The 57,671-nt window shown below is 61.8% G+C and carries 50 protein-coding genes (1 of these 50 running past the window's edge); 30 read left to right on the plus strand and 20 right to left on the minus strand.

Features of this window, described 5'->3' with window-relative positions; translation table 11 throughout:
• Window positions 1-249: 249 nt before the first annotated feature.
• Window positions 250-1,554 carry a tyrosine--tRNA ligase gene (tyrS, locus tag BUC36_RS12130; protein ID WP_073275542.1) on the minus strand — a complete coding sequence of 435 codons (1,305 nt, stop codon included), beginning with the start codon at window positions 1,552-1,554 and terminating at the stop codon, window positions 250-252.
• Between the two features lie 292 nt (window positions 1,555-1,846).
• On the opposite strand from tyrS, the gene BUC36_RS12135 reads away from it, so the two are divergent.
• Entirely contained in the window at window positions 1,847-3,220 is a 1,374-nt protein-coding gene (locus BUC36_RS12135; RefSeq protein ID WP_073275544.1) for a peptidoglycan DD-metalloendopeptidase family protein, read from the plus strand.
• Between the two features lies 1 nt (window position 3,221).
• Window positions 3,222-4,331: an anhydro-N-acetylmuramic acid kinase gene (locus BUC36_RS12140; RefSeq protein WP_073275546.1), complete on the plus strand. Its 1,110-nt coding sequence runs from the start codon at window positions 3,222-3,224 to the stop codon at window positions 4,329-4,331.
• A 135-nt stretch (window positions 4,332-4,466) separates the two neighbouring features.
• Here the strand turns inward: BUC36_RS12140 and erpA are convergent, their stop codons facing one another.
• The 4 genes from erpA to argC all read right to left on the minus strand — a co-directional run bounded on the left by erpA (window position 4,467) and on the right by argC (window position 7,314).
• A complete protein-coding gene (gene erpA / locus BUC36_RS12145; protein WP_073275548.1) occupies window positions 4,467-4,820 on the minus strand; it encodes an iron-sulfur cluster insertion protein ErpA in 354 nt (117 codons plus the stop codon).
• Window positions 4,821-4,993: 173 nt separating this feature from the next.
• Entirely contained in the window at window positions 4,994-5,407 is a 414-nt protein-coding gene (locus BUC36_RS12150) for a bactofilin family protein (protein ID WP_084535977.1), read from the minus strand.
• Window positions 5,408-5,471: 64 nt separating this feature from the next.
• A complete protein-coding gene (locus BUC36_RS12155; protein WP_073275552.1) occupies window positions 5,472-6,215 on the minus strand; it encodes a DUF6776 family protein in 744 nt (247 codons plus the stop codon).
• Between the two features lie 52 nt (window positions 6,216-6,267).
• Window positions 6,268-7,314, minus strand: coding sequence for an N-acetyl-gamma-glutamyl-phosphate reductase (gene argC / locus BUC36_RS12160; RefSeq protein WP_073275554.1), 1,047 nt, complete (start codon window positions 7,312-7,314; stop codon window positions 6,268-6,270).
• 95 nt (window positions 7,315-7,409) lie between these two features.
• Here argC and BUC36_RS12165 point away from each other — a divergent pair, with 95 nt between their 5' ends.
• The 7 genes from BUC36_RS12165 (at window position 7,410) to hemB (ending at window position 15,275) form a co-directional block, all read left to right on the plus strand.
• Window positions 7,410-9,227 carry a chloride channel protein gene (locus BUC36_RS12165; protein WP_234994982.1) on the plus strand — a complete coding sequence of 606 codons (1,818 nt, stop codon included), beginning with the start codon at window positions 7,410-7,412 and terminating at the stop codon, window positions 9,225-9,227.
• Between the two features lie 33 nt (window positions 9,228-9,260).
• Window positions 9,261-9,683 carry a protoporphyrinogen oxidase HemJ gene (hemJ, locus tag BUC36_RS12170; protein WP_073275556.1) on the plus strand — a complete coding sequence of 141 codons (423 nt, stop codon included), beginning with the start codon at window positions 9,261-9,263 and terminating at the stop codon, window positions 9,681-9,683.
• An 82-nt stretch (window positions 9,684-9,765) separates the two neighbouring features.
• Window positions 9,766-10,551, plus strand: a complete 786-nt coding sequence (gene thiD / locus BUC36_RS12175) for a bifunctional hydroxymethylpyrimidine kinase/phosphomethylpyrimidine kinase (protein WP_073275558.1) — start codon at window positions 9,766-9,768, stop codon at window positions 10,549-10,551.
• Between the two features lie 308 nt (window positions 10,552-10,859).
• Window positions 10,860-12,143, plus strand: a complete 1,284-nt coding sequence (gene hemL, locus BUC36_RS12180) for a glutamate-1-semialdehyde 2,1-aminomutase (protein ID WP_073275560.1) — start codon at window positions 10,860-10,862, stop codon at window positions 12,141-12,143.
• A gap of 150 nt (window positions 12,144-12,293) precedes the next feature.
• A complete protein-coding gene (locus BUC36_RS12185) occupies window positions 12,294-13,469 on the plus strand; it encodes a benzoate/H(+) symporter BenE family transporter (protein ID WP_084535979.1) in 1,176 nt (391 codons plus the stop codon).
• Window positions 13,466-14,092, plus strand: coding sequence for a GntR family transcriptional regulator (locus BUC36_RS12190; RefSeq protein ID WP_084535981.1), 627 nt, complete (start codon window positions 13,466-13,468; stop codon window positions 14,090-14,092). The genes BUC36_RS12185 and BUC36_RS12190 overlap by 4 nt, the downstream gene beginning before the upstream one ends.
• A gap of 169 nt (window positions 14,093-14,261) precedes the next feature.
• Window positions 14,262-15,275 (plus strand): porphobilinogen synthase, encoded by a 1,014-nt coding sequence (hemB, locus tag BUC36_RS12195; RefSeq protein ID WP_073275564.1) that lies wholly within the window; start codon window positions 14,262-14,264, stop codon window positions 15,273-15,275.
• 21 nt (window positions 15,276-15,296) lie between these two features.
• On the opposite strand, the gene mrcB is transcribed toward hemB, so the two are convergent.
• Window positions 15,297-17,948 (minus strand): penicillin-binding protein 1B, encoded by a 2,652-nt coding sequence (mrcB, locus tag BUC36_RS12200; RefSeq protein ID WP_073275565.1) that lies wholly within the window; start codon window positions 17,946-17,948, stop codon window positions 15,297-15,299.
• Window positions 17,949-18,165: 217 nt separating this feature from the next.
• Here mrcB and BUC36_RS12205 point away from each other — a divergent pair, with 217 nt between their 5' ends.
• Window positions 18,166-19,164: an adenosine kinase gene (locus BUC36_RS12205; protein ID WP_073275567.1), complete on the plus strand. Its 999-nt coding sequence runs from the start codon at window positions 18,166-18,168 to the stop codon at window positions 19,162-19,164.
• A 49-nt stretch (window positions 19,165-19,213) separates the two neighbouring features.
• On the opposite strand, the gene BUC36_RS12210 is transcribed toward BUC36_RS12205, so the two are convergent.
• The 4 genes from BUC36_RS12210 to BUC36_RS12225 all read right to left on the minus strand — a co-directional run bounded on the left by BUC36_RS12210 (window position 19,214) and on the right by BUC36_RS12225 (window position 23,056).
• Window positions 19,214-20,995, minus strand: coding sequence for a putative bifunctional diguanylate cyclase/phosphodiesterase (locus BUC36_RS12210; RefSeq protein WP_073275569.1), 1,782 nt, complete (start codon window positions 20,993-20,995; stop codon window positions 19,214-19,216).
• 183 nt (window positions 20,996-21,178) lie between these two features.
• Window positions 21,179-21,748 (minus strand): YajG family lipoprotein, encoded by a 570-nt coding sequence (locus BUC36_RS12215; protein WP_073275571.1) that lies wholly within the window; start codon window positions 21,746-21,748, stop codon window positions 21,179-21,181.
• 67 nt (window positions 21,749-21,815) lie between these two features.
• The gene (locus BUC36_RS12220; RefSeq protein ID WP_143186976.1) at window positions 21,816-22,325 is read right to left on the minus strand and encodes a copper chaperone PCu(A)C; all 510 of its coding nucleotides are present in this window, start codon (window positions 22,323-22,325) and stop codon (window positions 21,816-21,818) included.
• Complete coding sequence (locus tag BUC36_RS12225) at window positions 22,325-23,056, minus strand: N-acetylglucosaminyltransferase (RefSeq protein ID WP_234994983.1); 732 nt, start codon at window positions 23,054-23,056, stop codon at window positions 22,325-22,327. The genes BUC36_RS12220 and BUC36_RS12225 overlap by 1 nt, the downstream gene beginning before the upstream one ends.
• Before the next feature lie 121 nt (window positions 23,057-23,177).
• Here BUC36_RS12225 and BUC36_RS12230 point away from each other — a divergent pair, with 121 nt between their 5' ends.
• The 11 genes from BUC36_RS12230 to coq7 all read left to right on the plus strand — a co-directional run bounded on the left by BUC36_RS12230 (window position 23,178) and on the right by coq7 (window position 35,246).
• A complete protein-coding gene (locus tag BUC36_RS12230; protein ID WP_073275575.1) occupies window positions 23,178-24,983 on the plus strand; it encodes a protein-disulfide reductase DsbD family protein in 1,806 nt (601 codons plus the stop codon).
• 239 nt (window positions 24,984-25,222) lie between these two features.
• Window positions 25,223-25,678, plus strand: coding sequence for a type II 3-dehydroquinate dehydratase (aroQ, locus tag BUC36_RS12235; RefSeq protein WP_073275577.1), 456 nt, complete (start codon window positions 25,223-25,225; stop codon window positions 25,676-25,678).
• A gap of 35 nt (window positions 25,679-25,713) precedes the next feature.
• Complete coding sequence (gene accB / locus BUC36_RS12240; protein WP_073275579.1) at window positions 25,714-26,178, plus strand: acetyl-CoA carboxylase biotin carboxyl carrier protein; 465 nt, start codon at window positions 25,714-25,716, stop codon at window positions 26,176-26,178.
• 15 nt (window positions 26,179-26,193) lie between these two features.
• Window positions 26,194-27,534: an acetyl-CoA carboxylase biotin carboxylase subunit gene (accC, locus tag BUC36_RS12245; RefSeq protein WP_073275581.1), complete on the plus strand. Its 1,341-nt coding sequence runs from the start codon at window positions 26,194-26,196 to the stop codon at window positions 27,532-27,534.
• A 107-nt stretch (window positions 27,535-27,641) separates the two neighbouring features.
• Window positions 27,642-28,523, plus strand: coding sequence for a 50S ribosomal protein L11 methyltransferase (prmA, locus tag BUC36_RS12250; protein WP_073275583.1), 882 nt, complete (start codon window positions 27,642-27,644; stop codon window positions 28,521-28,523).
• A gap of 74 nt (window positions 28,524-28,597) precedes the next feature.
• Window positions 28,598-29,731: a DUF3426 domain-containing protein gene (locus BUC36_RS12255; RefSeq protein ID WP_073275585.1), complete on the plus strand. Its 1,134-nt coding sequence runs from the start codon at window positions 28,598-28,600 to the stop codon at window positions 29,729-29,731.
• A 237-nt stretch (window positions 29,732-29,968) separates the two neighbouring features.
• Complete coding sequence (gene dusB / locus BUC36_RS12260) at window positions 29,969-30,973, plus strand: tRNA dihydrouridine synthase DusB (RefSeq protein ID WP_073275587.1); 1,005 nt, start codon at window positions 29,969-29,971, stop codon at window positions 30,971-30,973.
• On the plus strand, window positions 30,970-31,278 hold the full coding sequence (gene fis / locus BUC36_RS12265; protein WP_143186977.1) for a DNA-binding transcriptional regulator Fis: 309 nt from the start codon (window positions 30,970-30,972) through the stop codon (window positions 31,276-31,278). The genes dusB and fis overlap by 4 nt, the downstream gene beginning before the upstream one ends.
• Before the next feature lie 233 nt (window positions 31,279-31,511).
• Complete coding sequence (gene purH, locus BUC36_RS12270) at window positions 31,512-33,104, plus strand: bifunctional phosphoribosylaminoimidazolecarboxamide formyltransferase/IMP cyclohydrolase (RefSeq protein WP_073275589.1); 1,593 nt, start codon at window positions 31,512-31,514, stop codon at window positions 33,102-33,104.
• A 131-nt stretch (window positions 33,105-33,235) separates the two neighbouring features.
• Window positions 33,236-34,531, plus strand: a complete 1,296-nt coding sequence (gene purD, locus BUC36_RS12275) for a phosphoribosylamine--glycine ligase (RefSeq protein ID WP_073275591.1) — start codon at window positions 33,236-33,238, stop codon at window positions 34,529-34,531.
• 70 nt (window positions 34,532-34,601) lie between these two features.
• Window positions 34,602-35,246 (plus strand): 2-polyprenyl-3-methyl-6-methoxy-1,4-benzoquinone monooxygenase, encoded by a 645-nt coding sequence (coq7, locus tag BUC36_RS12280; RefSeq protein WP_073275593.1) that lies wholly within the window; start codon window positions 34,602-34,604, stop codon window positions 35,244-35,246.
• 151 nt (window positions 35,247-35,397) lie between these two features.
• Here coq7 and BUC36_RS12285 read toward each other — a convergent pair whose 3' ends face one another.
• A complete protein-coding gene (locus tag BUC36_RS12285) occupies window positions 35,398-35,805 on the minus strand; it encodes an OsmC family protein (RefSeq protein ID WP_073275595.1) in 408 nt (135 codons plus the stop codon).
• A 316-nt stretch (window positions 35,806-36,121) separates the two neighbouring features.
• On the opposite strand from BUC36_RS12285, the gene crp reads away from it, so the two are divergent.
• Window positions 36,122-36,757: a cAMP-activated global transcriptional regulator CRP gene (gene crp, locus BUC36_RS12290; protein ID WP_268778223.1), complete on the plus strand. Its 636-nt coding sequence runs from the start codon at window positions 36,122-36,124 to the stop codon at window positions 36,755-36,757.
• Between the two features lie 509 nt (window positions 36,758-37,266).
• Here the strand turns inward: crp and trpC are convergent.
• The 8 genes from trpC to BUC36_RS12330 form a co-directional block, all read right to left on the minus strand.
• Window positions 37,267-38,082 carry an indole-3-glycerol phosphate synthase TrpC gene (trpC, locus tag BUC36_RS12295; RefSeq protein WP_200797269.1) on the minus strand — a complete coding sequence of 272 codons (816 nt, stop codon included), beginning with the start codon at window positions 38,080-38,082 and terminating at the stop codon, window positions 37,267-37,269.
• Between the two features lie 17 nt (window positions 38,083-38,099).
• On the minus strand, window positions 38,100-39,170 hold the full coding sequence (trpD, locus tag BUC36_RS12300; RefSeq protein ID WP_073275599.1) for an anthranilate phosphoribosyltransferase: 1,071 nt from the start codon (window positions 39,168-39,170) through the stop codon (window positions 38,100-38,102).
• Between the two features lie 73 nt (window positions 39,171-39,243).
• Complete coding sequence (locus tag BUC36_RS12305; protein WP_200797270.1) at window positions 39,244-39,822, minus strand: anthranilate synthase component II; 579 nt, start codon at window positions 39,820-39,822, stop codon at window positions 39,244-39,246.
• Window positions 39,819-40,682: an ion transporter gene (locus BUC36_RS12310; protein WP_073275601.1), complete on the minus strand. Its 864-nt coding sequence runs from the start codon at window positions 40,680-40,682 to the stop codon at window positions 39,819-39,821. Before BUC36_RS12310 ends, BUC36_RS12305 begins: the two co-directional genes overlap by 4 nt.
• A 5-nt stretch (window positions 40,683-40,687) precedes the next feature.
• Window positions 40,688-42,178 carry an anthranilate synthase component I gene (gene trpE, locus BUC36_RS12315; protein WP_073275603.1) on the minus strand — a complete coding sequence of 497 codons (1,491 nt, stop codon included), beginning with the start codon at window positions 42,176-42,178 and terminating at the stop codon, window positions 40,688-40,690.
• 273 nt (window positions 42,179-42,451) lie between these two features.
• Entirely contained in the window at window positions 42,452-43,114 is a 663-nt protein-coding gene (gene rpe / locus BUC36_RS12320) for a ribulose-phosphate 3-epimerase (protein ID WP_073276133.1), read from the minus strand.
• An 11-nt stretch (window positions 43,115-43,125) separates the two neighbouring features.
• Window positions 43,126-43,842 carry a nucleotidyltransferase family protein gene (locus BUC36_RS12325; RefSeq protein WP_073275605.1) on the minus strand — a complete coding sequence of 239 codons (717 nt, stop codon included), beginning with the start codon at window positions 43,840-43,842 and terminating at the stop codon, window positions 43,126-43,128.
• A gap of 30 nt (window positions 43,843-43,872) precedes the next feature.
• On the minus strand, window positions 43,873-44,958 hold the full coding sequence (locus BUC36_RS12330; RefSeq protein ID WP_073275607.1) for an aminoglycoside phosphotransferase family protein: 1,086 nt from the start codon (window positions 44,956-44,958) through the stop codon (window positions 43,873-43,875).
• Between the two features lie 226 nt (window positions 44,959-45,184).
• On the opposite strand from BUC36_RS12330, the gene BUC36_RS12335 reads away from it, so the two are divergent.
• The 6 genes from BUC36_RS12335 to BUC36_RS12360 all read left to right on the plus strand — a co-directional run bounded on the left by BUC36_RS12335 (window position 45,185) and on the right by BUC36_RS12360 (window position 53,174).
• A complete protein-coding gene (locus BUC36_RS12335; RefSeq protein WP_073275609.1) occupies window positions 45,185-47,767 on the plus strand; it encodes an LPS-assembly protein LptD in 2,583 nt (860 codons plus the stop codon).
• An 8-nt stretch (window positions 47,768-47,775) separates the two neighbouring features.
• On the plus strand, window positions 47,776-49,110 hold the full coding sequence (locus tag BUC36_RS12340; RefSeq protein ID WP_084535983.1) for a peptidylprolyl isomerase: 1,335 nt from the start codon (window positions 47,776-47,778) through the stop codon (window positions 49,108-49,110).
• Between the two features lie 69 nt (window positions 49,111-49,179).
• Window positions 49,180-50,187, plus strand: a complete 1,008-nt coding sequence (gene pdxA / locus BUC36_RS12345; RefSeq protein ID WP_073275611.1) for a 4-hydroxythreonine-4-phosphate dehydrogenase PdxA — start codon at window positions 49,180-49,182, stop codon at window positions 50,185-50,187.
• A 94-nt stretch (window positions 50,188-50,281) separates the two neighbouring features.
• The gene (gene rsmA, locus BUC36_RS12350) at window positions 50,282-51,097 is read left to right on the plus strand and encodes a 16S rRNA (adenine(1518)-N(6)/adenine(1519)-N(6))-dimethyltransferase RsmA (protein ID WP_073275613.1); all 816 of its coding nucleotides are present in this window, start codon (window positions 50,282-50,284) and stop codon (window positions 51,095-51,097) included.
• A gap of 27 nt (window positions 51,098-51,124) precedes the next feature.
• Entirely contained in the window at window positions 51,125-51,937 is an 813-nt protein-coding gene (locus BUC36_RS12355; protein WP_073275615.1) for a symmetrical bis(5'-nucleosyl)-tetraphosphatase, read from the plus strand.
• A 124-nt stretch (window positions 51,938-52,061) separates the two neighbouring features.
• Window positions 52,062-53,174: a CapA family protein gene (locus tag BUC36_RS12360; RefSeq protein WP_073275616.1), complete on the plus strand. Its 1,113-nt coding sequence runs from the start codon at window positions 52,062-52,064 to the stop codon at window positions 53,172-53,174.
• A 51-nt stretch (window positions 53,175-53,225) separates the two neighbouring features.
• Here the strand turns inward: BUC36_RS12360 and galE are convergent, their stop codons facing one another.
• Window positions 53,226-54,254, minus strand: a complete 1,029-nt coding sequence (gene galE, locus BUC36_RS12365; protein ID WP_073275618.1) for a UDP-glucose 4-epimerase GalE — start codon at window positions 54,252-54,254, stop codon at window positions 53,226-53,228.
• A gap of 369 nt (window positions 54,255-54,623) precedes the next feature.
• Here galE and BUC36_RS12370 point away from each other — a divergent pair, with 369 nt between their 5' ends.
• Window positions 54,624-56,546 (plus strand): PrkA family serine protein kinase, encoded by a 1,923-nt coding sequence (locus tag BUC36_RS12370; protein ID WP_073275620.1) that lies wholly within the window; start codon window positions 54,624-54,626, stop codon window positions 56,544-56,546.
• 119 nt (window positions 56,547-56,665) lie between these two features.
• A protein-coding gene (locus BUC36_RS12375; RefSeq protein WP_073275622.1) for a YeaH/YhbH family protein crosses the window boundary here: on the plus strand, window positions 56,666-57,671 show its 5' portion. 275 nt of this gene lie beyond the right edge of the window; 1,006 of the gene's 1,281 nt are visible here — the first part of the coding sequence; the start codon lies at window positions 56,666-56,668; its stop codon lies beyond the right edge, outside the window.

Raw genomic sequence — 57,671 nt, forward strand, 5'->3', positions numbered from 1 at the left:
CTGCCTGGAGCCCCTCGCGGAGCCTTTCAGCTCCTCTCGAAGTGGCGCGCATTATAGCGACCTCTTCGACCTTGGCAAGCTCTTTTTTGAAGAAATTTTCTTAAGAAAATCAATTACTTGGAGCTGCCTCCTCACCACTTCTCAAGCAGCGAGGGCGCGAACTATACGGGCAGGCCGGAGCCGCCGCAAGCACTTTTGTGACAAAACTGTAAAAAAGATTTTTTCGGTAAAATTTCGCCCAAAAATCACTCAACCTTCGGTCGTAAACAGGTGGTACTTCTTCTTGCCCAGCCGAACTATAAAGAAACGCCCACTGAGCGCTTTGTCCGCACTAAACACAGCTGCCGGGCTGGCGTTACTATCCATTCCGACAGGATGACCGTTGACCAACACCGCATTGCGCCCCAGCGCATCTTTTACCGGTTTGCCGGAAGGTGCCATTTCCGCATCGACCAACAGGTTGATCAGGCTCTGCTCACCAAAGTCAGCCGGCAGTGCGGAGCTGGGCAGGCCATCGAGACGCAGCTGCTCGAGGTCACCGGCCGACAAATCGCCAATTTCTCCAGAGAACAGCGCATGGGAAATACGCTCAGCTGCAGCGAGCCCTTCGTCACGGTGCACGAGACGGGTCACCTCACGCGCCAGAATACCCTGCCCCTCCGGCTTGCCGGCACGCTCGCGATCAGCTTCCTCGATGCCATCAATCTCATCGACACTGAGGAACGTGAAGTAACGCAGGAACTTGTAGACATCCGCGTCGGCGGTATTCAACCAGAACTGGTAGAAGGCGTATGGCGAGGTACGGTTGGCATCCAGCCAGATGGTGCCACTCTCGGTCTTGCCGAACTTGGTGCCATCCGCCTTGGTCACCAGCGGCAGGGTTAAACCGAAGACCTTGCCGCGGTGCTGACGGCGAGTGAGGTCGACGCCGCCGGTAATGTTGCCCCACTGGTCTGAGCCGCCAATCTGCAAGGTGCAGCTGTAGCGCTTGTAGAGTTCCGAAAAGTCCATCGACTGCAGCAGCATGTAGGAAAACTCGGTAAATGAGATGCCCTCACCTTCCCGCTGAATACGCTGCTTCACCGACTCCTTGTTAATCATGTTGTTGACGGAGAAATGTTTTCCCACATCGCGCAGGAAATCGAGCACACTCAGGTCGCGTGTCCAGTCGAGATTGTTGGCGACGACGGCGCTGTTATCGCCACAATCAAAGTCGACAAACTGGGAAACCTGGCGCTTTAGTTTCTCAACCCAGCCGGACACCACCTCCGGCGTATTGAGGCTTCGCTCCTGCGCCTTGAAGGAAGGGTCGCCAATAAGGCCGGTTGCGCCGCCAACTAGCGCTATGGGCTTATGTCCTGCCGCCTGAAACCTCTTCAAAGTAAGCAGCGGTACTAAACTGCCTATATGCAGGGAATCAGCAGTGGGATCGAAACCGCAATAGAGGGTACGACTCTCCGTCAAATGCTGCGTCAACTCACCGTCACCGGTCGCCTGGTTAATCAGCCCGCGGCGGTCCAAGTCTTTAAGCAGTGTCGCATCGACCCCAGCCATGGTTTTCCCTCGTAATATGACTCGAAATTAAGGCCGCCGGACGGCGGCGAAATGGGCTGCAACATTACCGGACTTTGTAGCAAATACAAGTTGCGGCGGCTTCAGGCCCCGACGAAGGCGCCAACGACTGCCAGGGAATAAGCGCAGAGGAACTCAGTCATGGACAGACAGGTCAATTACCTCGTGAACCACGGCGGATTTTTTGTTATAAAGCCGCCTCAGTGCTCGTTTTTTAGGCACCCGCTGCCGACAACAGCGATAACAACGACAACCAGCGCCGATCGTTAAGACCATGCAAGACCAACGCAAACCGACGCCGCGCCTGTTTGGCGCCCTGCGCCAGCACTTCCCGCGCACTCACGCTGTAACCGCCGGAGCGGCCAGCTTTGCCCTCGCGCTGACCATGTTCGTCTCCACTCCGGAAGTGGAGGCCAAGCGGTTATCACTGCCGGTGAACCTCTCCACGATGGATGAGATGAATGCCGCCGCTGCCGGGGTACAGCAACAGAGACCAGAAGAGACGGCCGAACCCAAACTGCGCTCCCAGAGTCTGAAGGTGCAGAATGGTGACACCTTGTCGGACCTGTTCCAGCGCGCGGGGGTCAGCGCCACCGAAATGTATCAGCTGCTCTCCAGTGGCAAAGAAGCCAAGCAACTGGCCCGCCTGACGCCCGGAGAGGAATTCACATTCCACACCGATGGAGATGGCGCACTGCAGAGTCTCGAGCTGCACCGCGACCGCCTCAACCTGGTGGCGTTTACCCGCGACGAAGCCGACGCTTTCACCTATGCGCTGCACCAGCGGGAGGCAGACAGCTACACCGCCTACCGCGAAGCGGAAATCGACAGCTCACTGTTTGTGGCCGGCAGCAATGCCGGCCTCAGCCAGAGTCTGATTATGGAAATGGCGGAAGTGTTCAGCTCCGATATCGACTTCGCCCTGGATATCCGCAAGGGTGACCGCTTCAATGTGATGTACGAGGAGAAATTCCTCGACGGCGAGAAAATCGGCAACGGCCCGATCCAGGCCGTGAGCTTCACCAACCAGGGCAAGACCTTCAGCGCGGTGCGCTATGTGGACAGCAATGGTGACGCCAACTATTACACGCCCGACGGCAAGAGCATGCGCAAAGCCTTTATCCGTACACCGGTGGATATCGGCCGCATCAGCTCGCACTTCAATCCGCGCCGCCTGCACCCAATTTTCAAGACGCGCCGCCCCCATAACGGCACCGACTACGCCGCGCCGCGCGGCACACCGGTTTACGCTGCCGGCGACGGCCGCGTGATCAAGGCGGGCTACAGCAAGTCCAACGGCAACTATGTCTTCGTTCAGCACGGCGAGCGCTATGTGACCCGCTACCTGCACCTGAACAAGCGCAAGGTCAAGAGCGGCCAGCGCGTCAAGCAGCGCCAGGTGATCGGTACCGTCGGCTCTACTGGCTACGCCACCGGCCCGCACCTGCACTACGAATTCCTGGTAAACGGTCATCACCGCAATCCGGCGACGATCGTGCGCAAGCTGCCGAAGGCCAAATCAATTCCCGAATCCGAAATGGCTCGCTTCAGGTCCCAGACCCAGCCGCTACTGGCAAAACTGGAGAACTACGAACAGCCCGCCCTGGCGCAACGCAGCGAAGATAACGACAACAACAGCGTTAACTAGAATGCCCGATCTGTACATCGGCCTGATGTCCGGCACCAGCGTCGACTCAATCGACGCGGTGCTGGTCGACTTCGGTGACGAAGACAAGCCAAAACCCCGTATCCTGACCGCCCTCGGTCACCCAATTCACCCAACGCTGCGCGACGCCATCCTCGCGCTCTGCGCGCCCGGCCCCTCGGAGCTCGATCGCGCCGGCCAATTGGACCGCCAGTTGGGACAGGCGTTTGCGGAGGCCACCAACACACTGCTGGCGCGAGCCGGCGTCAAACCCGGCGAAATTACTGCAATCGGCAGCCACGGCCAGACCGTTCGCCACCGGCCACCGGGTGCAGTGGCGACCCCGTTCACCGTACAGCTGGGCGACCCCAATACCATTGCCGCACTGACCGGAATCACCACGGTGGCGGACTTCCGCCGCAGAGATATGGCGCTCGGCGGCCAGGGCGCGCCGCTGATGCCCGCCTTCCACCGCGCCGCCTTCGCCACCGACTGCGATCGCGCAGTGGTCAATATCGGCGGCATGGCCAACATTACCGAGCTGGCCGCGGACGGCAGCGTCCACGGTTACGATACCGGGCCGGGCAACGCCCTGCTGGACTACTGGATAAACCTGCACAAGGGGCAGCCGTTCGACCGCGATGGCGCCTGGGCCGCCAGCGGCCGCGCCAACCCGGAATTGCTCAATCGTCTGCTGGCGGACCCCTATTTCGCGGCCAGGCCGCCGAAAAGTACCGGGCGTGAAACCTTCAATGCCAGCTGGCTGGAACAGGCCTGCTCGGGACTGGAACTGGCACCGCCGGATGTACAGGCCACACTGGCAGAAGTCACCGCTGCCAGCATCGCCGAAGCAGTCCACGTGTTTGCCGACGGCGGCGAGCTGCTGATTTGTGGCGGCGGCGCCAAGAACAAAGATCTGCTGGCACGACTGCGCCGGCGCCTGCCCACCTGGTCGATTGCCGACACCGGCACTTACGGCATAGATGCGGACTGGCTGGAGGCCGTTGGATTCGCCTGGCTGGCGCGGCAGACGCTGCTCGGCCTGCCAGGAAACTGCCCCGGCGTCACCGGTGCCCGGGAAGAGTCGGTGCTCGGAGCCATCCACCCCGCCTGACAATCAACGGGATCGGGACAGCCTTCCGCTCCCACCGGAGATACCCGCATGCTCTGCTGAGGAGTGATGCCGGACAGGCTGCGGAAAGTTGACCGCAGCCACCAACGCGGACCGGACCTACCGGCGAGAAGGAATCTAGATAGAGAAGGAAGAACCGCAACCGCAGGTGGAGGAGGCATTGGGGTTCTGCACGACGAAACGGGAGCCGGACAGCCCCTCTTCATAATCGACACTGGCGCCGACCAGGTAGGGATAGCTCATCGCATCCACCAGCACCTGAATGCCATCTTTTTCGACCACCGCGTCATCTTCGGCCACCAACTCGTCGAAGGTGAAACCGTACTGGAACCCCGAGCAGCCGCCGCCGGTCACGAAAACGCGCAGCTTGAGTTCGGGGTTGCCCTCATCCTCCAGCAGGCTCTTGACCTTGGCCACCGCGCTGTCGGTTACCACCACCGGTTCAGGAGAAAAGGAAACAGCTTCAGACATAAGTCTCTCTCAACGTATCGGAGCATTCGCGGCTCGCACAATAATTATACAGAGCGCAGCCCCGAGGCGGTCATCTTGCTTAAACCCAGAAAAACAGTCAAGTATTGTGAAACGGCGAGCCCCGGTACCACAGGGTAGCCGGGGCTCGCAGGCGGTGCCGGAAGGCCCCGATATTAATCCGCTTCGATGACCGTCTCGTCCTCAGAGTACTCGATCATCCGCGGCTCGCTGGTGCTGTCCATATCGACGTTGGAGACCAGAGAGCCGTTTACCTGGGCACCCTTGACCATCTCGATCAGTTTGTAGTGGACATTGCCTTCCACCATCGCCTTGGAGGCCAGCTCCAGATGGCGCGTAGCGTAGACGTCGCCCTTTACGTTGCCATTGATTACCACGTGGGGTACGCGGATCTCACCCTCTACCATGCCGCCGTCGACGATCTGCAGTCGGGCATCGCTGTCGCTGTGTGCGCTCACGTTACCGCGCACCTTGCCCTCGATCACCAGGTTGCCGCGGAAATGCAGGTCACCGGACACTTCCGTCTGGCGCGCAATCAAAGTCGTGTGGTTGCTACTTGTGCTGGCCATAGTAGGAGCCTTCTCTTTTTTACTAAACATTATTCAATAAAACCTCGTCAGTTCAGCCCTTGCGCTAGCTTTTCTGTACCAGCCAGCCATAACGCTGTTCTATATTGAAACCCTTGCGCCCGCTCGATTTAAGCGACAACTCGACGCCCTCCGGCTCAAAACCTTCGGGCAACTGTAGCTCACCTTCGATATTTTGAAAGTACTTGAAGCGCAATGGAATCGACTCACTATCCACCTGTGGCGACAGGTCGCTCAGGGGGTAGCGTTTTGGCTGTCCGTCCTGGCGGCCCACAATGGTGAAGGTCGCATTGCCCTTTACAACATTGTGTCGCGTAGCCGATTGCTGGACCAGCAGCTTGTACTGGTAGCGGCGCGGATCGGCGGTCTGCGAAATACTGAAACGGCCGATGGATACCCCATCGCTGCCGTCGGCGGGCGCCATCAGGCCCCGGTAAAAGGAAATCTCCTGCTTGAGCTCGGCGATACGGCTCTCTTTCTGTACCAACTCCGCACGCACCTTCTCACTGGCCTGCTCGCCAATCGTCAGGGACTGTTCGGCGGTGGCGGCGCGCAGGCGCAGCGCCTCGTTTTCACTTTTCAGCTCATCGAGCTGCCGCAGGGCCCGCTCGTGAGCCAGGTTTTTCTGGTCGAGACTGCTGCGCAGATGGTGCTGGCCGGCAAAATAGGCTGCGGCGGAAGTCGCCAACACCAGCAATGCGGCGCCCACGACGGAAAGAGCACCGGAAAACGGGCGATGGGGCACCACCTTCATGCGGTACTGCTTGCTGCCTTTTACTTTGCGCGCCATGTAATCCGTTGTTCTTATCTGGTGTTAGTTCGTCAAGATGAATCTGCCGATTTTAAGGCAGCAGCGCCGGGCTCTCCAGTCCCAGGGTCTCATCCAGGCCAAACATGATATTCATATTCTGTAACGCCTGTGCCGAGGATCCTTTCGCCAGGTTGTCGATGACCGACAACACCACCAGCGTATCCCGCCCCTGCGGCTGCAAGACCGAAAGCCGGCAGACGTTGGTGCCCCGCACACTGCGGGTCTGCGGGTGGCTACCAGCTGGCATGACGTCCACAAAGGGTTCATCCCTATAGCGACTCTCAAACAGTTCCTGCAGTTCCTGCGCCGACTGATCAGATCGCAGATTTGCGAACAGCGTCGCGTGGATACCGCGCACCATCGGCACGAGATGGGGCACGAAGGTGACCCGCGCGGCGCTGTCCCCGGCCGGCTGCACCCCGCGCAGTGTCTGCTCAATCTCCGGCTGGTGGCGATGGCCGCCGGCAGCGTAGGCGCGGAAGTTGTCGCTGTTCTCCGCCAGTAGCAGATCCGTTTTGGCCTGTCGCCCGGCACCACTGGCGCCGCTGGCGGCGCTGGCGATCAGCTGTCCGGGATCCACGATGCCCGCCTCCAGCAGGGGGATCCAGCCGAGCTGGATCGCCGTCGGATAACAGCCGGGACAGGCCACCAGCTGCGCACCGGCAATTTCCGCGCGGTTTAACTCCGGCAGGCCATAGACTGCCTGTGCCGCCAGCTCCGGTGCAGCGTGCTGCTGCCCGTACCACTGCTCCCAGGTGGGAATATCCCGGAGACGAAAATCCGCTGACAGGTCGATCACCCGCACACCGCGCTGAACCAGTTCCGGCACCTGCGCCTGCGCGACACCGTGAGGCGTGGCGAAAAACACCAGGTCGCACGCCGCCAGCTGCTCCAGATCCGGCTCGCAGAAGGCGAGATCGCAGTGACCGCGCAGGCTCGGGAAGAGTTCGGCGACGGGGGTGCCGGCGAGTGCACGCGAGGTAATCGCAGTTAATTCGACCTGCGGATGCGTGACCAACAGACGCAACAACTCCACACCCGTATAGCCGGTGCCGCCGACAATTGCTACCTTAATCACCTTGCTCGAATCTCCTGTACACCCGCGAATTGCGGGGGCAGTGTTTGGATCAGCGGAGCACTCTACCACAAGCTTCTGCACTATAAGGATGTGCGGTGTCACAGCGAACCGGGAAAGCCACCAAAAAGACGGAGACCGGCTGGCCATTGCGGGAGCGGGGCCTGGAGCGGCTGCGCCTGATGCTGTCCGCCCAGGACGCGCTGGCACCGCTGCTGGCCATGGGGCTGCTGATCGGCCTCTGCGCTGGCGCGGTGACGGTACTGTTTCGCCTGGTCAGTGAATGGCCGACCCACCTGTTTTTGTCGATCCCCGAGCGCTACGAATCGCTGCCGCCGCACTGGCGCTTCGGCCTGCCGGTGCTCGGCTCGCTGCTGCTCGGCAGCATGTACCTGTTACTGAAGCCCAGCCGCCGCAACGTGGGCGTGGTGCACGTACTCGACCGCCTGCATAACCACCAGGGATTCATGCCGATACAGAATGCGTTCCTGCAGTTTTTTGCCGGTGCGACCGCGCTGGTCAGCGGTCACTCGGTCGGGCGCGAGGGGCCGGCGGTGCACCTGGGGGCCGCCAGCGGCAGCTGGGTGGCGCGCAAACTGCGGCTGCCCAACAACTCGGTGCGCAGCCTGCTCGGCTGCGGCGTCGCCGCGGCCATTGCGGCCTCGTTCAACACGCCGCTGGCCGGCGTTGTCTTCGCGATGGAAGTCGTGATGCTGGAATATTCGGTGGTGGGATTCCTGCCGGTCATGCTCGCCGCCGTAGCCGGCAGCACGACTGCGCAACTCGCTTTCGGCCGCCAGCCCGCCTTCAACGTACCGGCAATCCAGCTGAACTCACTGGCGGAATTGCCGGTACTGCTGCTCTGCGCTCTGGTCATCGGCACCCTGGCCGCGCTGTTTATCCGCGTACATCGCCGACTGGCGAAATATCAGCGCCGCTCACCACTGGGGCGGTTCCTGATCGTCGGGCTCACCACCGGCACCATCGCCATCTGGGTGCCGGAAATCCTCGGCGCCGGTTACGACACCCTGGAAAAGGCCATGCTCGGCGAGATAGCGTTGTCAGCGCTGATTATCATTGTGGTGGCAAAACTTGTCGCCACTGCTCTGGGCACCAGCCTGGGGATTCCCGGCGGTGTCATCGGCCCGAGCCTGTTCCTCGGCGCCTGCCTCGGCGGTATTGCCGGTGGCCTCACCAACTACTGGCTGGGCGAATACACCGCCAGCCCCGGCTTCTACGCAATGGTCGGTATGGCCGCAATGATGGCGGCGCTGTTGAATGCCCCCCTGGCTGCGCTGCTGGCCATTCTCGAACTCACCTACAACCCCAATGTGCTGTTCCCGGGCATGATGATGATCGTCGTCGCCAGCCTGGTAAGCCGCTATTTCTTCGCCACGGAGGGCATTTTCCAGGAGACGTTACGCGCGCTGGACAAGAGTGGCACCCCCAGCTGGCGTCAGCAGATGCTGAGCCGTGTCGGCGTCGCCAGCGTGATGGAGCGCCGCTTCGTGGTGGCACCGCAAAAAATCAGCGAAGAGGAGGCGGTGCGGTTGATAGACCGACATCCGCAGTGGATCCTGATCGACCTGCCGAAAGAACCGGCGCCCCAGCTGCTCCGCGCGGCGGATCTGGCCAACTTTCTGCAGCGCGTAAAGGAAGCGCGCGCCGAGGCGAAAGATTCTGGCGAGCAACCCAAAAAAGAAAAAGAACAACCGGTGGACCTGCTCCAGTTGCCCGGCGATCGCGAACAGCTGGCCGAACTGAACTGGCGCGCGACCCTGCTCGAGGCCCAGCAGGAATTCGAATCCAGTGGTGCTGGTGCGCTCTACGTCAGCCGTGGCCACGGCGCCGCTCTGGACAACCGGGCTAGCGGCATTATCCTGCCGCAACATATCGATAACTTTTACCGAAAATAAACACTGTCAATTTCATCGCCGAGGGGGCACTCGATGTTGTGGGTTAAAGCTTTTCACCTGGTCGCCGTGGTGTGCTGGTTCGCCGCACTCTTCTACTTGCCGCGCCTGTTCGTCTACCACGTGGACGCCACCGACGCGGTTAGCCGCGACCGTTTCTGCATCATGGAGCGTCGCCTCTACCGCGGTATCGCCATGCCGTCGATGATTGCCACCATCGCTCTGGGAATCTGGCTGATCAGCTACAACTGGAGCTACTACAAGACTGCCGGCTGGCTGCACGCGAAACTTTTCTTTGTGGTGCTGTTAATCGGCTACCACCATATCTGCGGCGCCTATGTGCGCAAATTCGCCGCCGGTACCAATACCAAGAGCGGGCGTTATTTCCGGGTTTTCAATGAACTGCCGGTAATTGCGCTGATCGCGATCGTGATACTGGCGGTGGTGAGGCCTTTTTAATTTGGCGCCGGATCGTTCCGATGGCGGGGCGCCAAGCAACTAGAATTAGGCGCACAGCAAACGGCAGCTTTACAGACGACATATGGATACGCGCCAACCCATTATTCTGACCGTCACCCACCATGATCCCAGCGGCAGCGCCGGCATCGCCGCCGACACCGAAACTGCCGCCAGCCTCGGATGCCACTGCGCGTCGGTAGTCACCGCCATCAGCGTGGGCGATACCGGCGAGCTGCTCGGCGTGGCGCCGGTCGACGACAGCCTGTTGGTGGAACAGGCGCGCGCCGTGCTCGAGGATATGCCGGTCGCCGCAATCAAGGTCGGCTATCTCGGTTCGGTGGAAAATGTGCGCGCGCTGCACAGCGTGCTGCGCGACTACCCCAATATACCCGTCATTATCGATCCCGATGCCACCCTGGCCGACAAGGAGAGCTTGCTGGCACCACCGCTGTGGGAGGCGATGAGTACCCTACTGCTGCCCTATGCCACCATGGCCTGCCCCAACCGCCGCGAGGCGCGCGCGATGGCCCTGGAGGCGGATGTTTTCGACGCCATGGCGCAGGAGCTGCTCGAGAGCGGCTGCCGCTACCTGCTGCTGACCGGAGTGCCCTGCGAGCAGCAGCTGGAAAACCGCCTCTATGACGAGCGCGGCCTGATCCGCCAGTTCCACTGGGAGCGACTGCCACCGGCGGCCTACGGTGTCTGCGGCACCCTCGCCACCGCCATCGCCTGCCATATCGCCCACGGCCTCACCATTATCGAGGCGGTCAGCCGCAGCCAGCAGTTCACCTGGAGCGCCATCGCCGACAGCCGCCGGCTGGGCATGGGGCGGCCGATTCCGAACCGGCTTTTCTGGTGCAAACGCTAGGTTTCCTGGCTTTTAAGTCATGTCCCTCGCAAGCTCAAGCTTCCCGGCTTCGATCTGTAAAGAACGGCAGAGTCCAATGCGAAGGGTCTGATGCCGATGGCCTTTTGCGGGACTGTCGGCCGGAGGGACCCGGCCGACAAGCCTCCAGGGATGGATTTAGGGGCGGCGCCTAGCCCGTGTCCCGCAAAAGGCCATCGGTAGCAGGCCCGCCACCCAACCGTTTTATCGGCACGTTGTACCACTGGCACATGGCCGCGATAATGGCTCGCCAGAATCCCAACCCAATCCCCAGTTTTTAAATGAGTCCTATGAGCAAATCCGAACAACTCTTCGCCGAAGCCCAGAAAGTTATTCCCGGCGGTGTGAATTCACCGGTGCGCGCCTTCCGCGCGGTCGGCGGTACGCCGCTGTTTATCCAGCGCGCCGAAGGCGCCTACCTGTACGACGCCGACGGCAAGCGCTATATCGACTACGTGCAGTCCTGGGGGCCGATGGTGCTCGGCCACGCACACCCGGACGTGATTGAAGCCGTGGTGGAACAGGCGCAATCCGGACTCAGCTTCGGCGCACCGACGGAGCTGGAGACCGAGCTTGCAGAAGAAGTCTGTCGCTTGTGGCCGAATATGGACCTGGTGCGCTTCGTCAGCTCCGGCACCGAGGCCACCATGAGCGCCATTCGCCTGGCGCGCGGCTACACCGGCCGCGATAAGATCGTCAAATTCGAGGGCTGCTACCACGGCCACTCCGACTCGCTGCTGGTGAAGGCCGGTTCCGGCGCCCTGACGATGGGCGTGCCCTCGTCACCGGGCGTGCCGGCATCCCTGGCCGATCACACCATTACCCTGAACTACAACGACGCCGACGGCGTACGCAAATGTTTCGATGAGATCGGCGACCAGATCGCCTGCATCATCGTCGAGCCGGTGGCCGGCAATATGAACTGCATCCCGCCGCTGCCCGGTTTCCTGGAGACCCTGCGCGAGGTCTGCGACCAGCACGGCGCCCTGCTGATCATCGACGAAGTGATGACCGGCTTCCGCGTCAGCCTGACTGGCGCCCAGGGCCACTATGGCATCGAGGCTGACCTCACCACGCTCGGCAAGGTCATCGGCGGCGGCATGCCCGTCGGCGCCTTCGGCGGCAAGCGCGAAATCATGGAAAAGATCGCGCCGCTGGGTCCGGTCTACCAGGCCGGCACCCTGTCCGGTAACCCGATGGCAATGGTCGCCGGCCTAGAAACCCTGCGCCTGGTGCAGGAACCGGGCCTCTACGAGGAACTCACCGCCAAGACCGACCGCCTCGTCGAGGGCGTCCTGGCCGCGGCCAGGGAGGCCGGCATTCCCCTGACCGCCAACAAGGCCGGCAGCATGTTCGGATTCTTCTTCACCGATACGCCGCAGGTTTCCAACTACCAGCAGGTCATGGCCTGTGACACCGAGCGCTTCAACCGCTTCTTCCACGGCATGCTGGAAGAGGGGGTCTACCTGGCTCCGGCCTCCTATGAAGCCGGCTTTATGTCCGCGGCCCACAGTGACGAGGACATCGAGCAGACCATCGCCGCCGCGCGCCGGGTCTTCGCCCGACTCGCCTGATCGCTCTTCGCTCGACGCCCGCCCCAACAGGGAGCGGGCGCACCTTCCACCACATAAGAGTCCGCGACTGCACATTGCCGTGCGAAAAGCATTGCATTCACCGCCGTTGCGCCCTATAAAAATGTATACATTTTATAAAAGGTATACATTGTGGCGCGTTCCCTACTGGCGGATACCAGCCTGTCTACAGTCAGCGCCGGCTTCGTCGCCGTGCTCGTCGGCATTGCCAGCTCGGTGGCCATCGTCTTCGAAGCGGCCCGCGCCGCCGGTGCCGACGAGGCGATGATGGCGTCCTGGATCGGCGCCCTGGGTCTGGGCATGGGGCTGACCTGCATCGCCTTTTCCTGGTATTACCGCGCGCCGGTGATCACCGCCTGGTCCACGCCGGGCGCCGCGCTGCTGGCAACCGGCCTGGTCGGCGTGCCGATGGCCGAGGCCGTGGGGGCATTTGTGTTCAGTGCGCTGCTGACCCTGCTTGTCGGGTTGTCTGGCACCTTTGACAAGGTCATGCGGAGAATCCCCATACCGATCGCCAGTGCCATGCTCGCCGGTATTCTGGTGCAATTCGGCCTGTCCGTTTTCACATCACTGCAGAGCAATCCACTGCTGGTCGGCGCCATGCTGCTCACCTATCTCCTCGGCCGCCGCTGGCTGCCCCGCTACGCAATCATCCTGGTGCTGGCGGTCGGGTTTGCACTCTGCTGGCCGCTGGGACTGATTCATGTCGATCAGCTGCAGTGGGCACCCGGCCGGCCGATCGCAATAGTGCCGCGATTCGAATTGTCGACGCTGCTCGGTGTCGGCCTGCCGCTGTTTATCGTCACCATGACCTCACAGAATATTCCCGGCGTGGCCACCCTGCGGGCGAGTGGTTACGGGCAGGTGCCGGTTTCACCGGTCATCAGCGGCACCGGGCTGACGTCGCTGTTGCTGACACCGTTCGGCGGCTTCGCCTTCAATCTCGCCGCCATTACCGCTGCCATCTGCACTGGCCCGGAGGCACATGCGGATCCGGCCCGGCGCTACACTGCGGGCATCGCCGCCGGAGTTTTCTATCTGCTCGTGGGGCTCAGTGGCGCCAGCGTCGTGGCCTTGTTCAGTGCCTTTCCCCAGGCGCTGATCGCGAGCCTGGCCGGCCTGGCACTGATCGGCACCATCGGTTCCAGTCTCGCCAGTGCGACCGGCGATGCCGACAGCCGCGAAGCGGCCCTGATCACTTTCCTGATCACCGCCTCCGGCGCGAGTTTCTTCGGCATCGGCGCCGCCTTCTGGGGATTGCTCGGTGGGCTGGTAAGCTACTGGCTTTTTCGGCGGGGCAATCCGTGAGTCTCTACCAGCGTATCAAGGAGGATCTACTGCGGGGCCGTTTCGCGCCGGGCCAGGTGCTGAAGCAGACGGAGCTGGCGGAACTCTATGACGTCAGCCGCATTCCGGTGCGCGACGCCGTGCAGCAACTGAAGAGTGAAGGCTGGCTCACCGGCCACGGCAAGCGCGGCGTGGCGGTACCGCGCTTCGACCCACTCGAGGTCGAAGACCTGTACCTGATGCGGATGCGCCTGGAGCCACTGCTGCAGACACTGGCGGCCCCGCAGTTGAACGCGGAAACCCTCGGCCGCGCCAGGGACATTCTCGACCGCATGGATGCCGACCCGACACTTCCGGCTGCGGAGATCGGTGCGCTCAACTGGGCGTTTCACGCCTGCCTGTACAAGGCCGCCGCGCGTCCGACACTGTTTGCCACCGTGGAGCAACTGCACCGGCAGTGCGAGCGCTATATCGGCTACCAGTCCCGCAGCCTCGATTACCAGCGCACCAGCCAGCGCGAGCACTACGCGATTCTCGACGCGCTGCAGCGCGGCGACAGCGAGACGGCCGCTTCACTGCTGGAACAGCATGTCGCCGCCGCCGGGCAGCAACTGGCGGAATTCCTGCGCGCACGCTGCGATTGACGCGCACTTCGGGTAAACGGCCGGGCCCCTGCACGGCCGGGCCCCTGGCTAGCAGTCTCCAGTTTGCCGCGGCCGCGGTGCCGCCTCCGTTTTGTTATGATTGCCGCCAGCCCACCGCAACCGCCGGGTTGCGGCCAAACCTGAGCTTCCAGCCGGAGTGATTTTCCCTATGACTTTCAGCCTTTCGCGCGGCGCCTATCCGAACACCCGCCTGCGCCGCCTGCGGGCGCAGGACTTTTCCCGCCGCCTGATACGCGAGCACCAGCTCACCTGCGACGACCTGATTCTGCCGCTGTTCGTGATCGAGGGGCGCGATGAAACCCAGCGCGTCGCATCCATGCCCGGTGTCGAACGGCTGACGGTGGATTTACTCGCGGACAAGGCCAGGGAACTCGCGCAGCTGGGCATTCCGGCGGTGGCTCTGTTTCCGGTGGTGGACCCGGCGCACAAGTCCGAAGATGCCCGCGCCGCCTACGACGCCAATGGCCTGGCCCAGCGCGCGGTGCGCGAGCTGAAAAATGCGGTGCCGGAGCTGGGCGTTCTCACCGACGTGGCACTGGATCCGTTTACCAGCCACGGCCAGGACGGCTTGATGAATGACAGCGGCTATATCGTCAATGACGACACCGTCGAGGTATTGGTGCAGCAGGCGCTGTCCCACGCCGCCGCCGGCGCCGATGTGGTGGCGCCGTCGGACATGATGGACGGCCGCATCGGCGCTATTCGCGCGGCGCTGGAACGCGAGGGCCATGTGAACACGATGATCATGTCCTATGCGGCCAAATACGCCTCGGCCTACTACGGCCCCTTCCGCGACGCGGTAGGCTCCGCCGGCAATCTGAAAAGCGGCAGCAAGGTCAGCTACCAGATGGATCCCGCCAACGGCGACGAGGCGCTGCACGAATGTGCGCTGGACCTGCAGGAAGGCGCGGACATGATCATGATCAAGCCCGGCATGCCCTACCTGGATGTGGTGCGGCGGGTAAAAGATGAATTGCGCGTGCCGACTTTTGCCTACCAGGTCAGCGGTGAATACGCGATGCACTGCGCCGCGTTCGACAATGGCTGGCTGAATCGCGAAGCGGTGATAGTGGAATCCCTGCTGGCGTTCAAACGCGCCGGCGCCGACGGCATCCTGACTTATTTTGCCGAGGAAGCCGCGCGGCTGCTGCAGAACAGCTAGTGGAACATCGAGCCAGCGGCCTCAGGGCCACTGGTCTTCCTCTTCAATAGGCCAGGGCTCGGCTTCCTCGATCGGAACGCCCTGCTGGCGGCTGCGGCGCAGCTCTTCCTCGCGGCGCAGTCGCTCCTCCAGAATACGCCGCTCCTCTTCGGCGCGCCGCTCCTCTTGCAGATACAGATCTTCCTCGGTGCGCGGGAGTTGCATTGGCTCCTCTTCGAACTGCGGCACCTGTTGCATTTCGTCATCGCGTCGCAACTGCTCCTGCATCTGGCGCTCGCGCTCCTCGCGGCGCTGCTGCTCACGGGGATCGACACCCCAGCCGGGGGTCATTTCCTCGCGCGGCGCCGCCTCATCCTGCTGCTGCTCATCGCCGAACAGGTCGCGGAACCAGCGCCAGCGGTCGCGCCCGGCGCACTCCGGCGCCGGCTGCAGTTTCGTTTCATAGGAGAAGGGCAATTCAGTGCCACCGCGACAGTACTCGGGATTCATATACTGGCCGCGCGCGTTCACCTGTTTGAGCTCGACTCCGCGGGGCGCATCGACGGTGCCGTGGCGGTGAGGCAGGTGGCGCATGATGTCGGCCCAGACGGTCAATGCACCGGTAGAGCCGGTCAGACCGGTGCGCTCATTGTCGTCGCGCCCCAGCCAGACCACCGCGGTGATGTCCGGAGAGAAGCCGGCAAACCAGCTGTCGCGGTAGTCATTGGTGGTGCCGGTCTTGCCGGCGAAAGCGACGCTGCTGGGCAGGCTGTTGTAGGCACGGCGGCCGGTGCCCTGGCGCATGACCTGCTCCAGACCGAAGCGCAGCAGATAGGCGGGCACGGGATCCACGCCGCGATTGGCGCGCCGGCGGAAATGCTGTACCTGTTCGCCGTCGGCATCGGAGACTGCCAGCAGTGTGCGCGGATCTACATGCTCCCCGCCATTGGCGATGGTCTGGTACATGTCTGCCACCTCAAACGGGGTCAGTTCCACCGCACCCAGCAACATCGCCGGTACGCGCGGCAGGTTCGCCTGCACACCGAGGCGGCGGATAGTCTGGCGCACATTTTCCAGCCCCAGGTCCAGCCCCAGACGCGCGGTCGCCTGGTTGTAGGATTTAGCCAGCGCCACATACAGGGGTACCTGGCCGTGGGCGCGCTTGTCGAAATTCTGCGGCATCCACACTTCGTCGTTGGCACCCTCGATACGAAGCGGCGCGTCGTCGATCAGCGTTGCGAGGTTGTAATCGAAGGGGCGTTCCAGCGCGGTCAGATAGACCGCCGGTTTGATCAGCGAGCCCACCTGACGCCGCGCCTCGAGGGCGCGGTTGAATCCGGGGAAGTGGGGGCGGCGGTCACCGACCATCGCGAGGACGTTGCCGGTTTCGTTGTCGAGCACGACCGTAGCGGCCTGCAGCGAATCCTGCTGAATGCCGCGATCCTTTTCCAGGCGGGCCGCGCCTTCACTGATCGCATCTTCCGTCAGCTTCTGAACCGACGGCGCCAGTGTCGTGTAGACCCGCAGGCCGGCGGTGCGCAGTTCTTCATAGGAATAGTAGGGACGCAGCTCCGCCAGCAGGCGCTCGGTAAACGCCGGATAGGGGTTCTGCGCGGCGGCGCCGGCACTGGCAACCTCCAGCGGCTTGGCGCTGTAGATTTCGTGCTGCTCGACTGTGATCAGGCCCTGCTTCTGCATCAGGTCGAGCACGGTATTGCGCCGTTCCAGCGCCCGCTTCGGGTTGCGCCAGGGATTGTAATAGGAGGCGCCCTTGGCCAGCCCGACCAACAGCGCTATCTGGTGCGGCTCCAGGGTATCCAGCGGCTTCTGGAAATAAAACTCAGACGCCAGGCCGAAGCCGTAGATGGCGCGACTGCCCTGCTGCCCCAACCAAACCTCGTTGATGTACTCCTGCAGTATGTAGGCCTTTTCGTAGTGCATCTCCATCAGCACGGCCATCAGCGCTTCGTTGAACTTGCGCCACAGGCTCGGCTTGTGGTCGAAGAAGATGTTTTTCACCAGCTGCTGGGTGATCGTGGAACCGCCCTGCACCACTTCGCCGGCCTTGAAATTGGCGACCATGGCGCGCGCGATACCGCGGGGCGACACGCCGAAGTGATGCAGGAAGTCCTGGTCCTCCACCGCGATCAGCGTATTGGCCAACAGCGGCGGAATTTCGGCGAAACGCACCGGGTTGCGATCGTCGCCACCGCCGAGCAGAGTACCGATATTGGCGGCATCGAGGCGGAACTCCTTCAAACGCTCGCCATTGTTGCCGCGCAGATTGCTGATTTCGTCGTTGCGCAGGCGGAAGCTGACCACCGCGGCGGGCTCGCGGCCATCCGCGTGAACGAAATCCCGGCGCCAGACACGGTAGTCCATGCCTTCCCGGCTCCAGTGTCCCGGTTCGGACAGGGTGCCCTGTTCGCTGTAATTGAGCGCCTCGAACTCCGCCCGCAGCTCATCCGGGCGCATGACCATGCCCTCCCGCAGAATCAGCGGGCGCGCGAACACCCGCGCCGGCAACTGGTACTGGCGACTCTCGAGTCGATGGCGCAGCTGCACATCCAGGTAGACCATGTAGCCGGCCAGCGCCAGGCCACCCACCAGGGCCAGCAGGCCGAGCCTGACCATCCAGCGGTGTAGTCTTCCCGGTTTAGACGCGTTGCTGCGCCGGCGTTTTGTCGCTGCCATACAGATGCAATACCAAGCTACTAAATCAACTATAGATAGGTGCCATTCCCACGTATTCGAGGATTGACCGCTATTTCGGCCCAGAAGTTCACTGGGACAGGGGTCGGGCCTTTATAAGGTCTGTGCGGTACAAGTCAAACCCACCGCCTTGCACTTGCCCCCGAGCTGGCCATAATGCGCCGGGAAAAGCTCGCAAAACAGCCCGAAAAGGACAGACATGCACCAATACGATCTTTACGGCATCGGCGCCGCCCTGCTCGACACGGAAATCGAGGTTTCCGACGGCGACCTGGAGATACTCGGGGTCGACAAGGGGGTAATGACTCTCGTGGACGACGCTCGCCAGCAGCAACTGGTCGATGACCTGCGGGATCACCTGGTGACCGCCAAACGGGCCTGCGGCGGCTCCGGCGCCAATACCGTCATTGCCGCCAGCTATTTCGGTCTGCGCACTTTCTACTCCTGCAAGGTGGCGGCGGACGATAACGGCGATTTCTATCGCGCCAATCTCACCAGCGCCGGTGTCGCCTATCCGGCCACGCTGCAGGAAGCCGACGGCGGCACCACCGGCAAATGCCTGGTGTTGATCACGCCGGACGCCGAGCGCAGCATGAACACCTACCTGGGTATCAGCGAGCAGCTGTCTGTCGGCGAACTGGATTCCTCCGCACTGAGCGCTTCCCGCTGGGCCTATATCGAGGGTTACCTGGTGTCCTCCGCCAGCGGCCGGGCAGCGGCCATAACCCTGCGTGAGCAGGCGGAAAAAGCGGGGGTCAAGACGGCCCTCAGCCTGTCTGACCCGGCGATGGTGCAGCATTTCGGCGACGGCCTGCGGGAGATGATCGGCAGCGGCGTGGACATGCTGTTCTGCAACCGCGACGAGGCCATCGCCTTTACCGGCACCAACTCCGTCGACGCCGCGGCGCAGGCCCTGCGTCGCTACTGCCGCAGCTTTGCCATTACCCTCGGGGCCGAAGGTGCACTGCTGTGGGATGGGGAGCAACAGTATCGGGTGGCGAGCCCCGATGTGCACGCGATCGACACCAACGGCGCGGGCGACATGTTCGCCGGGGCATTCCTCTACGGCATCAACCGCGACTTGTCCTTCACCGATGCCGGCGAGCTGGCATGCCGGGCGGCGGCGCAGGTAGTCAGTCAGTACGGGCCGAGATTGCGGGCCGAACAGCACTCTGAACTGCTGGCACCGGTAGTTTAGCGGCGGATTGGCAATCGGGGGCGCCTCGAGTGCGCCCTTGTGAGCCGACCTATGAGCCGACTTGCGAATGCTGTGGTGGTTCGCTGATTTCGGGCAGGCTGGCCGCGGCGGCAATACCGAAACCCTGGGCGTAATCCACCCCCATCAGGCGCAGCTTTTCCATCAGTTCGGGCGTCTCGACGTATTCGGCAATGGTACTGATGCCCATGCGCTTGGCGAGGTGGTCGATGGTACTGACCATGGCGCTGTCGATTTCGTCTTCGAGCATATTGCGCACGAAGCTGCCATCGATCTTCAGGTAATCCACCGGCAGCTGACGCAGATATGCCAGGGAGGAGACGCCGCGGCCGAAATCGTCCAGGGCGAAACTGCAGCCGGCGGCACGCAGCTTGTGAATAAAGATCAGCGCGCGCTCCAGATTGTCGATGGCACTGGTTTCGGTAATCTCGAACTGCACCCGCGACGGCGCAACACCGGCGTCGGTCAGCTCGCGCAACACGAAATCGGCGAAGGTTTCGTCGCCGAGGCTGATGCCGGAAATATTGACTGCATAGCCAAAGCCGCCGACCCCCAAGCGCTGCTCGAGCGCCATATAGGCAAAAATCCGGCGAATTACCCAGCGGTCTATCTCCTCGATCAGCCCGTAGCGCTCCGCTGCCGGCAGGAATAGCCCCGGCGAGATTACCCCGCCATCGCGACCGCGCATGCGCACCAGCACTTCGTAGTGGTGCACGCTTTGCTCGCCCTTCAGCGTCACCACCGGCTGGCGATACAGCATCAGGCGATCCTCCCGCAGGGCGGCGTGAATTTCCGCGACCCAGGTCGTCTCGCGGCGTTTTTCCACCACCTTGCGCGAGTCGCTGAAGAGTTTGACGCGATTGCGGCCCTGGTCCCGCGCGGCGGAGCAGGCGTCGTTGGCCGCGGCCAGCAGCTGGCTGGCGCTAGAGGCGTGCCGGTCTACCGTCACGACACCGATCGAGAGGGCTACACGACTGTCGCTGCCATCCCAGTGAAAGGCAAAGTTCTGTACCGTTTCGCGCAGGCGTGCCACCACTCGCCCCGCCTCTTCCAAAGTGCAATGACGCAGCAATATCGCAAACTCGTCGCTGCCGACGCGGGCGAACAAATCGTCGCTGGACAGGCAGCGGCGCAACACCTGCGCCAGCTGCACCAGCAACTGGTCGCCGGCCCCGTAACCGAGCGCGTCATTGACCACCTTGAACTGGTAAATATCCAGATACAGCAGCACGTGATGCTGCCGCTTGTCGTTACAAAGAGACAGGGTTTTCTGCAGTTCACTTTCGAAAAACTGCCGGTTGGGCAGTCGGGTGAGAGAATCGTGGCTGGTCTGCCAGCTGAGGCGGGAAGCGATGCGGCGCGTAGCGGAAGTATCGCGCAGTATCAGGACGAAATTTTTCAGGATGGCCTCATCCCATACTGCCATCACCTGCACACTGACTTGCAGCGGCTCCCGCTCCTCGCCGGGGCGCAGTATGCAGGCGCTGAATTCCCGCATACTGGGTGGCGCGGAGTCCGCACCCGTCACCGGCAGAACGCCCGGCAACGGCGCGCCGCTATCGTCATAAAGTCGCAGATTTTCGTTCAGGGACAGGCCCGGCAACAGGCCGACCAGATTGCCGGTCAATTCGCCGATCAGGGGATTGCAGTAAGTCACCACACCTTCGGCATCTGTCACTATGACGCCGTCGGCGATTTCTCCCAGTGCCACCTCAGCGGCCTGCAAACTGATTTGCGCACCGGGCATCAACTCGTCCTCTTCCCGTGCCAGCAGGCCGAGGTACTCGACGGATTTCGGGTCAAATTCAGTCAAAGCCGCAAGCTCGCGTTTTTATGCTGTAGCAGAGGGTGCGCTGGAGCAGGCCATGAAGTCCTGGACACCCAGCTGTACCACTGCGCGGCGAGCCTGCAAACTCCATCACAAAAACCCGCCTATACACTTCAAATATCGAGCTCTCCCTGCCCACATAATGTCGCTAGCGTCTAAATTGCACCCTCACAGATGCGTGCGCAAGAAGTTTTTAAGCTTCTCATCTTCGAAAGCGCGCTGCAGGGTTGCGCTCAGCAGATCGTTGACACGCGTTTCAACTTCTTCGCGACTCGGCTTGATCAGACTGCGGTCCTTGCCACTGGAACGGTAGGTACCGAAATAGGTCGCACCGCCGATTTTTACTTCCAGCTGCACTTCGGCAGAGGTGTCGACTTTGCTTGTGTAGAGTTTGTCCGGGCTGTCGTAGCTCAAGCCGGTCAGCTTCGCCACAACCTGTACATCGGCGGCATTGTCCACGGTGCGGAAAGACCAATTGGCAAACCCTTCGCCCAGAGCAGCTGCTATCGAGTTTTCGACATTATTGGCGAGACGTACATTCGAGGTGTCCGCATAGATACCACCGAGAGAGCCGAGACCGCCACCCGGCAACTGGTTAACACCGCGCACGCTGAGCGTGTGGCCGGCGCCAATGGCGTCGGACTGTACCTGTACCTGTGGGCGCACCTGGACTTCCACTGGACTGTGCGCACAGGCCGCCAACACGCACACACCCAGAAACAGCAACAGCTTCTTCATTTATTCCTCCAGCAATTTTATGCAGATAGATTTTTGCTTCTTTTCGTAAACGCGGCGCGGAAAAAGTTCAGCCGTGATGATGGTGTTCCGCCGCGGCCTTGAGTTGCCTCACAGGCACATGCAGTTCCAGTATCTCACCGCCGGCGAAATGCAGACGCAGCGGCAACTGTTCGCCGGCACGCAAACGGACGCCACGCAACATCAGGTGCACGCCACCCGGCGCCATTTCCACTGTTGCACCGGCGGGGATTGCCAGTTCCGGCAGCGCGCGCATGCGGCTGACGCCACCTTCGCTGACTGTCGTATGGAGATCCGCATCCGCATCTTCAAGGCCCGGCAATTCGACACTCTGCAGGCGCAACTCTTTGCCGCTCGCATTGCGCAGGGAAAGGTAAGCCGCACTCATCGCCGCACCCGGTAGAGTCTCGCGGGCATAGCCGGCGAACTCCAGCCCGCGGATAACCGCCGCGGGTTTAACCTCCTCCGCTGGCGAGAGGCTGCCGCCATCGGCCACGACGAGACCCGGCAGAAGACCGCTGACAAACACGCCGCAGAACAACTTCAGAAATCTGCTCACTATGCACCCCCGCCATCTGGCCTGGTCAGCAGCAGCCGCGGTGGGCTGCCGAGTTTAATATCGCCGCGTATGCGGTAACCGGGCACCGCCTCCCGCAGCTGTTGATAGATCCAGCGGCCCTCGGCATCGGTAGGCGCCACTATGATCACACGCAAGTCTTCGCGGCGAATGCGCGCGGCCGCCCCGCGCAGCAGTGCCACTGTGTCTGCGGATCTGGCCGCCAATTGCGCCGCCGGCAGCTCCACCACCTCGCCCTGCGGCAGATCCTGCTTTGCGCGGCTGCGCTCGCGTACCAGTTGTGCGCGCACCTCCGCGACCAGGGCATTGCCCGGCGCCAGTTCGTCGGCTCGATTCAGGAAGCTGGTCACCTCGCCGAAGGAGCGCCGGCGCAGCGCATCGCGCGCGCGCTCGACGAGGTCGATCACAATCGTCTGGATACCGCTGGCGGCGCGCCTGTTGTCCGGGTCCAACTGCCTGACGCGCAGATAGTAGTCGTAGGCGCTCGCGCCGGCGGGATAGGTCAGAAAGCCCTCGCGCTGGGCGGCTTCTGCACGATCGAGAAAAAACTCCACGTTGCGCTGGCGAATCTCCTCGGGCGACGGGCCGCGCGGCTGCTCCGGCAGCGGTACGGCACGCGGCGCCGGTAGCGGCGGGCGGGTGACACAGCCACTCAGAGACAGAGTCATCAGCAGAGATAGTGCGATGATGTGACGGCGGTCAAATGACGACAAACCAATTCCCCTGCTGTTGTTTTTTTGTACCGCAGGCATCGCTATACTGCCGACTCCAGTGAACCCCCGTCCACGGCGGCAGTCAGATGCATGCGTCCGACTATAAAGAATTTTTGCTCCTATGGCTGTGATGACCAACAGTTTCCGAAAAAATTTCCTCTACCTGCTGGCCGCGCTGGCATTTTTGCTGACCAGCGGTGTAAGCGCGCAGCCGAGCGCGCCTTCCTTCGGCACCCAAAGCTCAGGTGAAAGCGCCGAATTCCTGCCGGTGGACGAGGCCTACCAGCAGGATTTCCTATTCGATAGCCAAGGTATCAGCGCCATCTTTCAGATAGCCCCGGACTATTACCTCTACCGGGACAAACTCGCCCTTTATCGTGTGGATAGCGGCAAAAAGACCGCGCTGCCACTGACTCTTCCCGACGGAGAAGTCATCTGGGACGACTACTTCGAGAAGGAAACCGAAGTCTATCGCCTGCAACTGGAGTTTCCGCTCAATCTCCAGCGCAGCGACGAACCGCTGCTGCTGGAGATACATTACCAGGGCTGCGCCGACGCCGGCCTCTGTTACCCGCCGCAGGTTCGCCAGTACACCCTGGATCCCGTCAATGGCAGTGCCACTCCCGCCGGCACTGGCGCTGAGCCGGCTGCGCCGGCCCCGGGCTCCGCCAGCAGTGCCGGAATGGCCCTGCCACTGGCGCTGCTGCTGGCATTTGCCGGCGGCCTGCTACTGAACCTGATGCCCTGCGTATTCCCCGTGCTGTCGATCAAGCTGCTGGCCGTCAGCCAGGCCGCGAAGCGCGCCGATCAGCGCCACCACCACGGCTGGGCATACAGCGCCGGTGTCGTCTTGAGTTTCGTGCTGATCGCCGCACTGATGCTGGCGCTGCGCGCCGGTGGCGAAGCGGTCGGCTGGGGCTTCCAGCTGCAGTCGCCCTGGCTGGTAGCGGCGCTGGCCTACCTGTTTTTCGCCATGGGACTCAGTCTTTCGGGGCTGACCGAGTTTGGCGGCGGCCTGATGGGTATCGGCAGCAACCTCAGCGCACAGCGGGGACTGCGAGGCTCTTTTGCTACCGGCGCGCTGGCCACCCTGGTCGCGAGCCCGTGCACCGCACCGATGATGGGCTCCGCACTCGGCTTTGCCGTGACCCAGCCAGCGGCGGTCGCCCTGTTGGTATTCGCGGCACTCGGCGCGGGCATGGCCGCCCCCTTCCTGTTGCTGACCTATATCCCGACGCTGTCCGAGAAACTGCCGCGCCCCGGCCCGTGGATGGACCGACTGAAACAGCTGCTGGCCTTCCCCATGTACCTGACCGCCGTCTGGCTGCTGTGGGTGCTGGGCCGCCAGAGCGGCAGCGACGGCGTGGCACTGGTACTGGCCGGTGCGGTGGCCATTGCGTTTGCCCTGTGGCTGTGGCCGCGACCTCAGTGGCACTGGGGTAGGGGCACCACGGCAATGCTCGCGCTGGCGTTCGCATTACTGCTGTTGCCGCGCCTGACCACCGTACAGCTGCCCAGCGCGGCTACCGGCAGCTACTGGCAACCCTATTCCCCCGACCGCCTCGAAGCTGCCCGCAGCGAAGGCCGCCCGGTATTGGCGAACATGACCGCAGCCTGGTGCATTACCTGCCTGGCCAACGAAAAAGTCGTGCTGTCCAGCGACGAAATCAGCGATGCGGTGCAGCAACTTGGCGTAGTGGCACTGAAGGGAGACTGGACCAACCAGGATCCACGCATCAGCCAGCTGCTGGCCAGGTATGGCCGCACCAGCGTTCCGCTCTATCTCCTTTACCCCGCTGGGGGCGGCGAGGCGAAAATCCTGCCCCAGATACTGACCCGCGAAGGACTGCTGGCGGAATTGAATGCCGCGGCGCGGGATAGTTTCAGCGCCTCGGGGGCCGAAAAAAACGACAATTTGCCTTTGTAGCCATTCCACCGGGCAAAAAAGCCAGCGCCAAGATAATTTTGCGCTAAATATCACGGAAAAGTGGCCGAACTCCGGCTAACTTCAATAAACTGTATCGCAGGCATGGACAGGGAGTCACTTTTGCGGCACACTCGCCCCGGCACTCGGGCACTCCGGCCTTAAAGTCGAGTTTGCCCGCAAGATAGCCGCCATTCACCCGATTTTTGTGACCGTTTTGCGCTTTTTCTTCAGAGCAAGCTATGGCTAGACTTCTTCTGTTGCACGGCCCCAATCTCAACCTGCTCGGCACCCGCGAGCCGCATATCTATGGCGCCACCACGCTTGCGCAGATAGATGCGGCGGCGAAGACGCAGTGTGAGGCAGCTGGCCACGAGCTGGACACCCTGCAGAGCAACAGCGAAGCGGAACTGATCGATCGCATACAGGCGGCGGCCGGCGAGGGTGTGGCGTTTATCGTGATCAACCCCGCCGCCTTCACCCATACCAGTGTGGCGCTGCGGGATGCCCTGGCGGCTGTAGCCATTCCTTTTATCGAGCTGCACCTGTCCAACCCCCACGCCCGGGAAGAATTCCGCCGCCACTCCTATTTTTCCGACCTGGCCCGGGGTGTCGTGTGTGGCTTTGGCGCACACAGTTACACCCTGGCCCTGGAGGCGGCCATACACCAATTGAGTGTGGCGCCAACCAACAAATAACCCAGAACTGCACAAGACACTGAGAGTGAAGAACTATGGATATCCGCAAGATTAAAAAACTGATTGAGCTGCTCGAGGAATCGGATATCGGCGAGCTGGAAATCAAGGAAGGCGAAGAATCCGTGCGCATCAGCCGTGGCGTCAGTGGCGCCCAGCAAGCGGTCGCACCGGTTTACGCCGCCCCGGCAGCTCCCGTAGCCCCGACTGCCCCCGCCCCGGCCGCAGCGCCCGCCGCCGAAGAGCAGGAAGCGGTACCGGCCCTGACCGGCCACCCGGTGAAGTCACCGATGGTGGGCACCTACTACGCCGCCCCCAGCCCCGGCGCCGAACCCTTCGTTAAGGTCGGCCAACAGGTCAAAGTTGGCGACGTCATCTGTATCGTCGAGGCGATGAAAATGATGAACCAGATCGAAGCCGACAAGGCCGGCACCATCGAATCCATCCTCGTGGAAGACGGCCAGCCGGTAGAGTTTGACCAGCCGCTCGTGACCATCGTCTGAGCGGGGTGAGCGAGCATGTTTGACAAGATCCTGATCGCCAACCGGGGCGAAATCGCGCTGCGGATACTGCGCGCCTGTAAGGAGATGGGCATCGCCACCGTGGCCGTGCACTCCCAGGTGGACCGCGACCTGAAGCACGTGCGCCTCGCGGATGAATCCGTGTGCATCGGCCCCAACCCCTCACCGCAGAGCTATCTGAATGTCCCCGCGATTATCTCGGCGATGGAAATCACCGACGCGGTGGCGGTACATCCCGGCTACGGCTTCCTGGCGGAAAATGCCGACTTCGCCGAGCAGGTGCAGAAGAGCGGCTTTACCTTTATCGGCCCGGATGCGGACGTGATCCGCCTGATGGGCGACAAGGTATCCGCCATCGCCGCGATGAAGAAGGCCGGCGTACCCACGGTACCCGGTTCCGACGGCCCGCTGCCGGAAAACGGCGAGCGCTGCCACGAGATAGCGCGCAAGATCGGCTATCCCGTGATCATCAAGGCGGCCGCCGGCGGCGGTGGTCGCGGTATGCGCGTGGTGCATACCGAGGCCGCACTGCTGAACGCCATTGCGGTGACCAAGTCCGAGGCCCAGGCGGCCTTCGGCGACGGCACCGTGTACATGGAAAAATTCCTGCAGAATCCGCGTCACGTGGAAATTCAGGTGATGTCCGACGGACAGGGCAGCGCCATCCACCTGGGTGACCGCGACTGCTCGCTGCAGCGCCGCCACCAGAAGGTACTGGAAGAGGCGCCGGCGCCGGGTATTCCCGACGAAGTGCGCCAGGCGGTGTATGAATCCTGCGTGCAGGCCTGTATCGATATCGGCTACCGCGGCGCCGGCACCTTCGAGTTCCTGTACGAGGACGAGCGTTTCTACTTCATCGAGATGAACACCCGCATCCAGGTGGAGCACCCCGTTACCGAGATGGTCACGGGCGTCGACCTGATCAAAGAGCAGATCCGCGTCTGCGCGGGGCAGAAGCTGTCCCTCAAACAGGAAGACATCGTTATTCGCGGCCACGCCTTCGAGTGCCGTATCAATGCGGAAGACCCGAAGACCTTCTTCCCGAGCCCGGGCAAAGTGAACAACTTCCACATTCCCGGTGGGCTGGGCGTGCGCGTCGACTCGCACCTCTACTCCGGCTATACCGTGCCCCCCAACTACGACTCAATGATCGCCAAGGTCATCACCCATGCCGAAAGCCGCGAAGCGGCGTTGGCGCGCATGCGCGTGGCCCTGTCGGAACTGATCGTGGACGGCATCAAGACCAATATTCCGCTGCAGGAAGAACTGGTCCGCGACAGTGCCTTTGCCGAGGGTGGTGTAAACATTCACTACCTCGAGAAAAAGCTCGGCCTTTGACCCCTCCTGACGAACAGCCCGCCGCAGTCGCGGCGGGCTGCCCCAAGCACATACAGGGCCGCCAGCCCTACAATACACACTCCCACTTACCACCAATCACTAGCGATATGCCCTGGCTACAACTCCGCGTAGATACCAACCGCGAGCAGGCGGAAAAAATTGAACAGGCACTGCTGTTTGCCGGCGCCGTGTCCGTCACCCTGCAGGACAATGCCGACCAGCCGATTCTGGAGCCGGGCCTCGGTGAGATTCCCCTGTGGGATCAAACCCGGGTCACTGGGCTCTTCGACGCCGAGGTGGATACTGCGGTGACGGAAGCCAGGGCCGCCTCCTACCTTTGCGAGCTGCTGCCCAATGCCCGCTGGGAACAACTGGAGGACAAGGACTGGGAGCGCGAGTGGATGACCCACTACAAGCCAATCCAGTGCAGCGACAATCTCTGGATCTGCCCCAGCTGGTGCGAACCGCCGCAACCGGATGCGGTCAACCTGCTGCTGGATCCGGGCCTCGCCTTCGGTACCGGCACCCACCCCACCACCTTCCTTTGCCTGCAGTGGCTGGCCGGGGAAAACCTGGCCGGCAAGAGTGTCATCGATTTCGGCTGCGGCTCCGGCATCCTCGGCATTGGCGCACTGCTGCTTGGCGCCGCAGGTGCCACGGGGACCGATATCGATCCCCAGGCCCTGATTGCCAGCCGCGACAATGCCGCGCGCAACGGGCTAGATCCCGCGCGCTTTCCGGTTTATCTGCCCGAACAGATGCCAAAGGAGCCCGCCGATGTCATGCTGGCGAACATTCTCGCCGGCCCGCTGGTGGAACTGGCACCACAGCTGGTCGAACTGACACGGGTCGGTGGCCGCATTTGCCTGTCCGGCATACTCGCGTCCCAGGCAGAAAAGGTAAAAGCCGCCTACAGCCCGTGGATTGCTTTCGACGCCGACAGCCAGCGCGAGGATTGGGTGCGCCTCGCCGGCACTCGCACCCGCTGATGAGACTCCAGACACTACGCGGCCGCTGAACAGGCTGATAGACTTGGCGACCTAATAAACACTGCCGAATCCGAATGTCGCAACTGGTAACCCGCTGCCCCCACTGCAGCACGTCTTTCCATGTCAACGAGCAGCAACTGCGTGCCGCCCGCGGAGCCGTGCGCTGCGGCTCCTGCCTGCAGGTTTTCCGCGCGGACGAAAACATCGTCTTTGCCGAGGGCGATCCCGACGCAAACAGAGACTTGGAGGCACTGCTCGAGGACGACGATTTCCTGATCCACGACGATATCGACCTGGAGGACGACGAGCCGGCAGCAGCAACGGCGCCCTCCGCTGCCAACCGTCCGGACACCACAGCGGGCACCGACGACGAGCCGCTGATCGGCGAGGCCTTCGGCGACAGCCAGTGGCAGGATGTCGCAGCCTCTGAGAGTGAAGAGTTTGATGATCCGGAGGATGACAGCCCCGCTCTGAAGCCGGATTGGGACGACGACCCCTGGGCCGATGAGATCCCTGAGCCGCGGCAGAAGCGCGAACCCGTCTTCTCCGCCGACTGGGACGATGATGCCCCTGCGGACGAATTCAGCGAACAGCTGGAAAACATCCAGGGCCACGCCAGCAAAGCGCCCGCCGGGGAAAAGGAACCCCCGCCCACGTCGCCGGAGCGCGAGCTTCTCATCTCCGCCATCGAGCCGGTACCGCTGGAAGTGGCTTGGCGGCCGCAGCGGAACAGGCACCTGCCGGGCTGGCTGTGGACACTGCTGGCACTATTGCTGGCAGTCGCGTTAGCGGCTCAGGTAGCCTACTTCCGCTTCGACAGCCTGAGCAAACAGCAGCCCTGGCGCGACCTCTACGCCAAGGCCTGCCCGCTGCTGGACTGCAAACTGCCACCACTGGAGGACCTGCAGGCCATCCACACCTCCAACCTGATAGTGCGCAGCCACCCGCAGCTGGCCGGTGCGCTGGTGGTGGACGCCGTACTGTTGAACACCGCCCCTTATGCGCAACCCTTCCCGAGCCTGCTGCTGAGTTTCAGCGACCTGAAGAACCAGCCCGTCGCCAGCCGACTGTTCGCACCGCGCGATTATCTGCAGGGTGAGCTGGCGGGGCGCAGGCAGATGCCCAGCGGCAGCCCGGTGCATATCGCCATCGAAATAGTAGATCCGGGCAGCGCGGCGGTGAATTACGAGCTGCATATAGCGCACTAGGGCACGCCCGTTTTGTGAAGTGCTGCAACAGTTTGGCGCAGAAAACCGCCGATGTTGCGCAATCTGCAAACTAAACGCGCAGCAAGCAACCAATTTGCCCGCTTTTTCGCTTTTCCAATGCCTGAGCAGCCGCTATCATAGGCGGCTCTTTGTTTCTGAGCTAAAGGCTTTTTCCCGAGTGCGGCACGCGCCTCGGCAATCAGCGACGGGCTCTAACGACGCCCGAGCGGAGCTGCTGTGTCCATCGCCATTGGCCCCTACATTATCGACAAACCGGTAATTCTGGCGCCCATGGCCGGCGTTACCGACCGCCCCTTCCGCCAGCTGTGCCGAGAGCTCGGCGCCGGACTGGTGGTATCGGAGATGGTGACCTCGGACACCCGCCTGTGGAACAGCCGCAAGTCGCGCTTGCGCCTGGATCACGGCGGCGAAAGCGGTGCAGGCGGAGCGCCGATTTCGGTGCAGATTGCCGGCGGTGACCCGGAGATGATGGCAACGGCAGCGCGGGAAAACGTCCGCCGCGGCGCCCAGATCATCGACATCAACATGGGTTGCCCGGCAAAGAAAGTTTGCAAGAAAGCAGCGGGCTCGGCCCTGCTGCGGGACGAAAAACTGGTCGCGGATATTCTGGAAGCCGTGGTTCAGTCCGTCTCAGTACCAGTGACCCTGAAAATCCGCACCGGTTGGTGCGCGGATTCTCGCAACGGCGTCACTGTGGCCAGAATGGCCGAAGACATTGGTATCTCCGCATTGGCCGTTCACGGGCGCACCCGCGCCTGCGGCTACCACGGCCAGGCCGAATTCGATACCATTGCTGAAATTGTACGCGAGGTGAAAATTCCGGTTTTCGCCAATGGCGACATCGCCAGTGCAGAGCGGGCCCGGGAGGTACTCGACTACACAGGCGCAGCTGCAGTCATGATTGGCCGTGCAGCACAGGGACGGCCATGGATTTTTCGGGAAATAGCCCACTATCTCGCCACCGGCGAGCGGCTACCCGAACCCTCACTGGATGAAGTCAGGGAGATTTTGCTCGCCCATTTGGGTGAATTGCACCGTTTCTACGGTGAAGTAATGGGGGTCCGTATCGCCCGCAAGCATGTGGGGTGGTACCTGAAGACACTCGCGGGGAGCGAGTCCTTTCGCAAGACCTTTTTCCAATTGGATAGCGCAGAAGCACAACATGCCAGCGTTCACCAGTGGTTTGAACGCCGAATAACGAGAGGGGCACAAGCGGCATGAATAACGAAGCACTGATTCCGGATACCGGCAGCGAAGAAGTATCCACCGGGGGACAGACTCAACTGGCGCAGCCGCAGCAGCAATCTCTGCGCGACGCCGTCGAACACGCGATGGAAAACTACTTCCGCCACCTGGACGGCCAGATGGTCACCGATGTCTACGACATGGTGCTGTCAGAAATTGAAGCGCCGATGCTGGAAGTGGTTATGAAGTACACCCGCCACAACCAGACCCGCGCAGCCCAGCTGCTCGGCCTGAACCGCGGCACCCTGCGCAAGAAACTGAAGCGCTACGGGCTGCTGTAAGCACCGCGCTGCATCGGCGGCATAGACATCTCGAGGGGGGATGAGGTTACTCATCCCCCCTCGCTGTTTGCCGGCGGTACATTTTTACCGCCCCGAATCGAAGCCGACGCCACGACGACGCCGCTCACAGCTCACCGACTTCGATTCCAGGCCGCCGGCCCAGCCAGCGGCCGCGATCCCTGCCAGGCCGGGGCTCGACTACCCTTTTCAGAAACTCAGATGGACCAAGTGCTATGACTGACAAGGTTGCGATTCGCCGCGCGCTGATCAGCGTTTCGGACAAAAGCGGAATCGTAGAATTCGCCCAACAGCTCGCCGCCATGGGTGTGGAAATTCTCTCCACCGGCGGTACCCACCGCCAGCTGAAGGAAGCCGGCATTCCGGTAGTGGAAGTCTCCGACTACACCGGCTTCCCGGAGATGATGGACGGGCGCGTGAAAACCCTGCACCCGAAAGTCCACGGCGGCATCCTCGGTCGTCGCGGTACCGACGACAGCATCATGTCAGAGCACGGCATCACCCCGATCGATATGGTGGTGGTCAACCTCTACCCCTTCGCCCAGACCGTCGCCAGGGCGGATTGCACCCTGGCAGACGCGATCGAGAACATCGATATCGGCGGCCCGACCATGGTGCGCGCTGCGGCCAAGAACCATAAGGATGTCGCCATCGTCGTAAACGCCTGCGACTACGACGGCATCATCGCCGAAATGAAAGCCAGTGACGGCGCCCTGAGCCAGGCCAGCCGCTTCGATCTGGCGGTGAAGGCCTTCGAACACACCGCCGGCTACGACGGCGCCATCGCCAACTACCTTGGTTCAATCGCCACAGGCGCCGGCGCGATCAAGGATGGCGAGAAGCAGCAATTTCCGCGCACCTTCAACAGCCAGTTCATCAAGAAGCTGGACCTGCGCTACGGCGAGAACCCGCATCAGAAGAGTGCCTTCTACGTGGAAGCCAATCCGGCCGAGGCCAGCATTGCCACCGCCGAGCAGCTGCAGGGCAAGGAGCTGTCTTACAACAACATCGCCGATACCGACGCGGCGCTGGAATGCGTGAAAGCCTTCGACGAACCCGCCTGCGTCATCGTCAAGCACGCCAATCCCTGCGGTGTGGCCATCGCCGCCGATATCGGCACGGCCTACGACCTGGCCTTTGCCACCGATACCGAATCCGCGTTCGGCGGCATCATCGCCTTCAACCGCGAGCTGGACGGCGCCACGGCAAAAGCCATCGTCGAGCGCCAGTTCGTCGAAGTGATCATCGCGCCATCCGTGTCCGCGGAAGCCAAAGCGGCCGTGGCCGAGAAGAAAAACGTGCGCCTGCTGGTCTGCGGTCAGTGGAGCGCGGAGCGCGTGCCGGCACTGGACTACAAGCGCGTCAACGGCGGTCTGCTGGTGCAGGACCGCGACGACGGCGTCATCACCGCCGCCGATCTGAAGGTGGTGACCAAGCGCCAGCCGACCGAGGCGGAAATCCGCGATCTGCTGTTCACCTGGAAGGTGGCCAAGTTCGTCAAATCCAACGCCATCGTCTACGGTAACGACGGCCGTACCATCGGTGTCGGCGCCGGCCAGATGAGCCGCGTCAACTCTGCGCGTATCGCGGCGATCAAAGCCGAGCACGCTGGCCTGGAAGTCAAAGGTTCGGTCATGGCTTCCGACGCCTTCTTCCCGTTCCGCGACGGCATCGACAATGCCGCCAAAGTGGGCATCCGCGCGGTTATCCAGCCCGGCGGTTCCATGCGCGACGAGGAAGTCATCGCCGCGGCGGATGAGCACGATATGGCGATGGTCTTCACCGGCATGCGCCACTTCAGACACTAAAATCCGACTTTCAGTCACAAGCCGGCGCACATTGGGCCGGCTTTTTCTTGCCCGTCACAATTCCGGGCTAAAATACCGCATCTAAATCCGTACCCAATGGACTACACCGGCCGACTCAGGGGGAATTAACAATGAATGTATTGATCATCGGCGCAGGCGGCCGCGAGCACGCCCTGGCATGGAAAGCGGCACAGAACCCCGCCGTCGATACCGTATTTGTCGCGCCCGGCAACGCCGGCACCGCGCGCGAACCCAAGCTGCAGAATATCGCGATCGGCGCCGACAATTTTTCCGCACTGGCGGAATTCGCCGAGGAGAATGGCGTCGAGCTGACCATCGTCGGCCCCGAGGCACCGCTGGTGGACGGCATCGTCGACTTCTTTAACGCCCGCGGCCTGCCCATCTTTGGCCCCAGCAAGGGCGCTTCGCAGCTGGAGGGCTCCAAGGCCTTTACCAAGGATTTCCTCGAGCGCCACAGTATTCCCACCGCCGCCTACCGCAATTTCACCGAGATTGAGCCCGCCATCGAATATATCCGCGAGCGTGGCGCGCCGATCGTCGTCAAGGCCGACGGCCTGGCGGCCGGCAAGGGCGTTATCGTTGCCGAGACCGAGCAACAGGCGGAACTGGCGGTGCGCGACATGCTGTCCGGCAATGCGTTCGGCGACGCCGGCTGCCGCGTGGTGATCGAGGAGTTCCTGACGGGTGAGGAAGCCAGTTTTATCGTCATGGTGGACGGCGAACATATTCTGCCGATGGCCACCAGCCAGGACCACAAGCGCGTCGGCGACGGCGACACTGGCCCCAATACCGGCGGCATGGGCGCCTACTCCCCGGCCCCGGTGGTCACCGACAGCGTCTACCAGCGCATCATGGCCGAAGTGATCAAACCCACCGTCGAGGGACTGGCTGCCGAAGGGCTGCCCTACACCGGTTTCCTCTACGCCGGCCTGATGATCGACGCCGACGGCGCCCCCAGAGTGATCGAGTACAACTGCCGCTTCGGCGATCCGGAAACCCAGCCGATCATGATGCGACTGAAGTCCGACCTGGTGGAGTTGTGCCAGGCGGCGCTGGACAAGCGCCTGGACGAGGTGACAGCGGAGTGGGATTCGCGCCCTTCACTGGGCGTGGTACTCGCCGCCCACGGTTACCCGGGCAGCTACCGCAAGGGCGACGCCATCAGCGGCCTGGAGCGCGCCGACAGCGACAACGCCAAGGTATTCCACGCGGGCACGGCACTGGACGGTGAGCGAGTGGTCACCAACGGCGGCCGCGTTCTCTGCGCCACCGCCTTGGGCGACACCGTCGCCGAGGCCCAGGCCAACGCCTACACCGCAGCCCGCGCCATCTACTGGGACGGCGTTTTCTACCGCAAGGATATCGGTTACCGTGCAGTAGAGCGGGAAGAAGCCGCCACCAGCTGAGACCGGCACGGCGGGAGCGCGCGCAGATGGCGGCTCCCGCACAAATTTCGAGTGAGCGGATTCAATTAAGATGAGTGAACGCAAACTGACCGGGCTGGATCACCTGCTGCTGCAGGCGGATCGCGCCCTGCGCACCCTGAGCCCCGGTGCCCCCTGCCACGGCCGCCCGTCCCCGGCCAAAGCCGAACCGGAGGCCGACATGTCCGACGCCGAGCGCAAACACGCCGCCGGGCTGATGCGCGTCAATCACAGCGGCGAAGTCTGCGCCCAGGCCCTCTATCAGGGGCAGGCGCTGACCGCGAAATTACCGGAGGTGCGCGGCGAGATGGAGCGCGCCGCGGACGAGGAGATCGACCACCTGGCCTGGTGCGAGCTGCGACTGCGCGAGCTGGACAGCCGCCCTAGCCTGCTGAACCCCCTCTGGTACGGACTCTCCTTCGGTCTCGGCGCCGCTGCCGGCAAGATCAGCGACCGCATCAGCCTGGGATTCGTCGCGGCGACCGAGGAGCAGGTGTGCAAGCACCTGGAGAGCCACCTGCACCGTTTGCCGGCGCAGGACCAAAAGAGCCGCGCTGTCGTCGAGCAGATGCGAATCGATGAGGAAGAGCACGGCCACGCGGCGCTGGCCGCCGGCGGCGCCCGTTTTCCAGCGCCAATGAAGGGACTGATGTCGCTGGTGTCCAAAGTCATGACTTCGGCCAGCTATCGGGTCTGAGTGGACCTCAGGACGCGGAAAGAGTATCGAACCTCAATGCGAAGGCCCTGATGCCGGGGGCCGTCCGTACAACGATTGCCGATCAGGCTGTTGAGCGGACGGCCACCGGCAGCAGGGCCGCCCGGACTACTTGCCAGCACAGGCCTCGCCGTTACAGCTCCTCAACGCGATAGCTGTGGACAATCTCGACGCCGGCGTTACGCAGCATGATGGACGCGGAGCAGTACTTGTCCGCTGACAGCTCCACCGCCCGCGCCACCTGCGCCTCTTTCAGGCCACGGCCGCGCACCACGAATTCCATCTCGATGCGGGTAAAGGGCGCAGGCGTTGCGTCCGGGCGCTCGCCGTTCAGCTCGCAGTGGCAGGAAATAATGTCCTGGCGCGCCTTCTGCAGGATGCTGACCACATCGTAGGAAGCACAGCCACCAACACCCAGCAAGATCATCTCCATCGGACGGATGCCGTTATTCTTGCGACCACCTTCCATCACCACCGAATTGCCGCTGCCGGCCTCACCGACAAAAGTCAGCTCGTCCACCCAGGTAACTCTGCCCTGCATTGCCACACTCCTTCTGAAATAGAGGGCGCGAAGCTTAGCACATCGCGGTGCTGTAACCTGAGTGAGACCGTTTTCCGGTATAGTGGTCACTGACGCCAAAAGAGAATGAGCGGTCACAGCGATTGGCTGTTGTCACTGAACTCTACAGCCGCTATAAGGTCTCTTCTTGGCAACGTAAAAGTGTCGCAGGTCACACTGCGAGAGTTTCCCGAACGCTGCCACTGTTGGGGACAGTGATTTCGCGCAATAATTCGCGCGTGCTGTGGCGCATTCTGGTCGGGATCAGGCACAAAACTAAAAAATAAGGAGTAGATCCGTGACGGTTGCTACCGAAGAATCCATGACTATCGGCAATATCGAAGATTTTCTGGCGCACTGCCACCGGCGCCGCTACCCGGCGAAGAGCACTATTATCTACGCCGGTGATCGCTGCGAATCTCTCTATTTCATTATGCGCGGTTCAGTCACCGTCCTGATCGAGGACGATGAGGGGCGCGAGATGATCGTGGCCTACCTGAACGATGGCGACTTCTTCGGCGAGATGGGCCTGTTCGATCAGGACACCCGCAGCGCCTGGGTGCGCACCAAGACCGAGTGCGAGGTTGCGGAAATTTCCTACAGCAAGTTCCAGGAACTGAGCCGCCAACACCCTGAGTTCCTGTTTGCCCTGGCCACGCAGATGGCTGGCCGCCTGCGCAACACCACCCGCAAGGTTGGCGACCTGGCCTTCCTCGACGTAACCGGCCGCGTGGCCCGCACCCTGCTGGACCTGTGTAACGAGCCTGATGCAATGACGCACCCGGAAGGCATGCAGATCAAGATCACCCGCCAGGAAATCGGCCGCATCGTTGGCTGTTCACGGGAGATGGTCGGCCGGGTACTGAAGACCCTGGAAGAACAGGGCCTGGTATCGGTGAAGGGCAAGACCATGGTGGTCTACGGCACCCGCTGAGTCTAGCCACAACGTTTTACGGAAGGGCGAACCTTTGGGTTCGCCCTTTTTTGTTGGGCCCATTTTAGTTGAGAACTTCGTAACAAGTATGGGGCGGTCCTGCTACCGTTGGCCTGTTGCGGGACACACCGTGAATACGTCCCTGTAGGCTTGTCGGCCGGGTCCCTCCGGCCGACAGTCCCGCAGCAGGCCAACGGTAGCAGGGCCTTCGCATTGTATTTCAGTGACAAAAACTGGCGTCACTCCGAGCTAGGTAAGCATCACAACACTCAATGCGAAGCCGGAGTGCTGGGGAAGTATTTTTGAAACTGTCGGCAACAGGGATGTTGCCGACAGAGCGTAGAGCCGGCCCCGCGAGCGCAGCGAGTGCATTGGGTCCAGGGATGTATTCACAGCGGTTTCAAAAATACTTCGCCAGCGCTTCGGCGCCGAGGTCTAGTTCGGAGCCACAAGTGCGGGCCTTCGTCACACATTGGATCCCGGATCAAGTCCGGGATGACGCTATCGCGTCAGTTGAACATTTCCAACAGCCTCCGCCCCGGCTCCGCTTCGCGCATAAACGCCTCTCCAACCAGAAAGGTGTTCACATTGTGGCCACGCATGGCGGCGACGTCGTCGGTGGTATGGATGCCGCTCTCGGTGACCACTATGCGGTCATCGGGAATCAAATCCAGCAGTTTGAAAGTGGTTTCCAGCTGCACCTCGAATGTGTGCAGGTTGCGGTTGTTGATGCCGATCAGCCGGTTCGGCAGTGCCAGCGCCCGCTCCAGCTCCCGCTGATCGTGCACTTCCACCAGCACATCCAGCCCCAGCTCCTGCGCCAGGCCATTGAGATCGCTCATCTGCCCGTCTTCAAGGCAGGCGGCAATCAGCAGGATACAGTCGGCGCCGATCGCACGGGCCTCGCACACCTGGTAGGGATCTACGGTAAAGTCCTTGCGCAGCACCGGCAGGCGCACCGCTGCGCGCGCCTGTTGCAGATAGGCATCGGCGCCCTGGAAAAAGTCCACGTCGGTAAGTACCGACAGACACGCGGCTCCGCCCTTTTCATAGCTGGTGGCAATCTCGGCGGGAATAAAATCCTCGCGTATCACGCCCTTGCTCGGCGAGGCCTTCTTGATCTCGGCTATGACGGCGGCCCCGCCGGCGGCGAGTTTCTTCTCGATAGCGGCGACAAAACCGCGCGCCGGCAGCTGATCCAGCGCCCGCGCGCGCATATCTTCCAGCGAACACCGCTGCTTGCGCTCGGCGATTTCCTGCCACTTGCGCTCGACAATGGTTTTCAGAATCGTCGGAGTGGTCACGGTTGACTCTTTTGCGCTCATGCCTGTTTCTTTCGCGCTCATGGCTGTCCCTCCCCTGCACTGACGACGGGTTCTTCCGGGCGGAAGGCGCCGGTAAAGGCCGCCAGGTCGTTAATCTTTTCGCCGGCGAGGCCGCTGGCGATCGCATCCTGGGCCATGGCCACCCCCTGCTCCGCCGTGTCCGCCACACCGCTGACATAGATCGCGAGGCCGGCGTTCAGCGCAATGATATCCGCCGCCTTCTGTCCGGCATCCGTGGCCCGCTTGCCCAGCGCATCGCGAATCAGCGCCAGCGACTCCTCAGAGCCGGATACACAGAGCCCGTCGAGGTCGCGGCGTTCTATGCCGAAATCCTCAGGGCAGATATTGCGCTCGCGAATTACGCCGTCTTTCAGTTCCACTGCGAAGGTGTCCGCGGCGAGGCTCACTTCATCGAGTCCGTCCTCGCTGTGCAATACCAGGACATGCTCGGACCCCAAACTCTGCAACACCTCGGCGAGAATGCGGCAATAGCGTTTATCGTAAACCCCGATAACCTGGCGTTTCACGCTGGCGGGATTGGTCAGTGGGCCGAGCAGATTGAAGATGGTGCGCATGCCGAGGGCTTTACGGGCCGGCCCCACATGGCGCACGGCACGGTGAAAACTGGGTGCAAACATAAAGCCCACACCGATGGTATCGACGCAGCGCCCAACCTGCGCAGGCGTCAGCTCCAGGAAAATACCCGCGCGCTCGAGCAGATCGGCGGCACCACTACTGGAGGACACCGAGCGATTGCCATGCTTGGCAACCCGCGCGCCCGCCGCCGCGGCGACAAAGCTGGACGCACTGGAGACATTGAACAGGTTTGCCCCGTCGCCGCCGGTGCCGACGATATCCACTGCATTGGTCAGATCCAATGCTACCGGGGTCGCGAGCTCGCGCATGACCTCGACGGCGCCGGCAATTTCCTCGACGGTTTCGCCGCGTATCCGCAGCGCTACCAGAAAAGCCCCTATCTGTGCATCTTCCGCCTCGCCACACATGATCTGCCCGATCGCCTCGCGCATTTCCGCACGGCTCAGATGTTCACCGTCAACCAGTTTGGCAATCGCCTGTTGAATCGTCACTTTGCTCTCCCCTACAGATTCTGTTTTCTTCCCGAAGGCAGCCGCATTGATTTGCGCCCTCCCTGAACCGGCGTCAGGACTCCAGGAAATTTCTCAGCATATCGTGGCCGTGCTGAGTCAGAATGGATTCGGGATGGAACTGCACTCCCTCCACCGCCAACTCGCGGTGACGTAAACCCATGATTTCGTCGATTTCGCCACTTTCGGTTTCCGTCCAGGCGGTGATTTCCAGACACTGCGGCAGGCTGTCCTTTTCCACGACCAGCGAGTGATAACGGGTAGCCTCGAAAGGATTGGACAGCCCGTGGAACACCCCGAGATTATTGTGCACTATGGGTGATGTCTTGCCGTGCATCACCTGGCGCGCGCGCACCACCTTGCCGCCAAACACCTGACCGATACTCTGATGTCCGAGGCAAACACCCAGTATCGGAGTCCGCCCGGCAAAGCGGCGGATGGTCTCCATGGAAATACCGGCCTCATTTGGCGTACAGGGACCGGGAGAAATGACGATCTTCTCCGGCGCCATCTGTTCGATGTCGTCGACCGAAATCTCGTCGTTGCGCTTGACCACCACCTCGGCACCGAGCTCTGCCAGATACTGCACCACGTTCCAGGTGAAGGAATCGTAGTTATCGATCATCAGAATCATTGCTCGGCTCCCTTGGCCAAAGGTGAAGATGCGGTCCGCTCCATACGCTTTTGCAGGCGCGCCAGGGCGTCCTGTGTCGCGCGCAGCTCGCGCAGAATTTCGGTCTGGCTCGGCGGCAACTGCAGTTCGTCCAGACGCCGCAGCTTGGCCTCTTCCAGGTTGTTCAGCACTACGCCGATAAACAGGTTGATCATCACGAAGGCACCCATCACGACAAAGCTGACAAAATAGAGCCAGGCCCACGGCATGGACTCCATGGCCGTGTACATGATGTCGGTCCAGTCCTCAAAGGTGACGATGCGGAACAGGCTCAACAGCGCGATCGGCAGGTTGCGCCAGTGCGTCGGGTCTATCTCACTGAAGAGGAAATAGCCGGCAACGCCGTAGATATAAAAAATAATGCCCATCAGCAGCGAAATATGGAACATGCTGGGCAGGCTGCGCAGCAGTGTATCCACCAGCAGGCGCAGTTCCGGAAATGCCGACACCAGTCGCAGCACACGCAACACCCTGACCAGGCGGGCGAGTGTCGCCAGCGGTCCGGCGGCGGGGATCAGGCTCAGCGCAATAATACTGAAATCGAAGCAGTTCCAGCCGCTGGCGAAGTAGCGCCAGGGGCGATTGCCGTGCGCGGCCATCTTGATCGCGGCCTCAACGACAAAGGCCAGCAGAATCAGTTGATTGATGCCGGCCAGCAGGCCGCCAAAGCGCTCGGTCACCCAAGTCGATGTTTCCAGCCCGATAACGACACCGTTCAGTAGAATCAGGCCAATGATAAACTGGCTGAAAAGCGGCGCCGCGACCAGCCGCGCACAGCGCTCGGCAAGCGATAATATCGGTGAAATACTAACTTCGTTCATTGCTGTTAATTCGCTGTGTCACTACTGCCAGACAGAGCCATGGCCGCTGCGCGGAACAGTGCGCGGGCCTTGTTCATGGTTTCATCCCACTCGGCCTGCGGGTCCGAGTCTGCCACCAGGCCGGCGCCGGCCTGGATAAATAATTGACCGTCCTTGATGACCGCGGTGCGAATGGCGATGGCCGTATCCATATTGCCATTCCAGGCCAGATAGCCGACGGCACCGCCGTAAATGCCGCGCTTTTCCGGCTCCAGCTCGTCGATGATCTCCATCGCGCGGATCTTCGGCGCCCCCGACAAGGTGCCGGCCGGCAGTGCCGCGCGCAGCGCGTCTATCGCCGACAGCCCCGCCTTCAGCTTGCCGGTGACATTGGAAGTGATGTGCATTACATGGGAGTAGCGCTCCACCACCATCTTCTCGGTGACCTGCACACTGCCGGTCTCCGCCACCCGGCCCACATCGTTGCGCCCCAGGTCAATCAGCATCAGGTGTTCTGCCAGCTCCTTCGGATCCGCCAGCAGCTCCCTCTCCAGCGCCTGGTCCTCGTCGTCGGTGGCACCGCGACGGCGCGTACCGGCCAGCGGTCGCACGGTCATCTCGCCCTCTTCTAGGTGCACGAGGATTTCCGGACTGGAACCCACCACCTGGTGGTCGCCCAGGTCGAGAAAATACATGTAAGGTGAGGGATTCAGGCTGCGCAGGGCGCGATAGAAATTCAGCGGCGGCGCGTCAAAGGGCGCCGATAGCCGCTGCGATGGCACCACCTGCATGACGTCGCCGGCGAGCACGTATTCCTTGACGGTATCCACCGCCTGTTTGAACGCCTCTTCACCGAAGTGCGAGTGGAAGGCACTCTCGTCGATGGCATTGCCATCCAGGTCCAGCGGCACGGTATCCGGCAGCGGCTGTGCCAGCTTGCCGACCAGCTCATCGAGGCGCCGCTGTGCGCGCTCGAACGCCTCTTCCTGCTCGGGGTCCGCGTGCACGATAAAGATCACCGCCCCGGCAAGGTTGTCGAACACCACCAGCTCATCGCTGACCATCAGCAGGATATCCGGATTGCCGAGTGTGTCCGGCGGTGTGCTGTCGGCCAGGCGCGGCTCGATATAGCGCACACAGTCATAGCCGAAATAGCCCACCAGGCCCCCGTTGAAGCGCGGCAGATTCGGCAGCTCGGGCACCCGATAGCGGTGCTGGAATGCCTCCACGAATGCCAGTGGATCGGCGGATTCGTGCCGTTCCACCACCTCGCCATCCCGCTCGACCGTGACCTCGTGATCGCGCACCCGCAGCAGGGTCCGCGCCGGCAGCCCGATAATTGAGTAACGGCCCCACTTCTCCCCCCCTTGCACCGACTCCAGCAGATAGCTGAAGCGGCCGGCGGCCAGTTTCAGGTAGGTAGACAGGGGCGTTTCTATATCTGCCAGCACACGGCGCACCAGCGGTATGCGATTGTAGCCCGCGGACGCAAGTTGGGCGTATTCACTTGGGGTCATGGCGACTCCGGCTAAGGTTCGAGACTATTCGAAGTATCGGGGATTCGGTTGGTGGGCGCCTAACCCCTGAATCGGGAGACGTGCCCACGAGGCGGCCGTAACGATAGCGGCTATCGATTTGGCCTCAGCGGATTACCGGCGCCATCGCCAGCTGGTGGTGTGGGGGGCCCAATTGTAATAGGCGTTGCTGTTCACGGACATTCCCTCGTTGCAGGCGCTCAAGTGTACAAATCCCATCGCAGGCGGGCAAGGGTTTGCCCGCCTGGTCACACATCATCCCAGGTTCTTGCGCATCGCCGCGATGACTTCGCCATAGTCGCCCGCATTGAAGATTGCCGAGCCGGCGACAAAGGTGTCGGCACCGGCGGCGGCGATCTCGGCGATATTGTCGCGGGTGACGCCGCCGTCTATCTCGAGACGGATGCTCTCGCCGGAGGCACCGATCAGCGCCCGCGCCTCGCGCAGCTTGTCCAGCGTGGCAGGAATGAATTTCTGCCCACCAAAGCCCGGGTTTACCGACATCAGCAGGATCATGTCGAGCTTGTCCATCACGTATTTGGCCGCATCCAGGCCGGTGGCCGGATTGAATACCAGGCCGGCCTTGCAGCCGAGGCTGCGGATCAGCTGCAGGGAGCGATCCACATGTCGCGAGGCCTCCGGATGAAAGGTGATATAGGTGGCGCCGGCGTCGGCAAACATGCGGATCATGTCGTCCACCGGCTCTACCATCAGGTGCACATCGATGGGGGCCTCGACGCCGTGCTTGCGCAGCGCCTGGCAGACCATTGGCCCGATGGTCAGGTTCGGCACATAGTGATTGTCCATTACATCGAAATGCACCCAGTCAGCACCGGCCGCGAGCACCGCATCCACCTCCTCGCCGAGGCGGGCAAAATTCGCGGAGAGTATGGACGGGGCGATTTTGAAATCCGACATATCGATATCCTTCAATTATTCTCTTTACCTGCACTCAGGCGCTGATCCAATCGCTGCAGGCGCTCAGGGGTGCCGACGTCACACCAGTCGCCCTCATAGAGTTCCGCCTGCAGCTTGTCCTCGTTATAGGTGAACACCTCGCCGAGTCCGAAACAGTGGCGGATCTTCGGGTATGCGGTCAGTATCTCGGGTCGCAGCCAGCTGATGCCGGCAAACGTATAGCGGGGTTTCACCGTGCCTGACAGTAGACCTGCGTCGATACCGAAGTCTCCTTCGGGATTGTGCGGCGGATTGGGCACCATCAGCAGGCGGCCGGGACAGTCAATCGGCAGCGGCCGTTCGATCCAGCGCGCCAGGTCGAAGTCGCACCAGACGTCGCCATTGACCACCAGAAACGGATCGCCGCCGAGCAGCGGCAGTGCCTTGAGAACTCCGCCCGCAGTCTCCAGCGGGTCGTCCTCTTTCTCGACCGAGTAGCGGATCTCCAGGCCCCAGCGCTCGCCGTCGCCCAACTGCGCACGGATCATAGGGCCGAGGTGGCCAAGGTTAATCACTACGCGCTGCACGCCGATACCGGCCAGGCGGTCCAGCGCATATTCGATCAGTGGCTTGCCGGCGACCGACAGCAGCGGCTTGGGGGCGCGGTCGGTCAGCGGACGCATGCGCTTACCAAAGCCGGCGGCCAAAACCATCGCGGTCGGAATCGGATTCTCTTTGCGGTCGGTCATCGAGATATTCTGTGCGGTTACTCTGTCGGGTTATTTGCGGCGGTCGCCGGCGCTGCGATAGTCGCGGTACCAGTCTTGGTCCTCGATCAGCGGCAGGAGTTCGGCGCGGAACCAATCGGCGAACGGCTTCAATTCAGGGTAGCGTTCGGAGACTTCCAGCGCATAGCGGATCACCAGTGGCAGATCCGGCAGATACCCCTGTTTGCCGTCGCGCAGGTAGAGGCGGGGAAAGAGCCCCAACACCTTGATGTGCCGCTGCAGCCCCATCCAGTCGAACCAGCGCAGGAAGGTCTCCGGCGCCACCGACTCCAGTACACCGGCAGCTTCGGCAGTGGCGGCATAAGACAGCGCCCAGCGCTCCACCCGCTCCCGCGGCCATCGTATATAGCAATCGCGCAGCAGCGAAGCCAGGTCGTAGGTGACCGGCCCCCAAACCGCGTCCTGGAAGTCCACCACCCCGGGACGCTCGCCGTCGCGAATCATCAGGTTACGGCTGTGATAATCACGGTGAACCAGTACCTGCGGCTGCTCCGCCGCACTGTCCAGCAGCAGGCTGAATGTCCTCTCCAGCAGCGCGTTGTCCGCATCGCCAAGCTGGTGGCCGAGCAGTTTTTCCGCCAGCCACTCCGGCAGTATGCGCATTTCCGTCAGCAGAAGCTCGCGACTGTAGGCTGGAAACAGGTCATCGGCGGGCGGCGGTATCTGCTGCAGGCACAGCAGCTCGCTCAGCACCTCGGCATACAGCCCCTCGACGCTGTCCTCATTGAGGAGACTCAACAGTTGGCTGTCACCCAGATCCTCCAGCAGCATAAAGCCGTGCTCCACATCCGCCGCGGCAATCATCGGCGTGTGGATGCCGTAGCGACGCAGGTAGTCGGCCACGGCGACAAAGCGGGCGGGGTTGGTGCGCTGCGGCGGCGAATCCACCACGATCATCTGAGGGTTGGTCAGGGTGCGAAAATAGCGGCGAAAACCGGCGTCGCCGGCCAGGTTCTTCAACGGTGCGGAGCTTTCGAGCCCCAAAACACGCCCGACCCAACGGCTTAACGCCTCGCGCCTCCCATCAGGCTGCTCATCGCGCGATTTAACTGTTGCGCCAGTTGAAGGCTCACTCATGCGCCGCTTCTACTCCAGTGATTTGGCCGCATTGTAACCGCGGCGCCGGCAGCGTCCAGCGACGACGGTACAATTCTGCGGGTATCAAGGCCGGGAAGCCGCTATTAACCCTATCTACATTCAAGTAGAATCGTCCGCTGATTTTTGCGTGCTTCATCACAAGACCTGTTGTTGCGCGCGCCTCCCGAAGGAAGAAACACTAAAGATAGCCGGAACATATCACTTAATGCTGGAAGCTTCCCGGTGGCATCGTCTCACGCTGGCGATTGCACGAATTTCACGCCCACGTTCGCTCGCCATCGGCCTGATCGCCGCGCAACCGCTGTGGGCGCAAGCGGCGGAGCCCACCGCGCCCGCAGAACCCGATTACAACCCCTATCTCTATCTGGACTGGCTGCCTAAATGGCAACTCACACCGGAACAGCGCGCAGCCATGCCGGCGGTCTGCTCCGGCGCCTTCGTCGCACCTCCGCAGAATTACCCTGACGCCAGTCTGGTACCGGATGAAGCGCCCCTGCGCGCCACCGCCGACCAGTCCAAGTGGCTGGACGATGGAACCGCCGAGTTGCGTGGCAATGTGCAAATCACCCAGGGCTACCGCCAGCTGTTCGCCGACCAGGTAGACGTCAACCAAAGCGAGAAAACCGCCTATTTGCGCGGCGCCATCGAGATCCGCGAACCCAGCCTGCTGGTACGCGGCGCGGCCGCCGAGGTGCACACCGACAGCAAGGCGGCAGCCATCGAGGACGCCACATATGTGGTACATGATGCCTTCGTTCACGGCAGTGCCGACCACGCCTCGCGCGAAGCCAGCGGCGAACTGACCCTCACCCAGGGCAATTACACCCGCTGCGAGCCCGGCAAAGAGTTCTGGCGCGTGTACGGCGGCGAGATCAGCATCGACAATGTCGAGCGCCAGGGTGTAGCGCGCAACGTGCGCCTGGAAGTCCTCGACGTGCCGGTATTTTATTTCCCCTATATGCGTTTTCCGGTCGGCGACGCCCGCCTGTCGGGCCTGCTGTTCCCCAGCATCAGCAACAGCGACAAAAACGGCTGGGATGTCGCCATCCCCTACTACTGGAATATCGCACCGCAAATGGACGCGACCATTGTCCCGCGTTACATCCAGTACCGCGGTACCGGTGCCGAAGCGGAAGTGCGCCACCTGAGCGAAGTCTTTAGCACGGAGCTGCGCCTTGCCGGCCTGCCCAATGACAAAGGCGGCAATGATGAAGATGCTCGCAACCTGATCCGCGACGGCTTCCCCGAGGACCTGGTGTTGCCGGCCAAGGGCAAGGATCGCTGGCTGTTGAACCTGGAGCAACTGGGCGGCACCGGCAGTTTCTGGCGCACCAACATCGACTACACCAAGGTCAGCGACCCGGACTTTTTCCGCGACTTGGACACGGCCAACCTGAGCGTCTCCGCGGAGACCCAGGTAAGCCAGATGGCCCAGGGCAGCCTGCTGGGCGAGCACTGGCGCGCCACGCTGCGCGCCCAGGATTACCAGCTGCTGGTAAAAGACAGATTCGACGTCTACAGCCAGCTGCCGCGCCTCGATATCGATGGCGATTACCGCTGGGGCGACTGGCTGCTGAGCATGCGCAATCAGGTCACCAGCTGGGATCACGACGACACCCAGACGATCCGCTTTATTCGCGATACCGGCAACCCGGACAGCGTTACGGAAAGTACCCGCAACTTCGTCACCGCCGAACGTCTGCGGCTCGACTACGAGCTGAGCTGGGACCAGCAGTGGCTGTGGGGCTATATCAAGCCGAGCCTGGCCGCGCGCTATCTCGGCTACAAGCTGGACGACAAGTTTCTGAAGCCGGAGAGCAGCGACACCCCGGAAGCCTCCGCCGGACAATTCACCCTGGATACCGGGCTCTTTTTCGAGCGCGACAGCCAGGCGTTCGGCCGCGACTACGTGCAGACCCTGGAGCCGCGACTGTTTGCCCTGGTCAGCAGTAACGCCGACCAGAGCGATTTTTTCGATGTCACCGAGGATCCGCTCGACGGCGGCAGCGACCTGCTGTTCGATACGTCCCTGTTCACGTTCAGTTACGACCAGCTGTTCCGCAACAGCCGCTTTACCGGCAGCGACCGCATCGACGACGCCGATCGCGTAGCGCTGGGCCTGACCACGCGCTTTATCGACCCACTGAGTGGCCGCGACCTGCTGGCTGCCAGTGTCGGGCAAATCTTCTATTCCAACGATACGCGCATCGATCGCTCGGAGATTGTAGAGGATGCAGCGCCGCGCTCAGAGCTCGCCGCCCGCGTGGAGAGTCGGCCGATCCAGTCACTGCGTATCGGCAGTGAAATCGTCTACGACGACAGTGAGCACAATATCAACCGCGGCAATTTCAGCCTGCGCTATCTGGACGATGACTTCCGCATCTTCAACCTGGGCTATTACTATCAGCGCAAGAACAGCTTTTTCCTGAACGCCGACGGCGAACTGACCGACGCCTCGACCAAACAGGCCAACGCCTCGGCAGTCCTGCCGGTCAATGCGCATACTTCTGTGCTGGCCGGTGCCGCCTATGATCTGACCTACGAGCGGGAACTGGAATACCTGGCGGGCGTCGAATATGACAGCTGTTGCTATAGAGCGCGCCTGGTATGGCGGCGCACCCTCGACAATGATCTCGCTGACGTGGTCGCACCGGAAGACCTGAAATACGACGAGGGCGTCTATCTGGAGATTCAGCTGAAAGGTCTCGCCGGCCTCGGCACTACCGTGACGGGTATGCTCAGCCAGGGCATTGCCAACTTTGATCAGAGAGAAGTACTGAAACAGTGATGAGAATAATGACCAAGCTCACTTCAATGCGAAGCCTGCTGACGCTGCTGACCGCGAGCCTTCTGGCCGCCAGTTCCGCCACGGCCCAGGTAAAGGCCCTCGACCGGGTGGTCGCCGTCGTGGATGACGACGTGGTGATGGCCAGCGAACTGCAGCTGCGCCTGGATACCATTCTGAACCAGATCCAGGCGCAGCAGGTTCAGGCGCCTCCCATCGACGTCCTGCGCCGCCAGGTGCTGGAACAACTGATTATCGAGCGGCTGCAGCTGCAGATGGCCTCCCGTGCGGGTGTCACCATTTCCGAAGCGGAGCTGGACCAGGCGATTGCGCGCGTGCAACAAAATGCCAGCGTCAGCCCGGAGGAATTCCGCAAGCGGCTGGCCGCCGACGGCCTGTCGATGAAAAGCTTTCGCCAGCAGATCCGCCAGGAGCTGCTGATCCGCCGGGTGGAACAGGGCAGCGTCAACCGCCGCATCCAGATTACCGACCAGGACATCGATAACTTTCTGCGTTCCAAAGAAGGAGAATTCTGGAAATCACCGCAGTTCGAACTCGGCCATATCCTGATTCCGGTCAGCTCCAGTGCCCCTGCCGACGAAGTCACCAAGGCGCGGGCCAAGGCCGAGCAGCTGGCGCAACAGGCCCGGGAGGGCGCCGACTTCCGCCGGCTCGCTATCGCCAACTCCGCCGGACAGAATGCGCTGTCCGGCGGTGACCTCGGCTGGCGCAAGACCGTGGAGCTGCCGACCCTGTTTGCCGATGCGCTCGAAGGGTCCAAGGTCGGTGATGTCACCCAACCTTTCCGCAGCGACGCCGGTTTTCACCTGCTGAAAATTCACGACCAGCGCGGCTCCACCGAGCAAGTCGTCGAGCAGACCAAGGTGCGTCACATCCTGGTCAAACCCTCCGCGATCCTCAGCGACGACGATGCCTACAACAAGCTCATCGGGCTGCGGGAACAGATCATGAGCGGCGCCGAATTCGGCGAGCTGGCACGGGAAAACTCAGAGGACATCGGCACCATGCTCTCCGGCGGCGACCTCGGCTGGTCCATGCCCGGTCAGTTCGTACCCGAGTTCACCCAGGCCATGGACAATACCCCGGTGGGCGAGGTGAGCATGCCATTTCGCAGCCAGTTCGGCTGGCATATCCTCAAGGTGGAAGGCCGCCGCAAGCAGGATATGACCGATCAATATATCCGCAACCAGGCCGCCAACCTGTTGCGCAACCGCCGCTACGAGGAAGAGCTGCAAAACTGGCGCCGCGAAATTCGCGACCAGGCGTATGTGGAAATCAAGCTGCCGGAGACGCAGGAACAATCCGAGAGCACTGAGCAGCAGTAACGGCCTGCAAAGGTTTTCGATACCGGGCGCCAGTCGCCCGGTATTTTTATGGACGGACCCGGCACAAAAATGATTCCCAGAATCGCCTTCACACCCGGCGAGCCCGCCGGTATCGGCCCAGAACTGGCAGTCAGGCTCGCCGGTGCCGGCAGCTTTGCACAGGGCGCCGGCGGCTCCGCACAAATAGTCGCCATTGCCGACCCGCAACTGCTGCAGCAGGCCGCCGCCCAGTTGCACCAGCCCCTCGAGCTGCTGCCATTCGATCCCGCAGCACCCGCTCAAGCCACGCCCGCCGGCGCCCTGTACATCCAGCCGACCGCGCTGGCAACGCCCGCCGAAGCCGGCAAGCTGAACCCTGCCAACGCCGCCTATGTACTGGACACGCTGCGCATCGCCGCCGAGGGTTGCCTGGCGCGACGCTTCGACGCCCTGGTAACTGGCCCGGTGCACAAGGGAGTCATCAACGACGCCGGTATCAGCTTCAGCGGCCACACCGAATTTTTCGCCGATCTGGCCGGTGTCGAGCGGGTGGTGATGATGCTGGCTGCGGAGGAGTTGCGGGTGGCCCTGGTGACCACCCACCTGCCGCTGAAAGACGTCAGCGCCGCAATTACCGGTCCGCGTTTGGAGCAGATCATCACGATACTGCACCGCAGCCTGCGCCATCAGTTCCGCATCGACGCGCCGCGTATCGGTGTCTGCGGACTCAATCCGCACGCCGGCGAGGGCGGCCATCTCGGGCGCGAGGAAATCGAGGTCATTGAGCCCGCGCTGGACAAGTTGCGCGCCCTGGGAATACAGCTGATTGGCCCCCTGCCGGCCGACACGCTGTTTACGCCGCCGCAACTGGCGCGCTGCGATGCCGTGCTGGCCATGTATCACGACCAGGGCCTGCCGGTGTTAAAATTCAAGGGCTTCGGCCACGCGGTCAATATCACCCTCGGGCTGCCGTTTATCCGCACTTCCGTGGATCACGGCACCGCGCTCAATATCGCCGGCCAGGGCATCGCCGATAGCGGCAGCCTGCGGGCAGCGATGTCACAGGCCATTGAACTAGCGCAGTTGCGCCATCTGTAGGGTGGGCAAAGCGCAGCGTGCCCATCATCACCGCAAAGATGGGCACGTCGCTGCGCTCCTTTGCCCATCCTACGCATTGAAATATCACGGGATAATGGACAACTTCTTCCAACACAAGGCGCGCAAGCGCTTCGGCCAGAATTTTCTGGTCGATGAGAATATTATCGAGCGCATAGTGCGCGCCATCGGGCCAAAGGAAAGCGACAACCTGGTGGAGATTGGCCCGGGCCAGGGCGCGATCACCCAGCTGTTGCTGCAGCGCTGCCCGTCCCTGACCGCAGTAGAACTCGACCGGGATCTGATCCCCATGCTGCAGTTCAAGTTTCGCGACTATCCGCAATTCCAGATCATCGAACAGGACGCGCTCAAGTTCGACTTCGGCACACTTTGCCAAGATACCGGGGCCGGCGAGCGGAAGCTGAGAATTGTCGGCAACCTGCCGTACAACATCTCCACCCCCCTGCTGTTTCACCTGCTGAGCTTTCGCGGCAAAGTGCAGGACATGCATTTCATGCTGCAGAAGGAAGTGGTGGATCGCCTCAGCGCAACACCCGGTAACAAAGCCTTCGGCCGGCTCAGCGTCATGGTGCAGTACCACTGCCGCGTGCAGGGGCTATTCCCGGTACCGCCGCAGTCCTTCCGCCCCGCACCCAAAGTGGAGTCGGCCATCGTGCGGCTGGTCCCGCACGCCGAACCGCCCTATCCGGCCCAGGACGAGCAGCTGCTGGAACGCATCGTTAACGTCGCCTTCCAACAGCGGCGCAAGACCCTGCGCAATGCCCTCAAACCCCTGTACCCTGAGCTGGAAGCCGAGCAGCTGCCGGTCGACGCGAGCCGCCGACCGGAAACTCTCAGCGTGCAGGAGTTTGTCCAGCTGGCCAATTACTGCGCCAACTTAGCAGACAAATAACCACACTATCGATTTCGGGGTAGAGCTTTGGCCACCTACGCCATTGGCGACATTCAGGGCTGCTTTGATTCGCTGCAGCGGCTGCTAAAGAAAATTCATTTCCGCCCTGACCGGGACAAACTCTGGCTGGCCGGTGATATGGTGCACCGCGGCCACGACAGTCTCGGCACGCTCCGCTTTCTGTATGAGCACCGCCATCAGGTTACCGCGGTGCTCGGCAACCACGATCTGCACCTGCTGGCCCTGGCGCACGGCGCCAAGCGCCTGACGGACAGAGAGCACGACCTGGCCAAAGTGTTGCGAGCCAAAGACGCGGACAAGCTTCTGCAATGGCTGCAGGGCCTGCCGCTGGTGGTGCACAAGAAAGGCTTCACCATGGTGCACGCGGGGATACCGCCGATCTGGAGCATTACCAAATCGCTGGAACTCTCCCGCGAAGTACACCGGGCCCTGGCCGATGACGCCCTCGCCAAGGCCTATTTCTACGGCATGTACGGCAACGAACCCCACTGCTGGAACGATCACCTGCTCGGCATCGAGCGACTGCGCTCCATCACCAACTACTTCACCCGCATGCGCTTCTGCATGGCGGACGGCACCCTGGACCTGGTGACCAAACGGGGCCCGCAGGCGGCCCACGGTGAATTCAAACCCTGGTTCAGTTTTCCCGAACGCAAGACCAAAAACGATAAAATCCTTTTCGGCCACTGGGCCGCACTGGAAGGGCGGGCAGACACAAGGAACGTTTACGCGTTGGACACAGGCTGTGTCTGGGGCGGCCTGCTGACGGCGATGCGGCTGAGCGACGAGTCCTTCTTCTGTGTGGACTGCGAGCTGTAGCCCCAGGCTGCCAAACGAGCGAATGTAACCATTTCCGCATGTCCGACTGTACGCTTGAAACGATCGCCGGACGCTGCCCCCAGCATCCGGCACTGACCTTCGACCGAGCGGACATAGCGGACATATGCTTTCACCGGACAACGTCAGGCTGATACTGACCGGCGATGTGATGACCGGACGCGGCATCGATCAGGTGCTGCCCTGCCCCGGCGATCCGGAAATCCACGAGTTCTATATGCGCTCTGCCAGAGGCTATGTCGCCCTGGCGGAAGAGCGCAACGGTGGTATTCCGCAGCCAGCTCCCTTCGATTACCTGTGGGGGGACGCACTCGCGGCGATGGCGGCGCGAGAGCCGAACTGCCGGGTTATCAATCTGGAGACCGCCGTTACCCGCTGCAATGATTTCTGGCCGGGCAAAGGCATCAACTACCGCATGCACCCCGGCAATATTCCCTGCCTGACGGCAGCGCGCATCGCTGCCTGCAGCCTGGCCAACAATCACGTGCTGGACTGGGGCTACGACGGGCTGGCGGAAACCCTGACCAGCCTGCACGCGGCGGGCGTGGGGACCGCTGGCGCCGGCCATGATCTGCAAGCCGCCATAAAACCGGCTGTTATCGAGCTCGGCAGCCGGCGAATCCTGCTGTTCGCCTGTGGTCATTACAGCAGTGGCATTCCGGCGGACTGGGCGGCGACGGAAACACGGGCCGGTGTGAACTTCATCGGTGAGTTGTCCGCGCAGGGCGCCGAGCGGATCGCACAACAGGTCCACGCTTACCGCGCGCCGGGAAACCTGACTGTTGTATCGATCCATTGGGGCGGCAACTGGGGTTATCGCATCGCCCGACAGCAACGGGAGTTCGCCCACCGCCTGATCGATGCCGGTGTTGACCTGGTGCACGGCCACTCCTCCCACCACCCCCAGGGTATCGAGGTCTACCGGGAGCGCGCCATTCTGTATGGCTGCGGAGATCTGATTAATGACTACGAGGGCATCAGTGGCCGCGAGGAATACCGCTCTCATTTGCGCCCGCTGTACTGCATCGACCTGGACCGGGACAGCGGTGCGCTACAGAGACTGGAATTGATTCCGCTGGAGATGCGGCGCTTCCGCCTGCAGAAGCCGGGCGAAGCGGACTGCGACTGGTTGCGGCTGACGCTCGACCGGGAATGCCGCCATCTGGGCACCAAGTTGCGACTCGCCCCAGTGAGCGAGAGTTTCCTGCTCGACTGGTAGCAGTCCGGGCCAGCCTGCACCCGGACCGTATTTTCCCTTGTTGTCCGCTATTTATTCGGCGGCGTAGCCGTTCGGGTTTTGCGATTGCCAGCGCCAGGTGTCGCGGACCATGCGCTCGAGATCATACTCGGCTTTCCAGTCCAGTTCCTGTTCGGCCAGAGCCGGATCGGCATAGCACGCGGCGATATCGCCGGGGCGGCGCGGCGCTATTTTGAAGGGCACCTCGCGACCGCTGACGCGCTCGAAGGTCCGCACGATTTCCAGCACGGAACTGCCGCGCCCCGTGCCCAGGTTGTGGGTATAGCAGCCCGCCGCGGTATCTTCGCGGCGCAGCATCGCCAGTGCAGCCAGATGTCCGCGGGCCAGATCCACCACATGGATATAATCGCGCACACCGGTGCCATCGACGGTTTCGTAATCGTCGCCAAATACCTGTAGCTGCGCCAGGCGCCCGACGGCTACCTGCGACACATAGGGCAGCAGGTTGTTCGGAATGCCGCGGGGGTCTTCCCCGATTGCACCGCTCTCATGGGCCCCGATCGGATTGAAATAGCGCAGCAGGCTGACCTTCAACTGACTGTCCGGCGCCGCACACAGGTCCCGCAGCATGTTTTCCACCATCAGTTTGCTGGCGCCATAGGGGTTGGTTGCACCGGTCGGAAAGTCTTCGCGAATGGGAACGCTGGCCGGGTCACCGTAGACGGTGGCGGAAGAACTGAAGATCAGTCGTTGGACACCGAATTCCGCCATGACCTGACACAGGGTCAGAGTCCCGGAAACATTGTTCTGGTAATAGCGCAACGGCTGCGCGACAGACTCGCCGACTGCCTTCAAACCGGCAAAATGAATTACGGCTTCGATATCACAAGAGGAAAATATTTCCCTCAGCCCGGCGGCATCGGCAATATCCACCTTATGAAATGGCACCTGCCGTCCGGCAATCATCTCCACACGGTGCAACGCCTCCTCGCTGCTGTTGGCCAGATTATCCACCACCACTGGTTCCAAGCCCGCTGCGAGCATTTCTACACAGGTGTGACTGCCGATATAACCGGCGCCGCCAGTCACCAGGATCGCCATAAAGAATTCCTTTAATCACTTTGTGTTCTTGATAGGGCGCCTAGTAGAGCGCAAAACTGCCGCCCGCTTCAACCGCCAATTTGGCGCCCGTATCAACGCGACCATGAATAGAGAAAGCTATGCTGGAAGTGCGGGAGGTTATTTCGCGTTTTGCTTCCGCATGGCAGGGGGCAGCTCTGCCACGGTAATAAAGATAGTGTTTCGCGCCCACGCGCATTCCGATAAACGCGGAGACTGCGAAGCAGCTTCGCGCTCAGGTCGCCAGCCCACAGGGGCAGACGCACAACTGAAGCAGTAACCTGTGCACTCATCCTGTGCGACCGACAGGACGCTGAACGTTGTCCGACACGCTACAGGGAGCCGTACATCATGACGATATTCAATCACTACCTGGAGAGATACGAGTCGATCCAGGATGAAGAACTCAGCATCCAGGAATACCTGGAACTGTGTAAGACCGATCGCAGCGCCTACGCCTCCCCCGCAGAGCGCATGCTAATGGCGATTGGCGAAGCGGAACTGGTGGACACCTCCCGCGATCCCCGCCTGTCGCGCATTTTTTCCAACAAGGTCATCAAACGCTATGCGGCGTTCAGCGAGTTCTACGGCATGGAGGAAGCCATAGAGCAGATAGTTTCATTCTTCCGCCACGCCGCCCAGGGACTCGAGGAGAAGAAACAGATTCTCTACCTGCTGGGCCCCGTCGGCGGCGGCAAGTCGTCACTGGCCGAGCGGCTCAAGGCGCTGATGGAGAAAATACCCATCTACGCCATCAAGGGCTCCCCGGTCTTTGAATCCCCCCTCAGTCTCTTTTCGCCGAACGAGGACGGCCAGATTCTGGAGGAAGACTACGGTATAGCGCGGCGCTATGTGAATACCATCATGTCGCCCTGGGCGGTCAAGCGCCTGCACGAGTACAAGGGCGATATCAGCAAGTTCCGCGTGGTGAAAATCCGCCCGTCCATCCTCGATCAGGTGGCTATCTCCAAAACAGAACCCGGTGACGAGAACAATCAGGATATTTCTTCGCTGGTCGGCAAGATCGATATCCGCAAGCTGGAGGATTTCCCGCAGAACGACCCGGATGCCTACAGCTTCTCCGGCAGCCTGTGCCGTGCCAATCAGGGCCTGATGGAATTCGTCGAGATGTTCAAGGCACCGATCAAGGTGCTGCACCCGCTGCTGACTGCGACCCAGGAGGGCAATTACAACAGCACTGAGGGCCTCGGCTCCATTCCGTTCAACGGCACCATCCTCGCCCACTCCAACGAGTCCGAGTGGCAGTCCTTCCGCAACAATCGGAACAACGAGGCCTTCCTCGACCGTATCTACATCGTCAAGGTGCCCTACTGTGTGCGGGTCCTCGAAGAGATCAAGATCTACCAGAAACTGCTGGAGAACAGCTCGCTGTCCAAGGCACCCTGCGCACCCGATACCCTGCGTATGCTGGCGCAGTTCTCCGTGCTTTCCCGGGTCAAGAATCCGGAAAATTCCAGCATCTACTCAAAGATGCGAATCTATGATGGCGAGAACCTGAAGGACACGGATCCGAAGGCAAAAACGATTCAGGAATACCGCGATAACGCCGGCGTTGACGAGGGCATGACCGGCCTCTCCACCCGCTTTGCGTTCAAGATTCTGTCCAAGGTATTCAATTTCGATGCCACCGAAGTGGCCGCCAACCCGGTTCACCTGCTGTATGTTCTCGAGCAGCAGATAGAGCAGGAGCAGTTCCCACCGGAACAGCAGGAGAACTACCTGGGCTTTATCAAGGAGTACCTGGCCCCGCGCTATGTGGAGTTTATCGGCAAGGAAATCCAGACTGCCTACCTCGAGTCTTACGCGGAATACGGCCAGAACCTGTTCGACCGCTATGTGACCTACGCCGACTTCTGGATACAGGACCAGGAGTACCGGGATCCCGAAACTGGCGAAATCCTCGATCGCGGTGCCCTGAACGAGGAACTGGAGAAAACCGAGAAGCCCGCGGGGATTTCCAATCCAAAAGATTTCCGCAACGAAATCGTCAACTTCGTACTGCGCGCACGGGCCAACAACCAGGGCAAAAACCCCGACTGGCGCTCCTACGAAAAACTGCGCGCTGTCATCGAGAAGAAGATGTTCTCCAATACCGAGGATCTGCTGCCGGTAATCTCCTTCAATACCAAGGCGTCCGCGGACGACAAGAAGAAGCACGCCGACTTTGTCGCCCGCATGGTAGAGAGGGGTTACACGGAGAAACAGGTCCGCCTGCTTTCAGAGTGGTACCTGCGCGTGCGGAAGTCACAGTAACGGACTGAAGCGGTCATTCAGGAGTGGCAAGACATTAATGCCAGTCGCGGCACGACAGCCGGAGACACCTTGGCGCAGCTACGTCTCCGGCCGCTGCCACTCCGACAAGAGGCAGTAATATGAGCTATATCATCGACCGCCGCCTGAACGGCAAGAAGAAAAGCACCGTCAATCGCCAGCGGTTCCTGCGTCGCTACAAGGCCCATATCAAAAAGGCTGTCGGCGAGGCCATGAACAGCCGCTCCATCACCGACATGGACAAGGGTGAGCGGATCAGTATTCCCACCCGCGACATCAGCGAACCCATTTTTTCTCACGGCGCCGGCGGTCATGTGGAGCGGGTGTTGCCGGGCAACAAGGAATTTATCTCCGGCGATCGCATTCCCCGGCAGGGGCAGCAGGGTGGCGCCGGTGGCGGAGGCGGGGGCGCCAGTGACAGCGGCGAAGGTGTGGATGAATTTGTTTTCCAGATCTCGCAGGAAGAATTCCTGGATTTCATGTTCGAAGGGCTGCAATTGCCCAATATGGTCAAACGGCGCCTGGCCGGCAACGAATCTTTCCAGGTGGTGCGCGCCGGAATCAGCAATGAAGGGACGCCGGGACGCCTCAATGTGGTCCGCTCCCTGCGCGCCGCCAACGCGCGGCGCATCGCGCTGACCAGCAGCAAGCGGCGCAATATCCGCGAACTGGAACTGGAGCTGGCGCAGGAGGAAGAGAAGGATCTCGTGCTGCGTGACCAGCGCAGAATTGACGCGCTGCGCGATAAAATTGCCGACCTCCGCCGGCGCGTCGATCGCGTGCCCTTTCTCGACGATTTCGACCTCAAGTACAACCTGCTGGTGCGCCAACCCCGTCCGCGCTCGCGTGCAGTCATGTTCTGCCTGATGGATGTCTCCGGTTCCATGAATCAGGCAACCAAGGACATGGCCAAGCGTTTCTTCCTGTTGCTCTATCTGTTTCTGCAGCGCAGCTATGAATACACGGAAGTCGTCTTTATCCGCCACCACACCAGCGCCAAGGAAGTGGATGAAGAGGAGTTTTTCTATTCGCGTGAAACCGGCGGCACCATTGTCTCCAGCGCACTCAAGCTGATGCGCCGCGTCATGCGTGAACGCTATCCGGCCA

The sequence above is a fragment of the Microbulbifer donghaiensis genome (genome assembly GCF_900129095.1).
GTDB lineage: Bacteria > Pseudomonadota > Gammaproteobacteria > Pseudomonadales > Cellvibrionaceae > Microbulbifer > Microbulbifer donghaiensis.

Coding starts and splice junctions, on each gene's coding strand:
- tyrS (WP_073275542.1), bottom strand. CDS start 1,554: ATGGCTGGGGTCGATGCGACACTGCTTAAAGACTTGGACCGCCGCGGG.
- BUC36_RS12135 (WP_073275544.1), top strand. CDS start 1,847: ATGCAAGACCAACGCAAACCGACGCCGCGCCTGTTTGGCGCCCTGCGC.
- BUC36_RS12140 (WP_073275546.1), top strand. CDS start 3,222: ATGCCCGATCTGTACATCGGCCTGATGTCCGGCACCAGCGTCGACTCA.
- erpA (WP_073275548.1), bottom strand. CDS start 4,820: ATGTCTGAAGCTGTTTCCTTTTCTCCTGAACCGGTGGTGGTAACCGAC.
- BUC36_RS12150 (WP_084535977.1), bottom strand. CDS start 5,407: ATGGCCAGCACAAGTAGCAACCACACGACTTTGATTGCGCGCCAGACG.
- BUC36_RS12155 (WP_073275552.1), bottom strand. CDS start 6,215: ATGGCGCGCAAAGTAAAAGGCAGCAAGCAGTACCGCATGAAGGTGGTG.
- hemJ (WP_073275556.1), top strand. CDS start 9,261: ATGTTGTGGGTTAAAGCTTTTCACCTGGTCGCCGTGGTGTGCTGGTTC.
- thiD (WP_073275558.1), top strand. CDS start 9,766: ATGGATACGCGCCAACCCATTATTCTGACCGTCACCCACCATGATCCC.
- hemL (WP_073275560.1), top strand. CDS start 10,860: ATGAGCAAATCCGAACAACTCTTCGCCGAAGCCCAGAAAGTTATTCCC.
- hemB (WP_073275564.1), top strand. CDS start 14,262: ATGACTTTCAGCCTTTCGCGCGGCGCCTATCCGAACACCCGCCTGCGC.
- mrcB (WP_073275565.1), bottom strand. CDS start 17,948: ATGGCAGCGACAAAACGCCGGCGCAGCAACGCGTCTAAACCGGGAAGA.
- BUC36_RS12205 (WP_073275567.1), top strand. CDS start 18,166: ATGCACCAATACGATCTTTACGGCATCGGCGCCGCCCTGCTCGACACG.
- BUC36_RS12215 (WP_073275571.1), bottom strand. CDS start 21,748: ATGAAGAAGCTGTTGCTGTTTCTGGGTGTGTGCGTGTTGGCGGCCTGT.
- BUC36_RS12230 (WP_073275575.1), top strand. CDS start 23,178: ATGGCTGTGATGACCAACAGTTTCCGAAAAAATTTCCTCTACCTGCTG.
- aroQ (WP_073275577.1), top strand. CDS start 25,223: ATGGCTAGACTTCTTCTGTTGCACGGCCCCAATCTCAACCTGCTCGGC.
- accB (WP_073275579.1), top strand. CDS start 25,714: ATGGATATCCGCAAGATTAAAAAACTGATTGAGCTGCTCGAGGAATCG.
- accC (WP_073275581.1), top strand. CDS start 26,194: ATGTTTGACAAGATCCTGATCGCCAACCGGGGCGAAATCGCGCTGCGG.
- prmA (WP_073275583.1), top strand. CDS start 27,642: ATGCCCTGGCTACAACTCCGCGTAGATACCAACCGCGAGCAGGCGGAA.
- BUC36_RS12255 (WP_073275585.1), top strand. CDS start 28,598: ATGTCGCAACTGGTAACCCGCTGCCCCCACTGCAGCACGTCTTTCCAT.
- fis (WP_143186977.1), top strand. CDS start 30,970: ATGAATAACGAAGCACTGATTCCGGATACCGGCAGCGAAGAAGTATCC.
- purH (WP_073275589.1), top strand. CDS start 31,512: ATGACTGACAAGGTTGCGATTCGCCGCGCGCTGATCAGCGTTTCGGAC.
- purD (WP_073275591.1), top strand. CDS start 33,236: ATGAATGTATTGATCATCGGCGCAGGCGGCCGCGAGCACGCCCTGGCA.
- coq7 (WP_073275593.1), top strand. CDS start 34,602: ATGAGTGAACGCAAACTGACCGGGCTGGATCACCTGCTGCTGCAGGCG.
- BUC36_RS12285 (WP_073275595.1), bottom strand. CDS start 35,805: ATGCAGGGCAGAGTTACCTGGGTGGACGAGCTGACTTTTGTCGGTGAG.
- trpC (WP_200797269.1), bottom strand. CDS start 38,082: ATGAGCGCAAAAGAGTCAACCGTGACCACTCCGACGATTCTGAAAACC.
- BUC36_RS12305 (WP_200797270.1), bottom strand. CDS start 39,822: ATGATTCTGATGATCGATAACTACGATTCCTTCACCTGGAACGTGGTG.
- BUC36_RS12310 (WP_073275601.1), bottom strand. CDS start 40,682: ATGAACGAAGTTAGTATTTCACCGATATTATCGCTTGCCGAGCGCTGT.
- trpE (WP_073275603.1), bottom strand. CDS start 42,178: ATGACCCCAAGTGAATACGCCCAACTTGCGTCCGCGGGCTACAATCGC.
- rpe (WP_073276133.1), bottom strand. CDS start 43,114: ATGTCGGATTTCAAAATCGCCCCGTCCATACTCTCCGCGAATTTTGCC.
- BUC36_RS12325 (WP_073275605.1), bottom strand. CDS start 43,842: ATGACCGACCGCAAAGAGAATCCGATTCCGACCGCGATGGTTTTGGCC.
- BUC36_RS12330 (WP_073275607.1), bottom strand. CDS start 44,958: ATGAGTGAGCCTTCAACTGGCGCAACAGTTAAATCGCGCGATGAGCAG.
- BUC36_RS12335 (WP_073275609.1), top strand. CDS start 45,185: ATGCTGGAAGCTTCCCGGTGGCATCGTCTCACGCTGGCGATTGCACGA.
- BUC36_RS12340 (WP_084535983.1), top strand. CDS start 47,776: ATGACCAAGCTCACTTCAATGCGAAGCCTGCTGACGCTGCTGACCGCG.
- pdxA (WP_073275611.1), top strand. CDS start 49,180: ATGATTCCCAGAATCGCCTTCACACCCGGCGAGCCCGCCGGTATCGGC.
- rsmA (WP_073275613.1), top strand. CDS start 50,282: ATGGACAACTTCTTCCAACACAAGGCGCGCAAGCGCTTCGGCCAGAAT.
- BUC36_RS12360 (WP_073275616.1), top strand. CDS start 52,062: ATGCTTTCACCGGACAACGTCAGGCTGATACTGACCGGCGATGTGATG.
- galE (WP_073275618.1), bottom strand. CDS start 54,254: ATGGCGATCCTGGTGACTGGCGGCGCCGGTTATATCGGCAGTCACACC.
- BUC36_RS12370 (WP_073275620.1), top strand. CDS start 54,624: ATGACGATATTCAATCACTACCTGGAGAGATACGAGTCGATCCAGGAT.